Source organism: Novosphingobium sp. FSW06-99, from assembly GCF_001519065.1.
GTDB lineage: Bacteria > Pseudomonadota > Alphaproteobacteria > Sphingomonadales > Sphingomonadaceae > Novosphingobium.
The window spans coordinates 55,787-112,151 of record NZ_KQ954256.1; the positions used below are offsets into that span (position 1 = coordinate 55,787).

Here is a 56,365-nt window from a genome sequence, read left to right on the forward strand (position 1 = left end):
CAGCCCGTCGACATACGTGGCAACCCCGTTGGCGACTTGCGGCGATCCGCTCGCCAGCCCGATGCCGCGAATGTTGACCGATTCGGTCAACCCCGCCTTGGTGATGGTCAGGCCCGGCGCAACATTCTGCAGATCGCGCTCGGTCGTCACTTCCTTGTCGTTCAGATCGTCGCCGCTGATCGCGGTGATCGCGATCGCCACTTTCTGCGCGCTTTCGCTGCGGCGCTGCGCGGTCACCACGATTTCCGCCGGGGTGGGCGACGACGACGACGACGACGCCGGTTGATCCTCGGCCAGCGCAGGCTGTGCCAAAGTCACCACTGCGAGCGAAATCCCCGCAGCAAGCCAATGCTTTTTCATAAGTCCCTCTCCCATTATGATCGTGTTGTGTTGTGGTACCGTGTGGCCGCTGTTCAGGCCTGATCGCCTCCGATCCGCTCCAGACTTTCCAGCATGGTGACGAGCCGGGCACGGTCTTCGGGTGACAGGACGGCGGCGATGCGCGCCTGATGCCGGGCATGGGCCTCGGTCATCTGTGCGAGCACGCGCGCGCCCGGCCCGGTCAGGAACAGGCCGTTGACGCGCCGGTCGTTTTCACGCTGGTGACGTTCGACCAGGCCCCGTTTTGACAAGTCGTTGATCAGGCTGACCAGGTTCGGCCCTTTCAGACCCAGTTGCGCGCTCAGGTCCTGCTGGCTGAGCCCCGGCGCATCGTTGATCATCACCAGCGCGGCATAATGCGGCGGGCGCAGACGAAACGGCCGAAATGTCAGCAACAGATCCTTCCACAAGGCGGCCTGGGTAAAGCGCAGACGAAACCCGATCTGCCGCGCCAGGTCGCACGTCGCCACGTGTGGCGTATCGATCACGCCACCGCCGTCCGATGCCTCTGCCCTGTCACGCATCGCTGCCCCCGTTGGCCGCCAGGCGGCCGTTCATGGCGAGCAAGTGCCCCGGAATCCGGCTGCAAACCTTTGTCCGCACCGCATCGCTCCCAATTCTGTTATGACTCATAATTATCATATCGAATAACAATCCGTCAAGCCTGTCGTGCGATTGTGCGCCGATGCACCGCCGAACCGGATGGCCGCCAAGGGTTCACCTTGCGCGTCCCATGCGCTAAGCGGCCCGGCATGAGCGAGCTTTCCCCTATCGAGCGCGATCTGGTTGCGCGGATCGATCCGGCGCCGATGCTGGATCAGGTCCTGGCGTGGAGCGCGATCAACACCGGCACGCGCAATCTCGACGGGCTGGCGCAGCAGGCCGATCTGCTGGCGCGCGCGTTCGGCGCCCTGCCCGGCACGGTCACGCTGGAAGAGGCCGCCCCGGTCGAGGCCGTGACCGGCGACGGGCGCAGCGTGGCGATCGCGCATGGGCGCCATCTCGTGCTGCGCGTGCGGCCCCAGGCCAACCGCCGGTTTCTGCTGACCGGACACATGGACACCGTGTTCCCACCCGATCATCCGTTCCAGACGACGCGCTGGCTCGATGCCGAAACGCTGAACGGGCCGGGCGTGGCCGACATGAAGGGCGGCATCGCGATTATTCTGGCGGCGCTGACCGCGTTTGAGGCCAGTCCGGCGGCGGCCGGCGTGGGCTATGACGTGCTGATCAACGCCGATGAAGAAACCGGCAGCCTGTCGTCGGCACCGCTGATCGCGCGCCTCGCCAATGGCAAGGCCGCGGCGTTGACGTTCGAGCCCGCCGCGCTGCCCGACGGCACATTGGCGGGGGCACGGCCCGGCAGCGGCAATTACAGCGTGGTGATCCACGGAAAGTCCGCGCACGCCGGGCGCAACCCGCAGGACGGGCGCAACGCGATTGTCGCGGCGGCACATCTGGTGCTGGCGCTGACCGAACTGGCGGGCAGCGACATCAGCGTGAACCCGGCAAAGATCGACGGCGGATCGGCCAACAATGTCGTGCCCGATCTGGCCATCGTGCGCTTCAACATCCGCCCGCGCGAAACCGGCGCGGCCGCGCGCTTTGCCGCCGCGATGCCCGTCGTGCTGGCGCGGATCGAGGGCGACCATGGCGTGCACACGCATGTCCACGGCGGCCTCTCGCGCCCGCCCAAGCCGTTGAGCGAGGCGGCCGAGCGGCTGTTTCACCTCGTGCGCGAATGCGGCGCAGCGCTGGGCCAGACGATCGGCTGGCAAGCCAGCGGCGGGGTGTGCGATGGCAACAACATTGCCGCCTGCGGCGTGCCGGTGGTCGACACGATGGGCGTGCGCGGCGGCGCAATCCACTCATCCGACGAATTTTGCATCGTGCCCTCGCTTGCCGAACGGGCGCGCCTGGCAGCCGTGGTGCTGCACCGTCTTTCCGGGGAACAACCATGACCTTTCGCATCCGCGCGGCGCAACCGGCCGATCTTCAGCATCTGTACGACATGGCCAAGCTGACCGGCGGCGGGTTCACCAACCTGCCCCCCGATCGCAAGGCGCTGACGGCAAAGCTCGACCGCGCCGCTGCCGCGTTCGGCAACACCGACGCAGGCGATCCGCGCCAGGTGAAGGACGAACTGTTCGTGCTGGTGCTGGAAGACACCGCCACCGGCGAAGTGCGCGGCACCGCGCAGATCTTTACTTGCGTGGGCCAGCAGATCCCGTTCTATTCCTATCGCATCGCCACGCTGACCCAGCATTCCAAGGAATTGGGGCGGACGTTTCGCGCCGAATTGCTCAATCTGGTCACCGACCTGGAAGGATCGAGCGAAGTCGGCGGGCTGTTCCTCCACCCCGGCGAACGCGCGGGCGGGCTGGGCATGTTGCTGGCGCGCAGCCGCTATCTGTTCATCGCCATGCACCGCCAGCGCTTTGCCGACCGCATTCTGGCCGAATTGCGCGGGATCATCGATGAACGCGCAGGCTCGCCATTCTGGGACGGCGTGGCCGGGCGGTTTTTCGGCATGAGCTTTCAGGAAGCGGACTATTTCAACGCGATCAACGGCCACCAGTTCATCGCCGACCTGATGCCCAAACACCCGGTCTATGTCTCGATGCTGCCCGAATCCGCGCGGCAGGTGATCGGCCTGCCCCACCCAACCGGCCGCGCGGCGATGCGCATGCTGGAAGAGGAAGGCTTTCACGCCGAAGGCTATGTCGACATTTTCGACGGCGGGCCGACAATGACGGCGCGCACCGACCGCGTGCGCTCGATCGCCACCGCCAGCGCCGCCACCGTCACCCAGGTGCGCGCGCCCGAAGGCGACGCCGGGCACCGCCGCGCGCTGATCGCGACCGGGCGGCTGGCCGATTTCCGCTGCACTTATGGCGAAATCGCGCTCGATGGCGAGGTCGGCGTAGTGCTCGATCCACTGGCGGCGCAGGCGCTGAATGTGGGCGAAGGCGACGCGGTCTGGCACGTGGCGCGATAGGATCGGATGCAATGACCCTGGTGGAAATCAATTTCGACGGCCTGGTTGGTCCCAGCCACAACTATGCCGGGCTCAGTCTTGGCAATCTGGCCTCGGCCAGCCACGGCGGCGATCCTTCATACCCGCGTGCGGCGGCGTTGCAGGGGCTCGACAAGATGCGCCACAATCTGGCGCTGGGGCTGGTACAGGGCTTTTTCGCGCCGCTGCCGCGCCCGAATGACGGGTTCACCGCCGCGCTGGGCGTGCTCGATGCCGGCGATCCCGCGCAAGTGCGGCTGCGCGCGGCGGCCTGGTCGGCCAGCGCGATGTGGACCGCCAATGCCGCCACGGTCTCGCCCGCGCCCGACACCGCCGATGGCCGGTGCCACCTGACAGCCGCCAATCTGGTGACAATGCCGCACCGGTCGCACGAATGGCCCGACACCGTGCGCCAGTTGCGCCTGGCCTTTGCCGCAACGGCCCATTTCGCGGTGCACGACGCGGTGCCCGCCTGCTTTGGCGATGAAGGCGCGGCCAACCACATGCGCATGGCCGCGCATCACGCGGCACCGGGGATCGAACTGTTTGTCTATGGCCGCCCCGGCGGACGCTTCCCCGCGCGCCAGCACGAACAGGCCAGCCGCGCGGTAGCCCGCCTGCACGGGCTTGACCCCGCGCGCACGCTTTTCATCGAACAATCGGGCGAAGCGATTGCAGCCGGGGCGTTCCACAACGATGTCGTGGCGGTCGCCAATGAACGCGTGCTGTTCACCCACGAAGCCGCCTTTGCCGACCCCGAAGGAACATATACCGCGATCCGCGCCGCCTTGCCCGAGGCAGAGATCGTGGTCGTGCCGACCAGCGCGGTCAGCCTGGCCGATGCGATAAAATCCTATCTGTTCAACGGCCAGTTGCTGACGCTGCCCGGCGGCGAGATGGGCCTGGTGATCCCCCTGGAAGCCTGGGAAACCCCCAGCGTGCGCGGCTGGCTCGATACCATGCTGGCCTCGAACGGCCCGATCCGCCGCGTGCTGCCGGTCGACGTGCGCCAGTCGATGGCCAATGGCGGCGGCCCCGCCTGCCTGCGCCTGCGCGTGGTGGCCGATCCCGCCACGATCGATCCGCGCTTTCTGCTCGATCCTGCGCGCATCGACACCCTGTCGGCGGTGATCGCCGCGCATTGGCCCGAACAGATCGACCCCGCCGATATCGGCACCGACACGCTGGCCCGCACCGTGCGCGCGGCGCGTGGCGCGTTGCTCGATGCGGCCGGGCTGGGGGAACTGGCATAGACGACCCCGACGACCAAACCGGCCCGTTTTCGATCCTCCCCGAAACGGGGAGGGGGACCGGCGAAGCCGGTGGAGGGGTTTCGCCGCTGGGTAAAACATCGAAAATACGCGGATCACGGCCTGTGACCTGGCGCGTCTGCGCTATCTGGCGCAATCCGGCAGGGCCCCTCCACCAGCTTCGCTGGTCCCCCTCCCCGTGCCGGGGAGGATTTTGGCAGGCGGTTTCCCGGGACGTCGGTTCCGTTTACAGTTAACTGTCTTTTTTCGGGAACGACGGGGAACCAATCTGGCAAATCCGCCACTGGCACGATGCTTGCGGATGGCTATGCTGCTATGCTGGATGCGAAACATTAACCGGATGCCCAACCCGATGCGCAAGATTGCCCGCCTGTTCATCATCAAGAACCGGATCGAGGCATTTGCGATCATCTATGCGCTGGCGCTGGGCGGGGCCGAACGCGGCAAGCATTACCTGGACATCTATCCCGGCTTCCCCGGCAAGATGCTGTTCGTCGCCGCCATGGTCGCCGTCTTCATGGCTGGCGCCAAGATCCTCGACGCCCTGACCTACGAACGCAACCGCCCAGGGGCAGAAGTGGACTAGCCATCGCCGACTGGGCCTTGTGTACGGTTCTGGAGGACTCGAGACGGCCGGCTTTCGACACGAGGCAGGACTTAGCTGCTGTTGGCAACCCTTGCCCGCTCAAATTCCCAGTTGAGTGCGGTCATGAAAAGCAGTCCAGCCCAAGCCGGATAACCGGCATTGCCCCCAGACCAGACCAGCCAGACGAAATAGGCGGCAAGACAGACGTTCAGAACGATGCGAAGCAGCCGAGCGGCAGGGTGAAGAAGAAGCCGACGAATGACCAACATCTTTCAGCCCCTCACCTCAGCTTTGAGCATGCGGCAAAACCATCCTGAATGGCAAGCTCTGCAGCGCTTCCCGTCATCGCCGCTGCATCAGACAACGACAAGAATGCTCCCCAAGCAGTGTCCGTACAACGCATGCGCCGCGCCCCGGATCGGCCCGGACCGTTCGCAGCCCGACATTTGCCGGATTCCGGCACAAACGGTGGGGCGTTTCTGTTGCCGGGTACGCCCCCAACCCCTGGTATCCCTTCTGTTGCCCGGTGGGTCCAACCGCGCTTGCGCCTTGTAAAATCTGGCCGTTAGGCCGTCAGATTACGCGGCGAGAGCGAGTGCTTCGTTATCGTTGGCACTTGTGGGTTTTGAGCCTTGAACGGGTTACTCAGCCCGGGCAAAAGCAGCGCTTTTCAATACACGTCGATCCTAGTTCGGCCCCGTCATCTGCCCCGCTCTCGCAAACGAAACAGGTGGTGGAGCCGCCGGGTACCGCCCCCGGGTCCGCTGCATCTATTGCACGCCACACTTTATCACCATAGCCGGTCGAAACCGGCAGGACCGCATATAGGGCCTGCGCGCCAAAAGGAAAGGGGCAGGCCATCGCTGGCCCGCCCCTTCTGCCTGTCCACGCTGAAAGCAATCAGCCCCTGGCTTTGAGCGCGTCGCGGATTTCGGTCAGCAGGTCGACCTCGCTCGGCCCCGGCGGCGGCGCGGGCGGCGCGGCGGCGGGCTTTGGCATAGCTTTCGACATAAAGTGGACCAGCAGGAAGATGACAAAGGCCATCAGCAGGAAATTGATCACCTGGGTGATGAACGCGCCATAGCCGAACATTGCCACGCCCGCCGCCTTCAGCGCGGCATAATCGCCCAGCGATCCCTTGTAGGTCGCCGGGATCGTGCCCAGCACGACGAACTTGTTGGAAAAGTTGATCCCACCGGTAATCAGGCCCAGCACCGGCATGATCATATCCTCGGTCAACGAGGTCACGATCTTGCCAAAGGCCGCGCCGATGATCACACCGACCGCCAGATCCATCACATTGCCCCGCGCAATGAATGCCTTGAATTCGCCAATCAACGCCATGTCCCACCCCAGATATGGTTAAGTTTTGAACCTTGCCACTGGGCTTGCCGCTTCGCAACCGACAAACGCCATACCGGGATCGACCGGGCGTGCTTGAACCGTCATCAAGGCGCGCTATCTATCATGCGTGCACCGCGGCGCGTTTGTCCGCCTGCGTGTCGGGGAAAGTCACTATCATGGCCGCTCGCCTGTTCAATCGTATCGCCCGCTTTGCCATCGTTGTCGCCGCCGCGGCGAGCCTGGCCGGTTGCGGGGTCAATTCGATCCCCACTGCCGAGGAAAACGCCAAGGCAAAATGGGCCGATGTGCAAAGCCAGTATCAGCGCCGGTCGGACCTGATCCCCAACCTGGTCGCGACGGTGAAGGGCTATGCCAAACAGGAACAGGACACCCTGGTCAAAGTGACCGAGGCGCGCGCCGCCGCAACCCAGGTCAAGATCACCGCCGACGATGTGACCGACCCGGCCAAGATCGCGCAATTCCAGGCCGCACAGGGCCAGTTGTCCCAAGGTCTTGGCCGTCTGCTGGCCTCGGTCGAGGCCTATCCGCAGTTAAAATCCGACGAGAATTTCCTGGCGCTGCAAAGCCAGTTGGAAGGCACCGAAAACCGCATCGCGGTGGCGCGGCGCGATTACAACGAGGCAGTGCGGCAATACAACGTGACGATCCGCACGTTCCCCGCCGTGATCGCCGCCAAAGTGATCTACGGCGCGCGGCCGATGGTGCCCTTCACCGCCACGTCGCCCGCCGCCGAAACCGCCCCGACGATCAGCTTTGACGGGGCGGGCAATGGCACGACCGCCAGCCCCGCCAACGACAACGCCGCCGCCAGTCCCGCCAAAAAGACCGGCAATTGATCCTTTTGCCATCAGGCGCGCGAGCCATGCGCCGGATGATCGCAGTGGCGCTGGCCGGGCTGGCAATGTTGGCGGCCACGCTGTCACCCGCATGGGCGGACGCTTTTCCGCAATTGACCGGGCGGGTGGTTGATGATGCCCATGTGCTGCAACCCGCCGAAGTTTCCGCGCTCGATGCCAAGCTGGCCGGGCTCGAAGCGCAGTCGCAGCGGCAGGTGGTGGTCGTGACCGTGCCTACGCTGGGCGGCGCGGACATCGACGATTACAGCAACAAGCTGTTTCGTGCCTGGGGCATTGGCAACAAGCAACGCAACGACGGATTGCTGCTAGTCATTGCCCCCACCGAACACAAAGTGCGGATCGAGGTCGGCTATGGTCTGGAAGGGATCGTTACCGACGCGATTTCGTTCCTGATCATCCGCCACGATCTGACCCCGCGGTTCAAGGCCGGCGACTATGCCGGCGGGATCAACGCCGCGGTCGATGCGCTGATCGCACAATTGCGCCTGCCCGACGATCAGGCCCGCGCCGTTGCCGCCAACGCCAAAGTGCAGATGGCGCGCGAGAGCAAGCCGCAATTCGACGCGGGCTCGGTGGTGTTTGTCATCATCTTCCTGCTGTTCTTTGTCCTGCCGTTCCTGCGCATGCTGGGCGGAGGCGGTCGGCGCTATGGCGGCGGCGTGTGGATCATGCCGATGGGCGGCTTTGGCGGCGGCTGGGGCGGTGGTGGCGGCGGCGGCTCCGATTGGGGCGGCGGCGGTGGCGGATTTTCCGGCGGTGGCGGCAGTTCCGGCGGCGGCGGCGCGTCGGGTGGCTGGTAGGATGGATCGCACGATGACACCTGGGCCTATCCTGTCGCCGGTCGACAATGCCCGCATTGCCGCAGCGGTCGGCGCCGCAGAAGCGCGTGCCAACGCCGAAATCGTAACCGTCGTCTCCCGCGCGTCCGACAGCTATGGCGATGTCGCGCTGGGCTGGTCGGTGGTCGTTGCGGGAATCGCGTTGCTGGCGCTGACCACGGCTGCGCCGTTCTATCTTGGGCTGGTCGACCGACTGCTCGGGCTGTGGGATCACCACTGGACGGCGCGCGAAACGTTCGGGCTGGCGCTGCTGGTCGGATCGGTGAAATTCGCGGCGATGCGCGTGATCCTGCTGTGGCGCCGCCTGCGCCTGCTGCTGACCCCGCGCGCGATCAAGGCGGCCCGCGTGCGCGCCCGTGCGCTCACCGCGTTCCGGCTGAGCGCGCAAGGCCGCACCCAGGGCGCGACGGGCGTGCTGATCTATCTGTCGATGGCCGAACGCCGCGCCGAAATCATCGCCGACGCCACGATCGCCGCCAAAGTCACCCCCGAGGTGTGGGGCGATGCGATGCATGCGATGCTCGACCATTTTCGCGACACGCGCATGGCCGATGGCCTGATCGCGGGGGTCGAGGCGGTCGGCAAAGTGCTGGCCGCGCATGTTCCGCGCGATGACAAGCCCGCCAACGAACTGCCCGATGGACCGATCGAACTATGACGCTTGAAGACGAATACGCCCTGCCCGAAGACGTGCGCTGGCAGGGCCGCTTTTTACAGATGAAGACGCGCGGACGCTGGGAATATGTCAGCCGCACGCGCAATATCCGCGCGGCGGTGATCCTGGCGATCGACGACGGCCATGTCATCCTGGTCGAACAGTTCCGCATTCCGCTGGGCCGCCGCACGATCGAACTGCCCGCCGGGCTGGTCGGCGACGATGATGGCGGCGAAGGCGAAGACACCGGCGTTGCCGCCGCGCGCGAACTGGAGGAAGAAGCCGGCTATCGCGCCGGACGCATGGACGTGATCGGCGAATTCTTTTCCTCGCCCGGCATGGTGACCGAGGCCTTCACGCTGTTTCGCGCCACCGATCTGCAAAAAGTGAGCGCGGGCGGCGGCGTCGAAGGCGAGCAGATCACCGTCCACCGCGTGCCAATCGATGCCATCGACGCCTTCCTCGCCGCCCGCCGCGCCGATGGATTCGGTATCGATACAAGACTTCTGTTGTTTCTTGGCGCTCGCCTGTTAAGCGTTTAATCAAACGACTAAAACAGGTGGAGCAGGATCATGGCAGGCAGGGTTGCGGGTAAAAAGGCGCTGATCACCGGCGCGGCACAAGGGCTGGGCGAAGCGCATGCCCGCACGCTGGCGCGCGAAGGTGCGCGCGTGCTGCTGACGGATATCAACCACGCCAAGGCTGCCGCCGTGGCCGACAGCATCAATGCCGAACGGGGCGCGGGCACTGCCTTTGCGATCGCCCACGATGTCACCAGCCCCGAAGACTGGGACCGCGCGATTGCCTTTGCCGCCGAACATCTGGGCGGGCTGTCGGTGCTGGTCAACAACGCGGGCGTGGGCGTGCGCGGCAATATCGAAAGCTGCACGCTGGAGGATTGGCGGCGCGGTTTTGCCATCAACGTAGACAGCGTGTTCCTCGGTTGCCAGAAAGCCCTGCCGCTGCTGCGCGACAACCAGCCCGGATCGATCATCAATATCAGCTCGATCGCCGGGCTGATCGCGTCGGACACCATGCCGGGATACAACGCCAGCAAGGCGGCGGTGTGGATGCTGTCGAAATCGGTCGCGCTCTATTGCGCCAAGCGCGGCTGGAACATCCGCAGCAATTCGATCCACCCGACCTTTGTCGACACCCCCATCCTCGACGGCATCGGCGCCAACGCCGGGCTGACCAAGGATGTGGTAATGGGCAAACTCGCGCGCCAGATCCCGCTGGGCCGCGTCGGCGTACCGCAGGAAATCGCCAATGGCGTGCTCTATCTGGCCAGCGATGAGTCAAGCTTCATGACCGGCGCGGAACTGAAACTGGATGGCGGCATTTCCGCGATGTAGCGGCAACAATTGGTGCCACTATGGCGCGATACAAATCTTGCCCCCTGCAAATTTAACGGGCAGCTTCATGAACATGATGATCCCGTTTCGCGTTGTCGCACCTGCCGCCCTGATGCTTTCCACGGCTCTTCCGCAGCTTGCGCAGGCCGACGATGCTTCAAAGTGCAAGATCGCCGTCTACGCGCATTTGCCGGTCGAAATGGAAGGCTCACGCGCGAGCATTGCAGTAAAGATCAACGGCAAGGATACGCGACTTTGGCTCGACAGCGGGGCCTTTTTCAACGTCCTGCCCAAATCGAGAGTGGTCGAACTGGGTCTGCCGATCGAGCCCGCACCAGCGGGCCTGATCGTCAATGGCATCGGGGGCAGCTTCGTTCCCGAAGTGACGCATGCCCACGATTTCAGCATGGGCAGTGTAAACATGCACAACATGCACAACATGCAGTTCATCGTCGGCGGCAGCGACATGGGCAACGGCTTTCTCGGCGCCAACCTGCTCGGAATTGTCGATACCGACTTCGATCTGGCCAAAGGCACGATCAACCTGTTCAAGGACAGCGGTTGCAGCCATGTCAGCCTGGCATATTGGTCTGCGGGCATGGCAGTGGGCGAGTTGCGTCTGCGCGCGGGCGAGCGGCCCAACGATTATCACCTCTATTCCGAAATCGCCATCAACGGCCATCCCGTGCGGGTCATGCTGGATACCGGCGCACCCACCTCGTTGCTAAGCCGCCGTGCTGCCGAAAGTGCGGGCATCGACCTGCACGACCCCAAAGTCGTGGCTTCGGTCAAAATGAGCGGCGTGGGCAGTCAGGCGCGGCAAAGCTGGATCGCGCGCACCAAGACGATCTCGCTCGGCGGAGAAGAGATCGCCAACAGTCCGATCCGGGTGATCGACAGCCGCGACGACTGGTCGACCTATGACATGCTGCTGGGGATGGATTTCTTTTTGTCGCACCACGTGCTGGTGTCGCAAACACAGCGCAAGATCTACATCACCTATAACGGCGGCCCGATTTTTTCCGCCAGCACCGAGCACGAGATTGGCAAACTGGAAACCCGCGCCGACGGCATGGGCGAAGCCAAGGCCGAGCCCGAGCCAAAGACCGCCGACCAGTTCGCCGGTCGCGGATCGGCCCGCCTGTCACGCGGCGACTTGCCGGGCGCGATCGCCGACCTGACAGAGGCGATCAATCTGGCGCCGACGCGGACCGACTTGCTTGGCGAGCGCGCTACTGCGTGGTTCCGCAGCGGGAAAGCCGATCTTGGCATCAAGGACATTGATGCGGCCCTGGTGATTGCGCCCAACGACCACCGCTTTTTGACGCGCCGCGCCCAGTTCCTGCTGGGCAAGGGCGACAAGGCAGGGGCTCTTTCCAGTACCGAGGCGGCGGCGGCTGCGACACCCAATGGATCGCTCGACATCATGCCGGTGGTCATCCTCTACGAACGGCTCGGCAAGGCCGATCGCGCGCTGGCGCTGCTCGATCCGGTGATCGATCTCCATCGCGAAGATTCGCGCTATGCGCTGTTGCTCAACGCGCGTAGCTGGAACCGGGCGCTGGCCAATGCCGATCTGGACCGCGCGCTGCGCGATATCGATACCGCCCTTCGCAAGGCCGACGGCCCGGCTGCAATGCTCGATACCCGCGCGCTCGTGCAATTGCGGCGCAAGGACTATGCGGCGGCGATTGCCGACGCGAGTGCGGCATTGGGCAAGGCGCCCAAGATGGCGGGATCGCTGTTTGTGCGCGGACTGGCGCGTCTGGCCAGCGGCGATACGCCCGGCGGCGAGGCCGATATTGCCGCTGCCCGCGCGCTGTCGCCCAAAGTCGGCCAGATCTATGCCGACTATGGCCTGATCGCGCCAAAGGTCGAAACCCCCGCCCCCGCCCGGCCATCGCAGCCGGACCCGGGCGGGGACGACGACGATCAGTAGACGATCACGCTGCGGATCGACTTGCCTGCGTGCATCAGGTCGAACGCGGTGTTGATCTCTTCCAGACCCATTACGTGGGTGATCATCGGGTCGATCTGGATCTTGCCGGTCATGTACATGTCGACGATCTTGGGCACATCGGTGCGGCCCTTGGCGCCGCCGAACGCGGTGCCGCGCCAGTTGCGCCCGGTCACCAACTGGAACGGGCGGGTGCTGATTTCGCGGCCCGCTTCGGCCACGCCGATGATGATGCTGGTGCCCCAGCCGCGATGGCAGGCTTCGAGCGCGGTGCGCATCACTTCGGTGTTGCCGGTGGCGTCAAACGTGTAATCGGCGCCGCCATCGGTCAGTTCGACCACTTTGGCCACGGTTTCCTCGCGGCTCAGTCCCTTGGAATTGAGGAAGTCGGTCATACCGAACTTGCGGCCCCATTCTTCACGGTCGGGGTTGAGATCGACCCCGATGATCTTGCCGGCCCCGGCCAGACGCGCGCCCTGGATCACGTTGAGCCCGATCCCGCCCAGACCGAACACCACGACATTGTCGCCCACTTGCACTTTGGCGGTGTTGACCACCGCGCCAACGCCCGTGGTCACGCCGCAGCCGATGTAGCAACTCGTCTGGAACGGTGCGTCTTCGCGGATCTTCGCCACCGCGATTTCGGGCAGCACGGTAAAGTTCGAAAAGGTCGAGCAGCCCATGTAGTGAAAGATCGGCTGACCCTTGTAGGAAAAGCGCGTGGTTCCATCGGGCATCAGGCCCTTGCCCTGGGTCGCGCGGATCGCGGTGCACAAGTTGGTCTTGCCCGACAGGCACGATTTGCACTGGCGGCATTCGGGGGTGTAAAGCGGGATCACGTGATCGCCAGGCTTGACCGAGGTCACCCCGGGGCCAACCTCGCGCACGATGCCGGCGCCTTCGTGGCCCAGAACGCTGGGGAAGATGCCTTCGCTGTCCAGCCCGTCGAGGGTATAGGCATCGGTGTGGCACACGCCGGTCGCCATGATTTCGACCAGCACTTCACCGGCGCGGGGGCCTTCAAGATCGATTTCGACAATTTCCAGCGGCTTTTTGGCCTCGAATGCGACAGCGGCGCGGGTCTTCATAACGCGATCCTTCCCCTCGGCGTGATGCAAAAAAGTGGGCACCGGTTTTTGCAAAAATCACGCGGCAACAAACAGGCCCGGCGCGTGATTGCGCCGGGGTGGTAAAATACTGGGGCCGGTGCATAGTGCGGAGCATGCGGGGTGGCAATCGGTGGCGCCCCGACTTGCCAAAATGTGATGGCCGCTTGCGGGCTGGCTTATGAACGAGGATCTTTGCAATGCGTGTCAACCGGCTGGACCACGTCAACATCATCACCGACCGGCTGGATGAAACCGCGCAGTTCTATGCGACGCTGCTCGGGCTGGAACGCCGCAACGCCCCGCCACCGCTGACCCCCGACAACGCGCAGTGGATGCACGACGAAAACGGCCAGGCAATCCTGCACATCAATTCGGTCGATTGCCCGCGCACGTATGACCGCGCGGTCGCACCGGGGGCCGAAACCGGCGCGATCCACCATGTCGCGCTGGCCTGCACCGGCCATGCCGAGCTGATGGCACGCATCGCCGCGATGGGCCTGACGTGTCAGACCAACCACGTTGCCGCGATCGGCCTGACCCAGGTGTTCACCACCGATCCCAACAACGTCCTGCTGGAACTCAATTTCTTCGGCAACTGAATCCTCCCCATGCCGGGGAGGATTCAGTTCGATGCCAGCGCCTTGTCCTCGTTGGCGCGGTGGACCAGATAAGTGCGGATTGCTTCGGCATCGGGCGCGGTCAGCGCCGATTTGAAGCTGACCATGCCTTCGGAATGCAAGGCACCACCCAGCACGACCATGCGCAAGGCCTGTGCATTGGCGATCACGCCCGAATGGCGCAGATCCGGGTTGAGATCGCCCGACACCGCCGCATCGCCGTGGCACACGCTGCAATAGCGCGCATAGAGCCCGGCCCCTTTGGCGATCTGCGCCGGGGTGCCGAATGGCAGCGGCGGATCGAGCACCATTTTCGCTGGCTCGGGCGCGGCCGGCAACTGGCCATTGGCGCCCAGCTTGAACACCAGCAGACGGCTGATGTTGTGCGCGGCACCGCCCATGGTGGCCAGCACGCCAGAGGCGACATCCCACACCCCGCCCCAGCCGACGAGCACCGCGACATATTGCTGGCCGTTGATCGCATACGTCATCGGCGCCGCGATCACCCCGGTCTGGGTGGGAAACGACCACAGCTTTTCGCCCTTGTCGGCGCTATAGGCAACGAAACTGCCCCCGGCGGTGCCCTGGAACACCAGATTGCCCGCAGTCGACAGCACCCCGCCATTCCACGGGCTGGGCAGATCGGCCCGCCACGCCTGCCGCTGATGCGCGACATCCCAGGCCACCAGCGCCCCGGTCGACTGCGCCTTGGCGCCTTCGCGGATTTGCGTGTTGGCGGGCATCGCCGTGGCCGCACCATCGAGCCCGGTCTGGAACCCGATCGCCGACGGCTGCCAGTCCTTGGCCGCCATATAGGGAAAGGCGGCAATGTTGGCGGGGATATAGAGGTAACCCGTCGCCGGGCTGTAACTTTGCGGTTGCCAACTGTGCCCGCCAACCGCGCCCGGCACGCTGATCCACGGCTTGCCAGTCTTTTCATAGCGCGCGTCGGGGTTGAGCATGGGCCGACCGGTGACTGGATCGATACCGGACGTCCAGTTGACCGGCACGAAGGCCTTGGCCGACAGGAACTTGCCGGTCTTTACATCGAGCACATAGACATGGCCGTTCTTGGGCGCGTGGATCGCGACGTGGTGCACCGCGCCGTCGATCGTGACATCGGCCACGGTGATCTGCGCGTCGGAATCGAAATCCCAGCGGTCTTCGGGGGTTTCCTGGAAATGCCAGGCATAGGCGCCGGTATCGGCATTCACCGCGACGACCGACGAGGTGTAGAGATTGTCGCCCTTGCGCCCCATTGGCGCGGGGTTCCACGGTTCGGCATTGCCCGTGCCGAACAGCACGAGATTGGTTTTGGGATCATAGGTGATCGAATCCCACACCGTACCGCCGCCGCCGACGGTCCACCAATTGCCCGCCCAGGTTTTCGCCGCCCGCGCCATGGCCTTGTTTTCAAAACCCTTCTTCGGGTCACCCGGCACAGTGTTGAATTTCCACGCCAGCTTTCCGGTCTGCGCGTCAAAGGCGGCGAGATAGCCGCGCGCGCGGTATTCCGACCCGCCCTCACCGATCACCACGCGCCCTTTGACCACGCGCGGCGCCCCGGTGATGGTATAATCGTGGCTGTTGGGCACGGCGACGATCGACCACACAACTTTGCCCGTGGCCGCGTTCAACGCCACCAGCCGCCCGTCGAGCGTACCGACATAGACTTTGTTGTCATAGAGCGCGACGCCGCGATTTACCGCATCGCAACAGGCGCGCACCAGCGTTTCGCGTGGCACTTGCGGATCATAGGCCCACAGCAGCTTGCCATTGGTGGCATCATAGGCGCGCACTTTCGACCAGGCGGTCGACACATACATCACCCCGTTGTGCACCAGCGGCGTGGCCTCCTGCCCGCGCGCGGTGTCGAGATCGGACGACCACGCCAGCCCGAGCCCGGCGACATTGCCCGCATTGACCGTGTCCAGCGGCGAAAACCGCTGTTCGCCATAATCGCGCCCATAGCTGAGCCATTCGTCCGCCGGACTGGCGGCAATGTCCGCCCCGGTCACCCCGGCCAGTGCGGCGCTGCCCGCCAGTTGCCCAGTGATCAGCGCCAGCGCGGTGGCCACCGCCATGCCGCTGCCAAATCGTTTACGCGAAAGCTTCGCCGCCATGGTTTTCGACACCTCTCCTTGCGCCGGAGTGATTCCCTCGGTCGCATTGTCTCGATCGTTATCTTTATAGCAATCCGATCGCGCCGGATACAATTGTTAAGTGCTTGGTTAAACGGCCGCGCCCTCATGGGCAAGAGGCGGTTGCGGCACACCATCGATTGCAACCGCGCGCGGGCAGGCTATCGTGCCTGCCACCCCCCGAAATCCGGAGCCTGACGCCATGTGCGATGATCTGACCGAAGACGACAATGCCCGCTTTCTTAGCCGCCTGCCCACGCTCGATCGCCGCCGCTTTGCCGCGCTGGGCGCAGGCGCGGTGACTTTGGCCAGCGTGCCGGGATGCATTGCCAAAGTGGCCGACCAGACGCCGGGCATGCCGGTGACGGGCCGCGCAGTGGCGATCCCCACGCCCGATGGCGTGACCGATGGCTGGTTTGTCGCGCCGACCAGCGGCAAGCACCCGGCGGTGATCGTGTGGCCCGACATCGCGGGCCTGCGCGAAGCCTACAAGACAATGGCGACACGGCTGGCCGGGGCGGGTTACGCCGTGCTGGTGGTCAACCACTATTATCGCGGGGCCAAGGCGCCGGTGCTCGATTCGCTGGTTGCCTGGCGCACCCCCGAGGGCCAGGCCAAGCTCAAGCCGCTGATCGCTGAAATCACCGCTGCGGGCACCATCCGCGATGCCAGGGCCTATGTCGCCTGGCTCGACCGGCAGGCCGAAGTCGACACCGCGCGCCGCATCGGCACGAGCGGCTATTGCATGACCGGCGGCTATACCGTGCGCACCGCCGCCGCCGTGCCCGACCGGATCGGCGCAGGTGCCTCGTTCCACGGTGCCGGACTGGTCGATCCCGCCGCCGGGGCCGACAGCCCGGACAAATTGCTGGCCAGCACGCGCGCCGCCTATCTGTTTGCCATCGCGCAGAACGACGATGCGCGCGCGCCCGATGACAAAGTCGTGCTGAAGGCCGCCGCAGCCGCAGCCGGGCGCCCTGCCGAAATCGAAGTCTATCCCGCGCAACACGGCTGGTGCACGATCGATGCGCCGATCTATGACGAAGTGCAGGCCGAACGCGCCTGGGCCCGCCAACTGGCGCTGTTCAAGGCCAATCTGTAAAGCCCGGCCCCAAACTTTTGTGAACGAGAAGAACCCCGTTCATCCTGAGCCCGTCGAAGGATGCGCGCCGACGTCCGCCCTCCGGGTATCCGCCGCGCGCACCCTTCGACAGGCTCAGGGTGAGCGGATCTTGCTGATATTATTGACTTAAATTAAAAAAGATGCACTTGTGTGAATCCCGCAGGGTCATCCTGTCGAAGGATGAGTGCGAACGAACGAGGACGAGCGGACAGAGGACAACTGCTCCATCATGGAGCACGGGTTCATTTCGCCACGGCCCCGCCCTTCATCACATGCGCAACGTGTTCCAGCACGGTGACATCGCGGGTGGGATCGCCCGCCACCGCGATCATGTCGGCATAGTGGCCGGGCGACAGCGCGCCGACATCGTTGCTCCATCCCAGCATCCGGGCCGACACGATGGTCGCGGCCTGGATCGCCTGCATCGGGGTCATCCCCCATTGCACCATATATTTGAACTGGCGCGCGTTCAGCCCGTGGGGATAGACCCCGGCATCGGTACCGAACGCCAGCTTCACCCCGGCCTTGACCGCCTTGCGAAAGGCTTCGCGCTGGGCCAGCGTGGTCTCGGTGTTCTTGCGCATGTAATCGTCGGGATAGTGGTCGCGGCGGCCCACTTCGTCGGTCCAGTCGCCGTTGTAGATATCCATGTCGAGATAGACGCCGCGCGCCTTGGCCAGCGCGATGCCTTCATCGTCGATCAGGCTGGCGTGTTCGATCCCGCGTACCCCGGCGCGGATGGCCGCCTTGATGCCCGCCGCGCCATGGGCATGCGCGGTCACCCATGATCCGCGCGCATCGGCCACCTCTACGGCGGCGTGCATTTCCGCTTCGGTCAGTTCCTGCTGTCCGGCGACCGTGCCGATGGCAAACACCGCGCCGGTGGCGATCAGCTTGATCGAATCCGCGCCGTGCTGGAACAGGTAATTGACCTTTTGCGTCACCTCGTCGGGGCTGGTGACGACGCCCACGCGCATGTCGTCGGGCACATGCACATCGGGCGCCATGCCGGTCACTTCGCCGCCACCGCCAGGCGCGGTAATATAGGCACCGACCGCCGCCATACGCGGGCCGATCACATCGCCGCGGTTGATCGCGTTGCGCAATTCGACATCGGCAAAGGCGCGATAGCAGCCGACATCATGGACCGAGGTAAACCCCGCCTCCAGCGTGGTGCGCGCATTGCGCGCGCCCATATAGGCGACTTCCATCGCCGAATGGAGCAGCGGCTCGACCGGATTGCTGCCTTCGTCGACATCGGCCAGATGGACATGCATGTCGATCAGGCCGGGCAGTACGGTATAGCCCGACCAATCGATCACGTGTGCACCCGGTGGCAGCGCGCCATCGGGCAGGATCGCCGCGACCCGGCCATTTTCGACGCGCAGCAGCCGCGCACCCTCGACCGTGCCCGCTTCGGGATCGACCAGATGCCCGGCGCGCACATAGACCGTTTCGGCATGCGCGGTCGCGCCCATGCCCGCCACCGCGCACACCAGTGCCGTTGCCATCACAATCCGCATAGCGACTTCATTTCCCCGTTCTCGATCTTCACGCCCAGCGGGCAATGCACCCGCACCACCGCACCGAGTTGCACTTCTTCGTCATGCGCATCCTCTTCGGTATCGCCGGGGCGATCAAAACAGCCGCGCGGCTGATGCAGGCCATAATGCATCGCCACATCGGCGAACTGTTCGACCCGGGCAATGATGCGGTAATGCGCTGAAAAGGCACGCCAATGTCCGGGCAAGAGCGGTTCCGGCTGCCGGCCGGAAGCGTCGGCATGAACCACGTGCCAGCGTCCGTCGTTGGCATGGTCGCTGAACGTGGCCGGGGCGGGCCGCAACGCCACCACGTCGCCATCCGGCGCCGCATCGCCCAAAGCCAGACGCTGGCCACTGAAGACGATCGTGAAGGGTCGCCCCGTGCCATTGCGCAAGACAACATCATAAACCAGATCAAAAGTGTGGCGCCCATCGGGCAACCGCCCCAGATCGCGCGCATAGAGCGCAGCCGAGGGATTGTCCCCCGGCACGCCCGGCGGCGGCGGTGGCGGATGGTCGGGGCGCCCAAACACCAGGTGCAGCGCCAGCGCGCCGAGCGCGAGCGCGCCCAGCACGACCAGCCAGCCGAGCGAATCGGTCACGCGATCGATCGCCCCCGGCGTTTCGACCAGAAACCGGCGCAAGGCCATGCGGCGCGCCTTCTTGTCCTTGTTGCTCACATGCGCCCCCGACTCCCGAAACGCACGTTTCGGCGCAGGCACTTAGACCGCATGCGCCAGCCCCGCACAATCCCTTAGGGCGCCTTCACGCGCATTAAGCCCTGATTGACCCATGCCTGTTGCACCTCGCGCGAAAGATCAGGCCAGTCGTGTTTCACAGCAAATTCACCCCCGCAGCGCTACTGGCCAACGGGTTGGACGATCCCGATGCGCTGGCCGCCGCGCGTGCCGATCTGATGCGCCAGGCGCTGGCCGCCTGCGCACTGGGTTCGCCGTTCGTGCGCGACGTGCTGACGGCGGCCGCGCGCCAATTGCCGCGCGCGCCGCTGCTGGCGCTGCACCTGGCGACCTGGCCGGGCGACCGCGCGGCGGCGGCGCTGGCGCTGCGTGTCAATGGCGCGCTGCATGCGCTGGCACGCAGCGGGGCGATCGCATCGCTGTCGGCGGTCTATGCCGCACGCGCGGGGGATATCGAGCGCGCCGTCGCCGATGCCTTCGAGCGGGCCGATGCCGCGCTGGCCGATGCGGTGATGCACCCCACCCAGACCAACGAGGTGGCCCGCTGCGGCGCGATCGTGGCGGGGTTGATGACCGCCGCGGTTCGCTTCGACCAACCGGTCGAACTGCTCGAACTCGGCACCAGCGCGGGGCTCAACCTCAATCTGGCGCACTATGCCTATTGCCTGGGTGGCACGGCCGCCGGCGATCCCGCCTCAACCGTGCGGATTGCCCCGCGCTGGCTCGGGCCTGCGCCGCGCCGCCATCCGCTCCGGCTGGCAAGCGCGAGCGGAGTCGATCAGGCCCCGCTCGATGTGGCCGATCCGCAGGCGTGCGAACGCCTGTTTGCATTTGTCTGGGCCGACCGCGTTGACCGCATGGCACAATTGCAGGCAGCGATCCGGCTGGCCCGTCTCCATCCACCGCACGTCGACCGGGGCGATGCCGCCGAATGGCTGGAGACGCGGCTGGCCAGCCCGCAGGCCGCCGGAGTGACCCGCGCGGTGGTACATTCGATGCTGCGCCAATATTGCGACATTGCCACCCGCGCCCGCATCGCGCGCGCGCTGGCCCAGGCGGGCGCGCGCGCCGATGCTTCACGGCCACTGGTGCACGTGTCGTACGAGTGGGATGAAGGACGGCGCAAAGTCGAACTGGTGTTGACCACCTGGCCCCACGGCGAAACCCGCCTGCTGGCGCATCCCGATCCCTATGGGGACCACGTCCACTGGTTCGGGTGAACGCCTGCCGCCCGCGCGGTGGACGACAGGCCCGCGTCCTCAGAATTCAGACCAGTCGTCCCCCGCCAGCGCGGTATTGCCAACCACGCGAGGGGCGGACACGGCGCGCGGCGCACGCGGCGCACGCGGCGCCTGCCGCACCGGGGCCGGCACGCGCCGGCCGGATGCACTGCCCTCGACGCTGAACGCGGCCACCGCATTACCCAGCTTGCGCGCCTCGTCGGCCATCAGGTTGGTGGCGGCGGTGGTTTCCTCGACCATCGCGGCGTTCTGCTGGGTGGCCTTGTCCATGTCGATGATCAGGCGGTTGACCGCCTCCATCGCGCGCGATTGCGACGCGGCGGTTTCGGCAATGGTCTCGATCGCGCCGCTGACATGACCAACGCGTTCGATGATCCGTTCGAGCGAATGCCCGGTTTCATCGACCAGTGCCACGCCCTGACCGACATGCGTGGCGGCAGAGCCAATGCGCACCTTGATATCGCGGGCCGCATCGGTGGCGCGTTGCGCCAGCGCACGCACTTCCATGGCGACCACGGCAAACCCCTTGCCCGCCTCGCCCGCGCGCGCCGCCTCGACCCCGGCGTTGAGCGCCAGCAGGTTGGTCTGGAACGCGATGCCATCGATCAGCGTGGTGATATCGGCAATTTCGCGGCTGGCCTGATCGATCCCGTTCATCGCGTCGATCGCGCGACGCACGACATCGCCGCCCGCTTCGGCTTCGCTGCGGGCCTCGATCATGGCGCTGTTGGCGCGGGTGACTTGCGCGCTGCCTTCGCGCATCAGCCCGGTGATTTCCTCGATCGACCGGGTCGAATTGGCCAGACCCAGCGCCTGTTGTTCGCTGCGCTGCGACAATTCGGTCACCGCGTCGCGGATTTCGCCCGAGGTGCTGGCGATCGAGCCCACGCCATCGCGCACCACCAGCATGGCCGCGCTCAGCTTGTCCATCGCGGCGTTGAAATCGACGCCCAGCCCGGCAAATTCCGACGGCAGCCCGCCCAGCCGGTGGCGCAGATCGGCCGACGACAAGTGGTGCAGCGATTCCCCGATCGCCTTGACCGCGGTCTGGATATCACGATCGGCGGCGACTTTGGCCCGCGCGGCGTCGCGAAACACCCCGACCGCGCGCGCCATGTCGCCCAGTTCGTCGTCGCGATCGGCATCTGGCACATGCGCATCGTGATTGCCCGAGGCAAGCTGCGACATCACCCCGGTCAGCGCCACGATCGGACGGGCAATACCCTGGCCCAGCTTGCGCGACAGCACCAGCGCCAGCGCGATCATCGCGATCCCGCCCAACACCAGCGTGATCAGCGCGGTGGTGATCGCGCTGTGCTGGCGCGCCGTGTTGTCGGCAATCAGCTTGTCTTCGGCATCGCGCAGCGCACGCAGCGCCAGCACCGGCTTGCTGATCAGCACCGCCTTGCCCGCCTCGCGCACTTCGGTTTCGGCGCGTTCGCGGCCGCCCGATTTGACCACATCGATCAACCGGTCGCCCCAGTCGCGCCGCCACGCCAGCGTGTCTTCGCGCGCGCTGCGGATCTGTGCGATCTTGTCGGGATCGGTCAATTGCGCCTCGAGCGCGGCCGACGTGTGATCGAAATCGTCGCGCGCCTCGAAATAGGATTTGAGATAGGTGTCATCGCCGGTCACCAGAAATCCGCGCATCTGGCTGTTCTGGCGCAGCAGCGCGGATTCGAGTGTCAGCGCTTCGGCATGGATCTGCTGGCTGAGATCGTTGCGCTCGATCGCCGATCGGATCATCAGGATATTGGCCAGGAACACGGCCATCATCACCGCCGCAGACGCGATCACCAGGACGAAGGACAGGCCGAGCTTGCGCTGGATATTGAGCGAATTGAGCATGCGATATGTCTCCCCCGGGACACCGGGACGCTTGAAAATGCCGCTGCCGATGCGCCCGCAAACGCCCGGCATTCCGGTGCTCCGCGATAACGGCCAGGGATTAACCACGAGCCGCGCCGCGATCAGGTGATGCCACGGGCGCGCCGTTAACCGCTTGATCGCGCACCTGAGCACGGTGCGCACCGCGCCATCCGCAAACATCCCCATGCCCGCATCGCCGGGCCGTAAACCACGCCCGGCGCAAGAGGCAGGCTGTCCGTTCACCAGACGAGAGGCCTTTTGTGAAGACAACGCTCATCCTGCTTGCGGCGACCACCGCGCTTGCCCCGATCACGGCCTGGGCCGATGCGCCCGCCCCGGCAGCGCCCGACAGCCCGTCTGCCGAAGCCGCCGCAGACCAGCCCTCAGCCAAAGGCGCCTTTACCACCGGCGTTGCCAAAGGCCGCGACTTGCTCGACACCGCCATTTCGGCCAGCACCATCAGCAGTTCGGATCTGGCCAAGATTGGCACCACCTCGATTGCCGAAGCCGTCGGCAACATTCCCGGCATTCGCGCCGAAACCGGCGGCACCGATGGCCGCACCTCGATCACCATCCGCGGGCTGCCGCTCGATGCCGATGGCTCGAAATTCCTGCAGATCGAGGAAGACGGGCTGCCGGTGCTTGAATTCGGCGATCTCTATTTCGCCGGCACCCCCCAGTTTCTGCGCACCGATCTCAGCCTTGGCCAGGTGCAGGCGATCCGGGGTGGTTCAGCCTCGACCTTCGCGTCGAACTCGCCGGGCGGCGTGGTCAATTTCCTGTCGCGCACCGGCGAGGACAACGGCGGCGTGTTGCAAGTCAGTTCGGGCGTAAACTATGATCTGGGCCGCATCGATTTCGACTATGGCGGCAAGATCGACGACCACTGGCGGTTCAACATCGGCGGTTTCTATCACGAAGGCGAAGGCCCGCGCGCCAGCGGCTATCAGGCGTTCAAGGGCGGGCAGATCAAATTCAACGTCACCCGCACGTTCGATGGCGGCTATATCCGCCTTTACGTCAAAGTGCTCGATGATCGCGAGCCCTATTACGGGCTGGTCCCGGTGCAGATCGGCGGCAGCAACGATGCGCCGCAGCTCTCGGCCCTCCCCGGTTTCGACCCGCGCACCAATTCGGCCTGGTCGAAGAACATCGTCAACCTGCAATCGCTGAACCAGAACAACCTGCCCGAAACGATCAATCTGCAACATGGCGACCACAGCAAGGTTCGCTCGTTCGGGATCGAAGCGCAATTCGACGTGGCCGGATGGACCGTCACCGACCATTTCCGCTATTCGGATATCTCGGGCGAACACAACGAAACCTCGGGCGCCGAATTCGTGCCCGCCGCTTATGTCGGCGCGGCGCTCGGCGGGCCGGGTGCGACGCTCAGTTATGCCGATGGCCCCCTGTCAGGGCAGGCGGTGACCAATCCGGCAGGGCTTAACGGCAACGGGCTGGCCGCCGTCAACACTTACTCGCACGCCGATCTCAACAGCCTGAACTATACCGTCAACGATTTGCGCGCCAGCCGCGTGTGGACGGCGGGCAGCGGCAAGCTGACCACCACCGCCGGGCTCTATGCCTCGTCGCAGGATATCAATGTGCTGTGGACGTTTGCCACCACGCTCAACGATTTTGCCAGCGGCGGCAATTCGACGATGCTCAATGTCACCACCGCATCGGGTCTGCCGGTCACCCAGCAGGGCGTGCTGGCCTATGAACTGCTCGGCAATGGCGGGCTCTATCACCGGCTCTACGATGTCAATTTCCGCGTGCTGGCGCCTTATGGTTCGGCCAATTACCAGTGGGGCAAACTGGCCATCGGCGGCAGTCTGCGCTATGATTTCGGCAAAGTGACCGGCGCCGTCTACGGGTCGGATCTGGGCGGCGGGCGCGTCGGATCGGGCAGTTACGATTTCAACGGCGATGGCTTGATTTCGCTGCCCGAATCGCAGACCGCGCTGCTGCCGCTGTCGCAACCGGGTTCCGTCGGCTATTCCTATGGATACTTGTCCTATTCGGTCGGCGCCAACTATCGCCTGGCTGAAGATCTGTCGGCCTTTGCGCGGTACAGCAAGGGCGCGCGGGCGAGTGCGGACCGCAACTTGTTCCCGCCGACGTTCAACCCCACCACCGGCCAGTTGGCCAGCTCCAGCCTGGCCTATAGCCCGATCAAGCAGGCCGAGATCGGCACCAAATTCCGCACGGGCGGGGTAACTGTCTATGTCACCGGGTTCTGGGCCTCGACCACCGACAACAATTACCAGGTCGGCAACGACGACAACGGCGCCACCATCGTGACCGCGATCGACCGCACCTACAGCGCCAAGGGCGTCGAAGTGGAAAGCGAGGCACGCAAGGGGCCGTTCAGCCTGCGGCTGGGCGCGACCTATACCAAATCGAAAATCGACAACGACTTGTACAACCCGGGCGAAAACGGCCTGACCCCGCGTCACGAACCGAATTTCTTCTTCACCGCGATGCCGCAGTTCGAAACCAGGCTGGTTTCGATCGGCGCGAATGTGGTGGGGGTGACGAGCAGCTTTGCCGAAGACACCGACTTGCTCAAGCAGCCGGGCTATGTGCTGGTCAATCCGTTCATCGAAGTGCGACCGCTGGCGCGTGTCACCGCGCTGCTCAATGTCTACAACCTGTTCAACAAGCTGGCGTTTGTCGAGCTCGATTCAGCCGCAGTCCCGGCGGGCGGGATCGTCAACGCGCTGACACTCAACGGGCGCACGATCACCGGATCGATCCGTTTTTCATTCTGACCGGACCGGCATGAGCGGGCGCGGCGACACAGTGCCGCGCCCGCTATATATCAAGCAGCCTGTGCCTTCTGGCCCGCGCGTTCAAGATTGATCGCTTCGGCCAGCAGGAACGCCAGTTCCAGCGATTGCGCGGCGTTCAGCCGGGGATCGCAATGCGTGTGATAGCGATCGGCCAGCGCGTCCTCGCTGATCGCTACCGCGCCGCCGGTGCATTCGGTAACATCGCGGCCGGTCATTTCGATATGAATGCCACCCGCATGGGTGCCTTCGGCGCGATGCACCGCGAAGAACCCTTCGACTTCGCGCAGAATACGATCGAACGGGCGCGTCTTGTACCCGTTGTCGGCCTTGATCACATTGCCGTGCATCGGGTCGCACGACCACACCACCGGATGGCCTTCGCGCGCCACCGCACGCACCAGCGCGGGCAGACCGGCCTCCACTTTGTCGTGGCCGAACCGGCTGATCAGCGTGATCCGCCCGGCTTCGCGCGCCGGGTTGAGCGTGTCGAGCAGTTTCAGCAGCACGTCGGGTGCCAGGCTGGGTCCGCATTTCACGCCGATCGGATTGTCGACCCCGCGCAGGAATTCGACATGCGCCGAGCCTTCGAACCGCGTCCGGTCGCCGATCCACAGCATGTGTGCGCTGGTGTCGTACCACTTGCCGGTCAGCGAATCCTGCCGCGTCATCGCTTCTTCGTATTGCAGCAGCAGCGCTTCATGGCTGGTGTAGAAGCTGGTGCCCTGCAATTGCGGTACGGTCGCGGGGTTGACGCCGCAGGCCTCCATGAAGTCGAGCGCTTCGCCGATCTTGTCGGCCATTTCGGCAAATTTCGCCGCCCACGGGCTCTTGCCGATATGGTCGAGCGTCCACTGGTGAACCTGACGCAAGTTGGCATAGCCGCCGGTTGCGAACGCGCGCAACAGGTTGAGCGTGGCCGCCGCCTGCGAATAGGCGCGCAACATGCGGTCCGGATCGGGAATGCGCGATTCGGGGGTGAAATCGATGCCGTTGATGTTGTCGCCCAGATAGCTGGGCAATTCGACATCGCCCTGGCGTTCCATCGGCGACGAACGGGGCTTGGCAAACTGCCCGGCCATGCGCCCGACCTTGATCACCGGCTGCTTGCTGGCAAATGTCAGGATCACCGCCATCTGCAACAGCACGCGGAACGTGTCGCGGATGTTGTTGGGATGGAATTCGGCAAAGCTTTCGGCGCAATCCCCGCCCTGGAGCAGAAAACCGCGACCCGCCGCCACTTCGGCCAGATCGGCCTTGAGCGCGCGCGCCTCGCCCGCAAACACCAGCGGCGGAAAGCTCGTCAGGGTCGTTTCGACCGCCTGCAGCTTGTCCGCATGCGGATAGGCCGGCAGATGCCGCGCCTCGTATCCGCGCCAGCTATGCGCATTCCAGTTGCTTGCCACTGTTCCTCATCCTTGGATCACGGCCGACTGCCGACCGAACGCGCGAAATAGGCGTTCGGGGCCACAAAAGCAAAGGCAGCGTTCCGATCACACAGATCGGCCTTCGAAAATCAGCGCTTTTCGGGCACGACTTCCAGTTTCCAACTCGTATCGGGGCGCAGATAGCGACGTGCCAGGTCCTGCATTGCAGCGGGCGTGGTGGTTGCCGAATCGATCAGGATCGAGCGCAGATCGGTGAACTTGCGCGGTTCCAGCGCGCCGCCCTGCAACTGGTCGAGATAGAACCCGTTGCCGGTCAGCAGCCGGGTGATCCATTGCTTGGTCGGCTCGGTCACCCGCGCGATCTCGTCGGCACTCGGCGGCGCGGCCACCAGATCGGCGGCAATCTGTTCGGCGGCGGCAAAGAATGCGGGAAGATCGCGCGGACGCAACTGCGTCATCGCCGAAATATAGCCCCCCGATGGCAGATCGAGCGGCCATGACGAGCCGACTTGGGGGGCATAGCTCGCGCCGATCTTTTCGCGCATCACGTCGAACAGGCGGTTCTGGAAAATCTGCGCCAGCAATTCGAGCTGCCGCGATTCGCGCAATTGGCTGCGTCCGCCGCTGGTCGGCCAGGCCACCAGCGCCGCCGCCGTATCGGGATCGCCCCGGTGGGTCAGCACCAGCGGCGTGTCGTTGTGCGCCGGAACATGCGGTGCCAGCGTCGCAGGCGGCAGCGGCGCGCGCATCGGCAGCGCGCCGAACGAGCGGTTCAGCGCGGCAATCGCCTCTTCGCGGTTGAAATCGCCGAACAGATCGACCTCGATCGGGCCCTCGCGCAGCAAGGGTTCCCACACACGGCGGAACCCTTCGGGGGTGGCCTTGGCCAGTTCGGCCGGATTGGGCCGGGCAAAGCGCGGATCGCCATCGCGAATCAGCCAGGGCAGATCGCGCTGCAGCACTTTCATCGGCGCGCTGTTGGTGCTTTCATAACCCAGCCGCTGGGCCGCCAGCGTGCGGATCACCGGATGATCGTCCCAGCGCGGCATCGCCAACTTGGCCGCAAACAGATACAACTGGTCGGCCAGATCGGCGGGGCGAGTATCGGCCGCAAACGCAAAAGTGGTGTCGCCGATATCGAAATCGAGCCCCAGCTTGCGCCCGGTGGCCAGCCGGTCGAGATCTTCGCGGCCATATTTGGCAAAACCGCTGTCCATCAGTGCGCCTTCGGCAACCGAGGCATAGACCGCATCCTTGGGATTGATCGCGGCAAAGCCCCCGCCAAAGCGGACTCTGACGATCACCCGCCCGGGCTCGGCATCGTTGGGCCACAGCAGCACTTTTACGCCATTCGACAGCGTGATCCGCTCGATCCCGAGCAGGCCCGAAGGTGTGGCCTCGATCACTTTGCCCGGTGCGCCGATCGGCGGCAGGTCGGCAAACGTGAGCTTGGTGGCGGCGATCCGGCTGCCCGCCGCGGCATCGACCGGCGCCAGCATCGCTTCACGCACATCGGCGGCAGTGGCATCGCTCGCCTTGGGCGTGATCAGCACGGCACGCTCGACAGTCCCCGCAAACAGCGCGCGGGTATGCGCCAGCACGGCCTGCGGGGTGAACAACGGGATGGTCTGGTGAAAGATCGCATAGACCGTTTCGGGATTGGCGACGGTTTCGCGAATATCGACCGCTTCGGCGATTTCGTCGGCCAGTTTCGATCCCGCTTCGGTTTCCTGGGTTTCCACCGGGATACGGTAATCGTTTTCGAACTCGGCCACTTCGCGCGCGATTTCTTCGGCACTGGGCGGGGTGGCCAGCGCATCGGCGATCACCGCGCGCACTTCGTGCAGCGCGCTTTTCCAGTCATCGCCCAGCGGGGTGACCGTGATCAGCGTGGCATCGGCAGAGCGGTTGATACGGTTCTGATCGACCGACGCGCCCAGAAAGCTGGCATTGGTGCGCGCCTTGGCCTCAAGCCGCCGGTTGATCAGCGCCAAAGCCAGCCGATCGATGATATTGCCCTGGTTATAGACGATCGTGTCGTTGACTTTGTGCCATGGCCGCAGGATCGCCGCATCGATCACGCGCGGCAGATCAGGTTCGACAATCACCGCGGTCTCGCCCACCGGATTGGCGCCAGGACGCGCACCATCCTTGCCCTTTGGCGCCTTTGGCTCGCCGAAATCGGGCTGCGGCGGCTTGGGACCGGTAGCATGCCAATCGCCGAACCACTTGCCGATTTCGGCAACCAGCGTGGCCGGATCGGCATCGCCCGCCACCACGATCACGGTGTTGTCGGGCCGATACCATTTGTCGTGAAATGCCCGGATGCTGTCGGCGGTGGCCGCTTCGAGCGAGGCGACGGTGCCGATCGGGGTGCGGTCGGCCAGCAATTGCCCCTTGAAGAAGGTCGCGCGGGTGGCGTCGGTCACCGCGGATTCGGGCCCTTCGCGCTCGCGCATTTCGGCCAGCACGATCGGCACTTCGGTGCGTACCCCCTGCGGGGTGAAAATCGGCGCCGAAATCATCCCCGACAGCAGCTTGAACGTTTCGTCGAGCGAGGCGGGCGTCGCGCCGGGCAAATCGAGCTTGTAGGTCGTCTGGGTCGGGCTGGTTTCGGCATTGGTATCGCTGCCGAACGTCGCACCCAGTTTTTGCCAGGTGGGGATTGCCTCGCCCGATTTGAGATATTTGGAATCGCGGAAAGTCAGGTGTTCGATCAGGTGGGCATAGCCACGCTGTGCATCGGTTTCATACAGCGAACCGACATCGGCGACGATGCGGATCGACACTTGCCCCGGCGGCACCCCGTTGTGGCGCACCGCATAGCGCAAGCCATTGGGCAGAATTCCGAAAGTCCATTGCGGATCGTGCGGCACATCGGACCCGGCATAGAGCCAGGCCTGATCTGCGGCAGGTGCAGCCCAGGCCTGCCCGACAGGCAGCGCGGCACCAAGCAGGAGGGCGACGAAAAAACCGAGGCGCGCACGGCGCAGACGCGAAGAGACCATGACCCGATCTATAGGGCGCAGAAAAATGAAGGGCCAGTGAATAGGGGGTCGTCCGCTGGTCGCGCAAAACGGCGCGACCAGTCTGCAATCAGGTATCAATGCGCGGCGGGTTGCGGCCCTTCACCGGCGGTTTGCGCCTTGCGCATGGCATCGACTTCGGCGGCCGTCTTGGAATCGATCAGTTCGATCTGGAACACCAGGTCGCTGTTGGCCGGGATCGCATCGCCCGCGCCCGTTGCGCCATAGCCAAGCGCCGCCGGCACGCACAGGCGATAGACGCTGCCGCGCGGCATCAGTTGCAGCCCCTCGGCAAAACCGGGGATCACGCTGTCGAGGCTGAGCGGGGTGCCGGGGTTCTGGTCGAACACCTGGCCGGTGGTGGCGAGATAACCGATATAACCGATCAACACGAAATCGGTCTTGCCCGGCTTTGGCCCGGTGCCAGGCCGCAACACCGCATAGCCCAGACCCGATGCCGTCTTGGCCGAACAGGCGCGCATGTCCGCGCCCACTTGCGGCTGCAACGGCAGCTTGATGATGGCTGCGGCTGGCGCAGATTGCGCCTCGGCAGGCACGGATGTGCCCAGCAGCAGGGCAACAAGGACGGGGGCGATTCGCAAGGCGGTCTTGATCATCCGCTCGCGCATAGTGAGCGCGCGGCACCTGTGCCAGCGTCGAAACGCATCGGCGATCGATTGTCGTGCGATTGTCCTCGCAAAAAAAGGGCCAACTGCCCCGCAAAGGCCGCGCGAGCCCTTGACCCCCCGGCCTTCGGACCTAAATGCGAATCATGTTCATCGAAACCGAAACCACGCCCAATCCGGCGACACTGAAATTCCTGCCCGGCGAAGTGGTCATGACCACCGGCACGCGCGAATTCACGTCGGACGAAGAAGCCGCCGTTTCTCCGCTGGCCCAGGGGCTGTTTGCACTGGGTGATGTGACGGGTGTGTTGTTCGGTCGCGATTTCGTGGCGGTGACAATTGCACCGGGGTCCGAATGGAGTGATGCCAAACCGCAAGTGCTGGCCGTGCTGCTCGACCATTTCGTCACGCAGACCCCGCTGTTTGCCGGTGGCGTTGCCGATTTTGCAGTGCCCGATGACAATGACGGCGTGGACGATGATCCTGCCGATGCCGATATCGTCGACCAGATCAAGGATCTGATCGAAACGCGGGTGCGCCCGGCAGTGGCCAACGACGGTGGCGACATCATCTATCGCGGGTTCCGCGACGGGGTGGTGTTCCTGCGCATGCAGGGTGCCTGTTCGGGTTGCCCGTCCTCGACCGCCACGCTCAAGAACGGGATCGAGGCGCTGCTCAAGCACTATGTGCCCGAAGTGAACGAAGTCCGCGCTGCCTGAGCGCACTTTGCCAAGGACCGGCGTTGACCATGCACCAGCCCCTTGCCGATGCGGCGCTCGACCAGTTGTTTCGCCAGGCCCGCACCTACAACGGCTATCTCGACCGGCCGGTCAGCCAGGATCAACTGACCGCGATCTGGGACCTGATGAAGATGGGGCCGACTTCGGCCAACCAGTTGCCCGCGCGGATCGTCTGGTGCGTCAGCGACGCGGCAAAGGAAAAACTGGCCGCGCTGGCAGGCGGCACCAATCCCGACAAGATTCGCAAGGCGCCGGTCACCGCGATCATCGCCATGGATCTCGACTTTCACGAACAACTGCCCTGGCTGTTCCCGCATGCCGACGCCAAAAGCTGGTTTGCCGGCGATGCAGCGGCGCGTGAAGTCTCGGCATTTCGCAATTCAACCTTGCAAGGCGGCTATTTCATTCTGGCCGCGCGCGCCTTGGGGCTCGATACCGGGCCGATGTCGGGATTCGACAACGCCGCGGTCGATGCTGCGTTCTTTGCGGACACCCCGCGCGTCCGGTCGAATTTCATTTCGACGCTCGGTTACGGCGATCCGGCAACAATTTTCCCGCGCAGCCCGCGTCCCGACTTCGCGGTGTTCAACCGCATTGCGTGACGTGCTGGTCATCGACAGCGCGACCGAGGCCTGTTCGGTCGCGCTGTTTGACGCCGGCACTCTGGTGGCAGGCGAATGTGTCGAACTGGGCCGGGGCCATGCCGAACGCCTGGTGCCGATGATTGCCGATTTGCCCGATCGCGGGCGCGCGCGGCGGATCATGGTCAACCTTGGCCCGGGCAGCTTTACCGGCATCCGCGTCGGACTGGCGGCGGCGCGCGCACTCGGGCTGGCCTGGGATGTGCCGGTCGGCGGCTATCATTGCCTCGATCTGGTCGCGGCCATGGCGCGCGACACGCATCCTGCCACCGCCATCGATGTGGTGATGACTGGCGGGCATGGCGAATGGTTTTTCCAGCCATTTGGTGCCGATGGCGTTGCCGCCGCGCCGCTTGCCTCGTTGCCGCCAGAGGCAGTGCTCGACCGCGCGGCCGCACGTGTCGTCGCGGGTAGCCAGGCCGAAGCGGTGGCCCGGCACAACGGCGCGCTGGCGCTGGCGATCCGACCCGACGCGCGCCATTTTGACCTGCTTGCGCACGCCTGCTGGCACGATGCGATCAGCCCCGTCTATGGGCGCGCGCCAGACGCACGCCTGCCGGCCTGAGCGTCGCGCCGGTGCTGCCCCCGCTCGACGATGTCGACCGTATCATGGAGGTCATGACGGTCGCCTTTCCGGTCGAGTTCGGCGAGGCATGGAATCGTCGGCAAGTCAGCGATGCGCTGTTGCTGGCCGGGACCCACCACGCGCTAATCTCTTCCGAAGCGACATCACCGCCCGCGCCGCACGATGCGGTAGCGGGCTTTTATCTGTCGCGTGGCTTGTTCGATGAAGAAGAACTGTTGTTGTTCGCAATTGCCCCCACTTGGCGGCGACGCGGTCTTGGCCATGCGCTGCTGGGGCATTTTGTTGAAAATGCCCGACAACGTGGCAAGAAGAGACTGTTTCTTGAAATGCGTCGCAACAATCCGGCCGGCATCCTCTATGCTGCACATGGCTTTCAGCCGATCGGAATTAGGCCCCGGTATTATCGTACATCGAATGGCGATCGCATTGACGCCATCACACAGGAATTGGTGATCACCTGAATCCTTGGATACCTCCACATCGGTGAGATTTTTTGCAGATTTTTGCGTCGATCTGCCGAAGGGTTATTGTCAGTGAATGCGTTTAGCTTATATGACAAATCCTAAATGGAAGAGTCGATCTGCTTGATCGGTTAAAAATATAGCAAATTCAATGCTATGAAAATTGTACGACAAGATACAAAAATCACGAAGATACCAAAATCACTGCACCAGTTACCAAGCCAAGAGTTACCAAGCCAAAATTGAAAACAATGGCATCAACAGAAAGAAGGTCGGTTCGCAATGTCTGAAAACGATAACGATCTGCGTGAAACGCTGATCACCCTCACCTCTGATATCGTCGCAGCCCATGTCAGCAACAACAGCGTCGCTGTTGGCGATCTGGCGACGTTGATCAGCAATGTTTACAACGCTCTTGCTGGCCTGAAGCCTGCCGAACCGGCGGCCGAGCCGACCCCGGAACCAGCCGTTTCGATTCGCTCTTCGGTCAAGAACGATCACATCGTCTGCCTTGAAGACGGCAAGAAGCTCAAGATGCTCAAGCGGCACCTGGCAACGCGTTACAACCTGACCCCGGAACAGTATCGCGCACGGTGGAACCTGCCGGCCGACTATCCGATGGTTGCCCCGGCCTATGCCGAAAAGCGTCGTGAACTGGCCAAGAAGATCGGCCTTGGTCGCAAGCCCGCGCCCAAGCGTGGCCGCGCCAAAGCCGCGAGCTGATTTCGATTAGCTGACGCTGTCAGCAAACCCGCATGACCGCATGGCTTTGCCATCCCGGTCATGCGGGTTTTGCTTTGCCCAAATCGACCAGCCGTTGTAGGCTTTGGCTCGCAATCAATCACCGTCGCCTTTGCGCGACTGCTGCGGATGGACCGTGCAACAACCGATAGACATCGAGGCCCTGTGCGCTGAACGGGGCTTGCGCATCACCGAACAGCGCCGGGTCATCGCCCGGGTGCTGTCCGAAAGCGAAGATCATCCTGATGTCGAAAAACTGCACGAACGCGCCGTGCAGCGTGATCCGCGCATTTCGATCGCCACGGTCTACCGCACCGTGCGCCTGTTCGAAGAGGCGGGCATCCTCGACCGGCACGATTTCGGCGATGGCCGGGCGCGCTATGAAGCCACGCCCGAAGCCCACCACGACCACCTGATCGATGTCGAAACCGGCAAAGTGATCGAATTCGTCGATCCCGAACTCGAAGCGTTGCAGCGGCAGATTGCCGAAAAGCTTGGCTATCGGCTGGTCGACCATCGCATGGAATTGTATGGGGTCAAACTTGGCCGTGATGCCTGAACGCCGTCGCCCGACCGGCCCCGAACGCGGGGTTCCGATCGGCTGGACCGGATGGCTGCGGCTGGTGCTGCGCTCGCTCGGGCTGGCGCTGACGCTGCTGATCTGCGTGCCGTTGCACTATACCTATCGCACGATCCATTACGGTTCACCGTTTCCCAAGATTTTCCTGCGGATTGCCTGCCGGATCTGCGGCGCGCGGCTGCGCATTCACGGCGTGCCTTTGCGGCGCGATGTGTTTTTCATCGCCAACCATTTGTCGTGGATCGATATTCTTGCGCTCGGCGGGGCCAGCGGTACGGCCTTTGTGGCCAAGGCAGAGCTGGGCATGGCCCCGGTGGTCGGCTGGCTGGCACGCATCAACCGCACGGTGTTTGTCAGCCGCGAAGACCGGTTGGGGGTTGCCGACCAGATCAACCGGCTGCGCGAAGCGCTGGCTGACAACTGGTCGATCACCGTGTTTCCCGAAGGCACCACCACCGACGGCCATTCACTGCTGCCGTTCAAGACGGCGATGCTGCGCGTGCTCGAACCGCCGCCGCCCGGCGTGATGGTGCAACCGGTGGCGCTCGATTACGGTGCCGACATCGGCGAATGGATCGGCTGGATCGGCACCGAAGGCGGGGTCGAGAACGCCAAACGGGTGCTGGCACGGCGCGGCTCTTTCAAGCTGGAAGTGTTCTTCCTCGAACCATTCGACCCGCGCGACTTTGTCGGACGCAAGGCGATCGCCGCCGAAGCCCGCGCGCGCATCGTGCCCGCACTCGAAGCACGACTGGGCAAGCCGCTGCGCCCGTTTGCCCACGTGGTCGGCCCGGTCGGCTATATCCCGCCCCCCGACAAGGCCGCCTGACGCTTTCGCTTCGTGCATTTCTGGCGTATGGCGCGCCGCTTATGTCCTCCACCGAACACCCCCGCACCTTTCACGTCAAAAGCTTCGGCTGCCAGATGAACGTCTATGATGGCGAGCGCATGGCCGAATTGCTGACCGCGCAAGGCATGCACGCGATCGACGCACGCGAAGACGCCGATCTGGTCGTGCTCAACACCTGCCACATCCGCGAACGCGCCACCGAAAAAGTCTATTCCGATATTGGCCGGTTGCGGCGTGAAGACGGCACCACGCCGTTGATCGCGGTGGCCGGATGCGTGGCGCAGGCAGAGGGCGCGGAAATCATGGCGCGCGCGCCGTCGGTGCGCGTGGTGGTCGGCCCGCAGGCCTATCACCGCCTGCCGCAGATGGTTGCCGCCGCCGCCGCCGGTGGGCGCGAAACCGAAACCGACATGCCCGCAGAGGCCAAATTTGCCGCGCTCCCCCGGCGGCGCAAATCGGGCCCGACCGCGTTCCTGACCATCCAGGAAGGCTGCGACAAGTTCTGTACCTATTGCGTGGTGCCCTATACGCGCGGCGCGGAAATCTCGCGGCCCTATGCCGATCTGGTCGATGAAGCGCACGCGCTGGTCGATGGCGGTGCGCGCGAAATCACTCTGCTGGGCCAGAACGTCAACGCCTGGACCGGCGAAGATGGCGCCGGCCGCGCGGTCGGGCTGGCAGGGCTGGCCCAGGCGCTGGCCGCGATCCCCGATCTGGCACGCATCCGCTATACCACCAGCCACCCTGCCGACATGGACGACGCGCTGATCGAGGCGCATGCCAGCAATCCCAAGCTGATGCCGTTTCTGCACCTGCCGGTGCAATCGGGCAGTGACCGCGTGTTGAAGGCGATGAACCGCAGCCACACCGCGCAAAGCTATCTCGACCTGATCGCGCGCGTGCGCGCGGCAAGGCCCGATATTGCGCTGTCGGGCGATTTCATCGTCGGCTTTCCCGGCGAAACCGAGGCCGAATTTGCCGACACGCTGGCTCTGATCGATGCGGTCGGCTACGCGCAGGCGTTCAGTTTCAAATATTCCGCGCGGCCCGGAACGCCCGCCGCGGATATGCCCGGACACATCGCCGCAGACGTGATGGACGACCGGTTGCAGGCGTTGCAGGCGCGGATCAACCGCGACCAGTTGGCGTTCAACCAGGCGTCGCTGGGGCGGCGGTGCAGCGTGCTGGTCGAACGGCGCGGGCGCCAGGCCGGACAATGGCTGGGCAAATCACCCTGGCTGCAATCGGTGCATTTCACCGACGAGGTTGCGGTGGGCGATCTGGTCGAGGTTGACCTGATCGAGGCCGGCCCCAATTCGCTGGCAGGGCGGCGGGTCGGTTGACCCCCCGCCCTGTCAGCGGCATCGATCACATGTGGTGATGATGGCGGTGATGATGGTGGTGCCAATGATGGGCACTGGCCATCGTCGGGGTCAGGGCGACCACGGCGGCGGCGACGGCGACGATCGAAAGAATGGTCTTGCGCATCTGGGATATCCTCCTGTTATGAGGTTGCACGTCGGACCTCACAAGGTTCGGCGGCAACCGAACGGGTCATGCCATGTTCCACATGAACCGTCACGCCACGATGACGTCATGCGCGATTCATGTTTGTCGCGGATCTGTGACAGGCGCGCGCGCCCCCCTGAAAACGGCGTTTCAACAAACAGGCTGTGCAAATCGCACGAATTCCTGCCTGAGTGACTTGCGCCTGCCACATCGAGGCATAATCTGTGGCATCGGACATAAGGGAGACGCATGGCCCGTAAATTCCCCCGCGCCACGACAGAGGCGCATCGCGATTCCCGTGGCGAACCCACTGGCCATTATGGTGCCGCGCATGAAGGCGCGCATCGGACCGAGCAAAATCGCCGTGCCCGGATCGAGATAGAATTCGACGAACAGACCGTGCTCGGTGCGCTGTTCGGCCAGTTCGATACCAATCTGGTCCAGCTCGAAAACCGCCTTGGCGTCTATATTTCCGCCCGTGGCAACCGCGCCGTGGTCGAAGGCCCCGACGATGCGGTGGCGCGCGCGCGCGACGTGCTGAAGGGCATGCATCTGCGCCTGCAAGGGGGCCACGAAATCGACGCCGGCGCGATCGACGCCCTGATCGCGATGTCGAACGAGCCCACGCTCGAAGGCATCATCACCGGTGCCCCGCTCGACAATCCGCCGATCCTGATCCGCACCCGGCGCAAGACGATCGCGCCGCGTTCGAAGACGCAGATCGATTACATGCGTGCGCTGATCCGCGACGACGTCATCTTTGCGCTGGGCCCGGCCGGCACCGGCAAGACTTATCTCGCGGTCGCACAAGCCGTGGCGCAATTGATGAGTGGATCGGTGCAGCGGCTGATTCTGTCGCGCCCGGCGGTCGAGGCGGGCGAACGGCTGGGCTTTCTGCCCGGCGACATGAAGGAAAAAGTCGATCCCTATCTTCGCCCGCTTTACGACGCGCTGTACGACTGCATGCCGCCCGAACAAGTCGAGCGGCGCATGGCCTCTGGCGAAATCGAGGTGGCGCCGATCGCGTTCATGCGCGGACGCACGCTGGCCGATGCCTTCATCATTCTCGACGAGGCGCAGAACACCACGCCTGCCCAGATGAAGATGTTCCTGACCCGGTTTGGCCAGAACAGCCGCATGGTGATCTGTGGCGATCCGCGCCAGGTCGATTTGCCCGGCGGGGTGGCGGCAAGCGGGCTGGCCGATGCGGTGCGGCGGCTCGAAGGCGTTGACGGGATCGGCACGGTGCGGTTTGGCTCGGGCGATGTCGTGCGTCACCCGATCGTCGGACGGATTGTCGAAGCCTATGAAGGCAAAGACGGCGTGGATCCCAATCCATGACCGCGCCCAGCCTGGATATCGACATCGATCCGGTGTGGGGCGATGCCACCGATTGGGAAGCGCTGGCCGCCGCCGCGGCCGGGGCGGCCGCGCACGTCGCGCCGGAAATCGCGCACGAGGCCATGCTGGTCAGCCTGGTGCTGGCCGACGACGAGGAAGTCCACGCGCTCAACCTGCAATGGCGCGCCAAGGACAAGCCGACCAATGTGCTGTCGTTTCCGATGCTGTCGCGCGAGGAAGTGCTGCGCGCTGCGGCGCAGGTCGATGCCCCGGCCATGCTGGGCGACCTGATCCTGGCCCATGGCGTGTGCCAGCGCGAAGCGGATGAAAAAGGCGTGCCGCAAACCACCCATTGCAGCCACCTGATCATCCATGGCCTGCTGCACCTGGCGGGGTATGACCACGAGACGGGCGAGACCGAGGCCGAGGAAATGGAAGCGCTGGAGCGCAAAGCGCTTGCACTATTGGGCATGGCCGACCCATATGCATGACTTGAGGGTGGCAGGTGCAGGGGTGCGCCACACGCTTCACGCGTAAAGGAGATCAGACAAGTGCCCGAGGGCAACGGGTCCGGCGGCGACAGCCGTTCGGGCGAAGGCGACAGTAGCCACGCGCTTTGGCGCATGGTCAAGGCGCTGTTTCGCGGCAACGACCACGACCAGTCGCTGCGCGCGCAGATCGAGGAAGCGATCGAAGAGCACGAAGGCGATCTGGGCACGGCCACCGATACCAGTGGCGACCTGGTTCCGCTGGAGCGGCAGATGCTGCGCAACCTGCTGCATTTCAGCGAACACGATGCCGACGACGTGGCGATCCCGCGCGGGCAGATCGTCGCGGTTCCGGCAGGCGCCAGCTTTGCCGAACTGGTCGCCGCGTTTGCCGAACATGGGCACAGCCGTTTGCCGATCTATGGCGAATCGCTCGATGAAGTGGTCGGCATGGTCCACGTGAAGGACTTGTTCCCGATCGTGGTGCAGATGGCGCTGCACGGCGCGCCCGCGCCCGAAGACTGGTCGGGCCTGATGCGCCAGCCGCTGTTTGTGCCCCAGGCGCGCGGCGCGCTCGACGTGCTGGGCGACATGCGCGCCAGCCGCACCCATCTGGCGATCGTCATCGACGAATATTCGGGCACCGACGGGATCATCACGTTCGAGGATCTGGTCGAGGAAATCGTCGGCGAGATCGAGGACGAACACGACGATGCTCCGGTCGATCTGATCCACCGGATCGATCCCGACACCTGGGATGTCGACGCGCGCGCCGAACTCGACGCGGTTGGTAAAAGGGTGGATCCCCGGCTTGCCATTGTCGACGAGGATGTCGATACGCTCGGCGGACTGGCGGTTGTGCTGGCCGGAGAAGTGCCGCCAGTCGGCCGGATTCTCGACCACGACAGCGGATGGCGGATTGAAGTGACCGATGGGGACGAACGGCGGCTGACTCGATTGCGGCTGCACGCACCGGCAACAGCAGGTCAGGATATCGAAGCGTGATTCGCCGCCTGCCCCCGCTCCGCTCGCTCGAAGCGTTCATCCGCGTGGTCCGCGCGGGCTCGGCCAAGACGGCTGCGGCCGAGCTTGCGCTCAGCCCTTCGGCGCTGTCGCGGCGGCTGGGCGCGCTGGAGGAATTCGTCGGCAAACCGCTGTTCGAACGCAAGCACCAGGCACTCAAGCTGACCGAGGAAGGCCAGGAGCTTTACGACGTGGTCGCGCCGCTGATCGACGAGATGGCCGATCGCATCGACCGCCTGATCGACACCGGGCGCGGCATGCGGCTGCGGCTGGGCGTGTTGCCGCTGTTCGGCAGCCAGCGCCTGTTCCCCCGGCTGGGCGAACTGCGGCGGCTGCACCCGCAATTGCACATCGATATCGACAGCGGCCATTCCGCCGAAACCAAGCTGGGTGACACGATCGATGCGGCGATCATCCTGTCCGAAGGCCCCGACGCCTCGCTCCATGCGGTGCGGCTCGATCACAACCGGGTCTATGCGATCGCCAACAAGGATGTGGCGGCGGCATTGGGCAGCCGGCCCGATATCGAAAAGCTGTCGAAGCAGACGTTTCTGGTCCACAACGACCTGCCGATGAGCTTTGAGGCGTGGAAACGCACGCTCCATCTCGAATCGCTCGAACCGGCGGCGATCGACCATTTCGATTCGGGCCAGTTGATCCTCGAAGCCGCCGCCCAGGGCCTGGGCATCGCGATCATGCACGATGACCATTTCACCCGCAGCCACGATTCGCGGCTTGCGCGCGTCTATGACATCGAAGTCGACAGCCCCTACAGCTATTGGTTCGTGTGCCGCCCGCGCGCGCTGCAATCGCGCCCGGTGCGGCTGTTCCACGACTGGATGATCAAGGCGGGGCTGTAATCAGCCCGCGCCGGGAACCGGCCTGATCGGCATGACTTCGACCGCGTCACCCGGGAAGATCGCAAAATGCGGGTGGTCTTCGAACAGCGCCGCCGCGGTCTCTTGCGTGTCCGCCGCGACGATGGTGAACGCCGACAGCGCGTTGTGCGTCGGCGTCACGCCCATCGTCGAAACGCGCAAGGTGGACCCGAGCGGCCCTCCCATCACCACGATCGACGCCTGGTGCCGCTCGACCCAGCCATGCCATGCCGCCATGCCCGCCTGCTGGCGCCGGTTCCGCTCGTCCTCCGCCAATGCGTTCCACCGCGCCATTGCCGGGCTGTCGGGTGATCCCAGAAAAACGGCGAGAAATTTCGGCTGATCGGTCATCACGCTCTCCCCTCGCGACGCAGTGCGGCGCGCTTCCTTCTAAAGGATGACTCGAAACGCGCGAAAAGGCGAGTTTCGAAGTCTGCACCGGCGGCAAACGGGGGCCTGCGGCGCCGTGATCAACGCAAGCGCCCCGATGCGATCAAGTCGGCCAGCGCCTCGGGCAAGGGCAGGTCGTGGTGCGGGCCGGGCGCGGGTTCGGCGGCGCCCAGCGTGGTGGTGATCGGCAGCACCCCGGCCCACACCGGATGGCCTGCGTCTTCGGGGTCACCCGGCGGGGCCGCACGGTGCTTGACGCTGGCTTCCTCGATGTCCAGCCACAGCACGCTGGTCGCCTTGAGCTCCTGCGCGGTCATCGCGCGCAAGTCATCCCACCGGCCGGGGAACATATCCTCGACAAAGCGGTGCAACGCGGCGGCGGTCTCGTCGGGATCGGTCACCACGTGCGCGCGGCCGAACACCATCGCGGAACGATAATTGACCGAATGGTTGAACGCCGAACGCGCCATGACATAGCCATCCATCAGGCTGACCGTCAGGCACACGCGTTGGCCCGCGACCTTGCGCAGAAAGCGGCTGGCGGCGGAGCCATGCCAATAGACGCGATTGCCTTCGCGCCAGTGGATGGTCGGCGTCACATAGGCCTCGCCATCGATGACATAGCCGACATGGCACAAGGGCGCGGCATCGAGCACGGCGTGGACGGCCGCCTCGTCATGCGTGCCGCGTTCGTGCAGGCGGCGGATGCGGCTGCGTTCGGTCACGGGAAAACTGGACATGAAACCTCCGTCATGCGGTGAGCGATCCCCGGATAGCCATCAACCGGACTGGTCAAAACTTCCACTTGTGAAATTTTCGGCAAACCGCTTTGATGCCCCCATGCGACACGCGATACCGGCATGGCTGGCGCTCGACCGGGCCAGCGGCGATCTGGAAGGGCAGATCTACCACGCGGTGCGCGCGCGCATCCTGGCCGGCCAGATCGGTCCGGGTGGCGCCCTGCCCTCGACGCGGGCCCTGGCCAACCAGTTGGGTGTGGCGCGCAGCACGGTGGTCGCCGGGTATGACCGGCTGCGCGCCGAAGGCTATATTGCCGCCCGCACGGGATCGGCCACGCGCGTCGCCGAATTGCCCGCGCACCCGATGGGCCACGGCGCGGCGCCAGCCGTACCCGCCCTGGTCCCGCACGAGCCCGAACGGTTTGCGCCGCTGCGCCCCGGCCTGCCCGATCTCGACCTGTTTCCGGTCAAGGCGTGGAGCCGCTGCCTCGGCACACGGGCACGCAACTTGCGCTGGCACGACCTGGGCTATGGCGAGGAGATGGGACTGGGCCCGCTGCGCGAAGCGATCGTCGAGCACGTCGCGCGCACCCGCGCGGTGGTGGCCGACCCGGCGCAAGTGATCATCGTGCCCTCGACGGCGGCGGCAATCGACCTGATCGCCCGGCTGACGCTGGCGCCAAACGATACGGTGTGGATCGAAGACCCCGGTTACCCGACCGCACAGGCGATCTTTGCGCGCGCCGGGGCACGGCTGGTGCCCGTACCGGTGGACGATCAGGGCCTGGCCCTCGCCGCCGCGCCCCTGTCCCCCGCGCCCAGCCTGATCCACGTATCGCCGTCGCACCAGTATCCCACCGGGGTGGCGATGAGCCTGGCGCGGCGGATGGCATTGCTCGACTATGCCGCAGCGCACGGCGCGCTGATCGTCGAGGACGATTACGACAGCGAATTCCACTATGCCGGACGGCCCCTTGCCGCTCTGCAGGGTTTGGCTCGTGCGGCGCAAGTGGCCTATATCGGCACGTTTTCCAAAGTGCTCGCGCCGGGATTGCGGCTGGCCTATGCGATCGTCCCGCCGCTCCTGCTGCCCGCTGCGCAGGCCGCGCTGCGGCGCAGCGGCGGCGCGGTGGCGATGCATGTGCAGGCGGCGATGGTCGATTTCATCCGCGAGGGACACCTTGCCGCGCATATTCGCCGGATGCGGCGGATCTATCAGGCACGGATGGAGGCCACCGCTGCGCTGCTGGTGGACAAGTGGGACGATTGGCTGATGCCCGGCCCGCGCGACGGCGGCCTGCAACTGGCCGCCCACTTGCGCGACCAGACGACGGATGACCAGGCGCTGGCCACCGCGCTCAACCAACGCGGGCTGGGGATCATGGCGCTGTCGCGATGCCATCTCGGGCCACCACGCCCTGGCCTGTTGCTGGGCATCGCCTCGGCCACGCCCGACTTGCTCGCCCGGCTCGACCGGGCGCTTGGCGAAACGCTGCCCGCGCGCGCGGGGTAAACCGTCTTTGTTTGCGGCAGCGGTTGCACGCCTGCGCAGCCGCAGTGTAGACAGCGCATGAAGGCGGCTGATACCACGCTGCACTGACGTGCAGTCATACCTCCCGCCCCTCCTCCCCGCCCGACCACCATAACCTACTGGTATCGTTGGTGGTCGGGCGGGGAGGAGGGGCGGGAGGTATGGGTCGCGCTTTGCGCGACGAGGTATCACACGCGCTTTTTCCGATCATGTGAAGGAAGCTGCCGCCATGCTGATACGCGCCGGATACGATATTGCCTTTGCGTCAAGCCAGGCGGTGCCGATGCTCGCCAACTTGTCGGTGCATGCTTCGCGCAACAAGGACTTGCGCACTGCACAACGGATTTTCACCACGCCCGACGTGCCGTTGTATGACTATGTCGACGGCTTCGGCAATATCTGCACCCGGTTGACGATGCCGGCAGGCGGGATCACCATTTCGTGCGGTTTCGTGATCGAAGACGCGTTCGAGCCCGATCTGGTGGTGCCCGACGCACGGCAGACCGCGCTGGCCGACTTGCCCGACGAAGTGCTGCTCTATCTGCTGGCCAGCCGCTATTGCGAAACCGATCGCCTGACCGAGGCGGCGTGGGGCCTGTTCGGCCACGTGCCACAAGGCTGGTCGCTGGTGCAGGCGATCGTGTCGTGGGTCCATCACCATATCCGTTTTGACTATCTGGCCGCGCGCCCGACCAAGACCGCGTTTGACGTGTTTCATGAAAAAGTCGGCGTGTGCCGCGATTATGCGCATCTGGCGATCACGCTGTGCCGCTGCATGAACATCCCCGCGCGCTATTGCACCGGCTATCTGGGCGATATGGATCTGCCCGCGCTGGTCGGCGACATGGACTTTTCGGCGTGGTTCGAGGTCTGGCTCGACGGACGCTGGTACGTGTTCGACGCCCGACACAATTACCCCCGGCGTGGCCGTATCCTGATGGCGCGCGGGCGCGATGCCGCCGATGCCGCGCTGACCACCACTTTCGGCATGGTCACGCTGACCCGGTTCGACATCTATACCGACGAGGACCGGCTGGGCTGACCGGCCCTGCCGAATTGATGGGGCGCGCACCCACCTTCGTGGTAGGGTCGACCGGTCGCGCCCCAAAATGCCTGCCGCGCGCCCCCGGATACCTGTTTCATGGCCAAATCACAAAAACGCAGCAACCGCGAAGAACGCAAGCCCAAGGCCGCCAAAGCTGCCAAGGCCCCGGTCGCTCTGGCGCCCAACGACAATGCGCAGTTCAAGAACGCCGTGCGCGACCCCAAGGCCAAGCACTGAGTTTCCGGTTCAGGCGCGCATCGTCCCGGTTTCGACGAAGCGCTGATGCCACGACAACGCCTCGGCCAAGAGCGTCGGGGTATGTTTACCATAGGAATCGTGCAGCGCGCGGGCATAGTAGTCCGCCAACTGGTCGCGGTAATCGGGGTGGACGCAGTTGGCGATCACCGCCTGGGCGCGCTGTTTGGGTGCCAGTCCGCGCAGATCGGCCAGACCCTGGTCGGTCACGATCACCTGCACGTCCTGGTTGATATGGTCGACATGGCTGACTTGCGGCACGATTGTCGAGATCTTGCCGCCTTTGGCGGTCGATGGCGCCATGAACATCGAAATATAGGCGTTGCGCGCAAAATCGCCCGACCCGCCGATACCGTTCTGGATACGGCTGCCCATCAGGTGGGTTGAATTGACATTGCCGTAGATGTCGGCCTCGATCATCCCGTTCATCGCCAGACAACCCAGACGGCGCACCACTTCGGGATGGTTGCTGATTTCCTGCGGGCGCAGCACGATGCGGTCGCGATAGAGCGCCATGTCGCGGTTGAGCAGGTCCGCCGCTTCGGGGCTGAGCGAAAAGGCGGTGGCCGATGCCATCGACAGTTTGCCGCTGGCCAGCAGTTCGAGCATGCCGTCCTGCAGCACTTCGGTATAGGCCGTCATCGGCTCGAAGGCGCTGTCGTTCAGCCCCAGCAGCACCGCATTGGCAATATTGCCGACGCCCGACTGGATCGGCAGCAGGCTGCGCGGCAGGCGGCCCAGTTTCACTTCATGCGCCAGAAATTCCATCAGGTGCCCGGCAATGGCATGGGCGGCGGCATCAGGCGCCTTGAACGGGGCATTGCGATCGGGCGTGTCGGTCTGCACCACCGCCACAACTTTGTCCGGATCGATGCGGAATGTCGGCTGACCGATGCGGTCGCGCGGCGCCAGCAGGGGGATCGGCACGCGATGCGGCGGCAGCGCGGTGCCGTAATAGATGTCGTGCATCCCTTCGAGCGCGGCGCTCTGCCAGGAATTGACTTCCAGAATCACGCGGTCGGCACGGTCGAGCCAGGTCTTGTTGTTGCCGACCGAGCTGGACGGCACGGCAGAACCGTCAGGCAGGATCGCCGAAACCTCGATCAGCGCGACATCGAGCGGCCCAAGAAAGCCCTGCCACGCCATTGGCGCAACCTGGCTGAGGTGCATGTCCATATATTGCATCGTGCCCGCGTTGATCTGTTCGCGGGCATATGGATCGGAATTGTAGGGCAGGCGAAAATCGATGCCCTTGGCCTTGGCCAGCGCACCGTCGAGTTCGGGCCCGGTCGAGGCCCCGGTCCACACGCGGATCGCAAAGGGATCGCCCGCGGCGTGGATCTGTTCGATGCGGCGGGCCAGCGCCTGCGGCACAGCCTTGGGATAGCCGGCCCCGGTAAACCCGCTCATCCCTACGGTGTCGCCTGCCCGGATCAGCGCGGCGGCGGCATCGGCGTCCATGATTTTGGCGGCGAACCCCCGATGGCCAATGCGGCTGGGACTGGCGGATTCTGCGGATCGGGACATGAGATTTCAACGCCTGTTGCAAGGGGACTGTCCCCTTATGCCGCTGCCCCCTGCAATACGACTTATACCTCAGTCTAATAAAGTTTTTTGTAGCCGCATGCTCCCCGATCGGGTGACCGGGGAGCACCGCAACCGATCAGGCGGCGACGACGCTCGCCTTGTTGATCACGCCCGGCTTGGCCGGCGGTTCGCCCTTGGGCAGCGCGTCGATATGTTCCATGCCGCTTTCTACCTCGCCCCACACGGTATATTGCCGGTCGAGGAAGCGCGCGTCGTCAAAGCAGATGAAGAACTGGCTGTTGGCCGAATGCGGCGCCTGGGTGCGCGCCATCGAACAGATCCCGCGCACGTGGGGCACGTCGTTGAATTCGGCCTTCAGATCGGGCTTTGACGAACCGCCCATGCCGGTGCCGTCGGGGCAGCCGCCCTGCGCCATGAAGCCGGGGATCACGCGGTGGAATTTCACCCCGTCATAGAACCCTTCGTTCGCCAGTTCCTTGATCCGTTCGACATGGCCGGGCGCCTTGTCGGGGAACAGGCGGATCACCACGTCGCCCGAATCGAGCGAGAACACCAATTTTTCTTCGGCCATTGCAACGGTCCTTCCATCAATTTGCGGCTGATATAGGGCGTCTGCCGCCATTGTCGATGCTAGGCCGTAAACTCATAAACCGCACCATCGAGGTTTGGCCCAGAAGGCCCAGCACAAGGCGGATAGGCGCAGGAATAGTGGTTCTATTTCCAGCCTATCCAACGCAGGGATGGGCCTTCTGGGCCAAATCCCTGCGGGACGCCAAAATGGCTGCCATCTCGAACAAAAATGCGCTTGCAAAGGCAACCAGCCTTCGCCGCGCGCATTTTCGCCCGATATGTTTGCCATTTTGGCGCCTCGATGGTGCGGTTTATGAGTTTACGGCCTGACTTGCGCCAGCGGGCACCTTCCCTTTGGACGCCGGGCACCCTAGATCGGTGACATGCCGCTCAACATGACCAAAGTCGCCTATGGCGCGCAATCGCTCGAAGAAGTTCACGGCTGGTTCCAGACGCGCGGCGAACGCGCGCACCTGACCACGCGCAACATGCCGCGCCGCCATGCCGAAATGATCGGCGGTTCGGTCTACTGGATTCTCAAGCACCAACTGGTCGCACGTTCGGAAATCCTGGGTTTTGCCGAAGCCCCCGACGGACGCACCGAAATCATCATTTCCGGCCGGCTGATCGATGTCCACCCGCGCCCGCGCCGCGCGCACCAGGGCTGGCGCTATCTGGAACAGGCCGACGCGCCCGCCGATCTGGCCTCTGGCGAAAGCGCCGACATGCTGCCCCCGCAAATGGCCAGCGAGCTGGCGCGGCTGGGACTGGCCTGAAGCACTTCGGTTTCGATCCAGGCGATGATCTCCGCCGCGCGGCGGCGATCGTCAAGAATGTCGTCATCGATACCCAGTTGCCAGGCCAGATCGGCGCGCGTGTGGTCGGCGTGGAGCGCCTCCAGCTTGTCGTTGTGCGCGGCAATCGCGGCATGGTCGGCAAAAAAGCCTTGCGCGATCATGTCGTCCTCATCCAGCCGATTGAGCTGTGCGATCTGCGCCAGATCGAATTCGGGGTGATATTGCACCGCCCACACCGTGCTTTTACCCAGCGGGATCAAGGCCGCCTGCACCGCGCTGTGGCCGTTGGTGGCCAACAGCGTGGCGCCCGGGGGCAACACCGCGACTTCGTCATAATGGATGCAGGGCGCATCGAACACCGGGGTCTTCGCCGCGAACATCACATGGGCAAGCCCTGCGGGCGTGACCGCAATCTTGCGCGCCAGGCCGACTTCCCGTCCGCGCGGGGATCGGGCAACAGTCCCGCCTGCCGCGACCGCCGCAATCTGCAACCCCCAGCACGAGCCAAAGATCGGCAGGCCGTGCTCTGCGGCAGCGACCATCAGCGCAATCTGGCCGGTCACCGCCGGATCTCCATCATAGGCATGGAGCGCCGACCCCGTGATCACCAGCCCGGCATAGTCGTGCCACTGGCGCCCCGGTGGCAGGCCCTCGCCCGGATCGGCAGCATAGGCCACGTCGAGCACCAGATCGGGGAAATGCGCATGGATCGCCTGCGCATAGATCTCGCTCGACCAGCGCACGCCGCGGGTGCGCGCCAGCGCGCGGCGATCGGCGGGGTTGCCCTCAAGCAGCAGCAGGCGGGCCATCAGTGCGCGGTCTTTGCCATGCGCGCGCGCCAGGCCTGTGGCGAAACCCCGCTCCAGCGGTGGAACGCGCGGGTGAAATTGCTGTGTTCGGCATAGCCCAGCCGCAACGCAATTTCGGCAATCGACAGATCGGGCCGGGTGCGGAATTCGAACAGCGCCTGGCGCATGCGGCATTCGTCGAGCACTTCCTGGAACGAACTGCCCTCGTCGGCCAGCTTGCGACGCATCGTCCGGCTCGACATGCCGATTTCGCGCGCGATGCGTTCCTGTTCGATCGGGCGGCAATTCATGTCGCGCCACACCACTTGCGCCAGCCGTTCGACCAGCGGGGTGGCGCGGCGGCGTTCGACAATCGCGCGGTTGACCTGGCTCAGGTCGTTCGACGGGCGTTCCACCGGCAGCGCCAGATCGAGCATCGCGGCCGGAAACCGGATCTGGTTGGTATCGCCGCCGAAACTGCACGGCGCGTTCAGCACTTTGCCGATATCGCCGCGCATTTCATGGGCTTCGGCCTCGAACGCGAATTCCACTTTGTCCCACGCCCCGCGCGTGCCGCGCCGGATGATCTGCGCCACGATGCCCAGCGTGAACATCGCATCATGGTGGCGCGGCCAGATATCGGGATCGAGAATGCGATAGCTGACGCTGGCCATGCCCTCTTCGTGATCGAGCGTCATCTCGGTGCAATCCTGCAGCACCACGAACAGATCAACCAGCCGCCGCAGCGCCGGGCCGACGCGGGTGGCGCCCAGCACCGGTTCGCCAAGGCCACCGCCCAGCGTGCCCAGATCGAACCGCATGCCTGCCGCCCAGGGAATCGCCACGTCGCGCGCGCGGGCCACCACACCTTCGGAAAAGCGCACGAATTCGGCCAGCGGGATCGACGGCCGGCTGATATCGCACGGCAGGGTATCGCGCAGCGCATGAATTTCGGGAACGTGCGCCGCGTCGACCAGCCCGTCCCAGCCGTTGAGCGCGCTGGCATGAACCTGGCTGGCCGTGTTGCGGCCCAATTGGGCGCGCGGCGGCGCCATCGTGATGTCCGGCATGCGAATCTCCCCAGAATCGCGTTCAATCGCGTTATGGATGAACGGTATCGCAAGTGGGGCGATGCGAATTGATCATAAATATCATATCTTGATATTTTAAGTCACCCCACACAAAAGGAAGCTGGCGCCTTGGCCATTTGAGACAAGCCCGGACCGGTGCATGATGCCAGACCAGGGTTGGGGAAATATCATCGGGACAATGGCGCACATGGCACAAGAACAGCAACGACGGCGCGAGATCAACGTCAACGGCTGGCCGGCAATCGTCAGCGCGATCGCGCTCGGCACGATCGGGGTGCTGTCGTTCATCATCCAACCGGGCATCGTCCAGGGCTACGTCGAACATCTTCACGTGTCGGACGCGCGCGCGGTCGATCTGGTCGGGCTGGAAATGCTCGGCGTGGCGCTGGCGACGATTTTCATGGCGCTGGTGGGCACGCGCATCGACTGGCGCGCCATCGTCGCCGCCGGTCTGCTGATTGCCGCTGGCGGCGATCTCGCCTCCGCGCTGGCCAGCCACGCACCCGCGTTCGGCTGGCTGCGCCTGATCGCCGGATTTGGCGAAGGCATGATCATCTCGATCAGTTTCACATTTGTCGGCATCACCGCCAAGGCCGAACGCAATGTCGCGCTCTATCTCGTGCTGTTGCTCAGCTATGGCGCATTCGGGCTGTGGTATCTGCCGGTGATCCTCGACCGGATCGACATCGGCGGTCTGTTCATCGTGTTTGCCGCGCTGTCGACGCTGGCACTGATCGCCGTGCTGTTTGTGCCGCATGGCTATGGCGCGGCGGAACTGGCGCGACCCGGCGTGCGCCAGTTGCCGACGGCGCTGCTGGCGGTCGCGCTGATGGCCGTGCTGGCCTACAACATCGCGCAGGGCATCGCCTGGGCGGTGCTGTTTCTGGTCGGCACCAGCGCGGGGATCACCGAGCAGGTGGTCGCCAATGCGCTGTTCCTGTCGCAAGCGATGGCGGTGGCGGGCGCGCTCGCCTCGGTCATGCTGGCCGATCGCATCCCGCGCGATGTGGCGATCGCCGGGGGCATCCTGGGCGGCGCGGCCAGCATCGCGCTGCTGCTGGGATCGCCCGGCGTCCTGCTGTTCACGCTCGGGGTGTGCGGGTTCAACATCCTGTGGAACTTTGTCCTGCCGTTCATCCTTGGCCGGATCGGCGATTTCGATGCCAGCGGGCGGATGATGTCGTTTGCGGTGGCGATGCAGATGATCGGTCTGGGCGGCGGCCCGCTGATCGCCGCGCCGCTGATCGACGGCAAGGGGTTCCGCACGGTCGAACTGGTGTGCATTGCGCTGTTCCTGATCAGCTTTGTCCTGCTGCGCATTCCCACGCTGGCGCATCGGCGGCTGCACGCGGCGGCGTGAACCGCGCGCAATCGACAACGGCGGCCGATTTGGCCGCATCTGGCAAGAGCAGACCGCAAACTCGCCGCATGGTGTGATCACGGGCCGCACATAAGCGGCCGATCGGTAGCGCCCGCCAAGGGCTGTGCCAATCATGCGGGGAGTTATTTGCATCATGGCAATCAGAGGGATTTGTTCCACCCGGGTCGCGGCACTCGCGCTGGCCATCGGCATCATGCCCCATGTCGCCAGGGCCGCCGAGGCGACAGCGCCCGCCGCCACCACGCCCGAAGTCGGCGAAATCGTCGTGACCGCGCAGAAACGCGAACAAAGTGCCCAGAAAATCGGCATCGCCGTGACCGCCCTGGGCAAGGACACGCTGGCCGCGATCGGACGACAGGATGTGACCGCGCTGGCCGGGCATGTGCCCGATCTGGAGGTCAACCAGTATTCGCCGACGATCACCGTGTTCAACATCCGCGGCGTGTCACAAAACGATTTCACCGACGCACAGGAAGCGCCGATCGCGTTCTATGACGACGAAGTCTATGTCGCCTCGCTGGGTGCGATCACAGGCATGAACTTCGATCTCGACCGCGCCGAAGTGCTGCGCGGGCCGCAGGGCACGCTGTTCGGCCGCAACGCCACCGGCGGGCTGGTCCAGTTTGTGTCGGCCAAACCCAGTGCCCGGCCCGAGGCATTTGTGACGCTGACCACCGGCTCCTACGGCCAGGTCGCCACCGAAGGCGCGATCAGCGGGCCCTTGTCCGATGCCATCCGCGCGCGGTTTTCGTTCACCACCAACGATTCGGGCGGCTATATCCAGAACACGCAAGGGCCCAGCCTTGGCAACAACAAGTTCTATGGCCTGCGTGGCCAGATCGCCGCGGACCTGAGCCCGGCGGACAAACTGGTGATCAAGATCCAGACGCTGCGCAACGATCACGAACGCGACGCCGGGCTCTACTCCTGGGCAGCGGCCTATCCCGATCCCAACAACCACAATCTGGGCACATTTGCCGCGCAACTGCCCAATTTCAATCCGGGGGCCTATTTCGGCACCAGTGCCGTCAATGGCGAAGATGCCAATGGCTATGAAAACAAATCGGGCAGCCCGTTCATCCAGAGCGAGGACCGCGTGCCCTATTTCAACCGCACGTTCTGGGACGTCAGCGCGCGCTACACCCACGATTTCGGTTGGGGCGCGCTGGATTCGGTCACCGATTACCAGCACCTGGGCAAGGACTATGGCGAAGATTCGGACATGTCGCCCAACGATGCGTTCAATTACGACACGCATCAGCACTTGTACCAGATGTCGCAGGAATTGCGCCTGTCGGGCAAGACCGCCGCGCTCAACTGGGTGACCGGGCTCTATGCCATGAACATTCACACCGCCAACCAGTACCAGGTCAACAGCCCGACCACCGCTTTTCCGGGGATCGGGCTGCTCAATTACGGCGGCACGCAAAACACCGATTCGCTGGCGGCCTTTGCCCAGGGCGAATATGCGGTCACCCCGACCGTCTCGCTGATCGGCGGCCTGCGCTATTCGCACGACCGCAAGCATATCGAATTCCAGGATTACGAAAACGGCGTGCTGCAGTTCGACTGGGCGACCACGTTCCCCGATGTCGCCGCCTTGCGCTTTGCCACGTTCAACAACTGGTCGGGCAAGGCCGAAATCGACTACAAGCCCGACAGCAACACGCTGGTCTATGCCTCGGTCAACCGGGGCACCAAGGCGGGCGGGTTCGGCACCGTATCCTCACCGGGCCCCTATACCGACAACCCCGCCGTTTCGTCCGCAACCGGATCGCCGCTGGTGCAGTCGATCCCGTTCGGGCAGGAAGTGCTGACCAACTGGGAAGGCGGGTTCAAGCTGAGCCTGTTCAACCACACCACCCATTTCAACGGGTCGGCGTTTTTCTACAACTATCAAGGCTATCAGGCGTTCCAGAACGTCGGGGTCAACCAGTACATTTCCAACCACCAGGCCTTTGAACACGGCGCCGAGTTCGAATTCAATACGCGGCCCGTGACCGGGCTCTATATCGGCACTTTCGCCACGTTCCTGTCGACCAAAGTCAAGGATATCGCGCTGCCCGACGGCACCCTGGCCGATCGCAAGCTGCCTCAGGCGCCCGGATTTTCGCTGGGCTGGAACGTGCATTACCAATTCCCGGTCGGCCCCGGCCAACTGGGCCTGGGCACCGACTGGAAATACGAATCGGGCAGCTATTTCGAAACCAACAACGCGCCCGACGATTACGAACCAGGCCGCACCCTCGGCAATGTGCGGGTGACGTATGCCGTGCTCGACGGAAAGCTGGAATTCGCAGGGTTCCTCAACAACGTCACCGACAAGCTGTACCGCGTCTACAACCTCGATCTGTCGGGCCTGCTCGGCGCGACCAACCAGACTTATGCCAAACCGCGCACCTGGGGTGTCAGCGTCACCGTGCGGTACTGATTACCCATCACATTCCACCCTGGGGGCGTGCCGGATTGTCCGGCGCGCCCCTTTTTTCGCGCGCCCGTTTTTCATCGCGGCGCAACCGGTCGTTCACCAGTTGCTGCTAAGGCTGTGCTCTGGCCGGGCAAGATGCCGCCCGTTGCAGGCCCTGCCCTGGCATCGAAGGCCGATCGATGTCCGAAGACAGTTTTTTCCTCGAATGCGACCGCATTTCGCAAGCCGTCGATGCCGTGCAATACGAGCGCATGCGCTGGGCCAAGACCGAGGGCCCGATGCTGGCCCGGCTGGTTGAACTGGCGCAAGCCGCGATTGCCGAACGCAGCGAATTCGAATGGACCGAAGAAGGCGCCACCAGCGACATCAAGCGGTTTGTGCTCAAAGTGCACAGCAACCGGGTGGCCGGGCTGGTGCTGTGGCTCGACCAGGGCCATGCCATGGCCACCATCGAGGAAATCGGCCGCAGCCGCTATGGCGTGACCCCCGGCGATCCGATCCGCGCCGATTTCGCGCTGGTCGACGAGGCATGGATGGCCGCGACCTTGCAGGCGCTGTTTGCCCGCATCCGGTTTTGATCGTTCACGCCCTTAGAGCGTCCTGCGACAAGTCTGTAACACCGTGATTGCTCTGGAAAGCCCCGTGGGGAGGCGCGTCGCGCAGCGCGGGCTGGTTGCCCCGTGCAAGCGACGCAACGCTGCCAAGGAGCTTTCCAGAGCAACCCCTTCGGGGCGGGCCGCTTTTGGCCCATTGCGGCGTCGAGGTGGCTTGAAATATTCCCGATATTCCTGCGCCATCCCTCCTTGCACTGGGCCAAAATCGGCTCCGTCACGGTGTTACAGATTTATCGCAGGACGCTCTAATCCCGACTTTCCCTCGGACTGCGCCCGAAATGGCGTGAAAAAGCCCGGCTGAAGCTGGCGCTTTCGGCATAGCCGACCGCCAGCGCGACATCGGCCACGCTGCGGCCGGTTTCGCGCAACATGCGCTGCGCGGCGGCCATGCGGTGATCATCGAGCAACGTGCGCCAACTCGTGCCGGTCGCGCGCAGGCGGCGGTGGAGCGTGGGGAGCGACAGGCCCAGCCGCATGGCCACGGCGGCGATCTGCGGCGGGGTGTCGAGCGGGGCGTTGGCAATGATGGCCCGGATGCGATCGGGCAGGCTGCCCTCGTCGCCGCTGTGGGCCCGGCGACGCAAGTGGTCTTCCATGATCGGGTGCAGCACCGGGCTGAGCACCCGGCCGCGATGGCGCAGTGTATCGGCCGAAAACGCGATCAGATTGGTGGCCTGTTCAAAGAACACGTCGCAGCCGAAATAATCGCGGTAGACCCCATAGGCCCCGGCGCGTTCGTGTTCGAACCGCACTTCGCTCAGTTCGATTGCGCCGCCGGTATATTGCCGCGCCAGGCTGAACATCGCGCTGATCGAATATTCCGCATCCTGGCGGCGCAGCGGCAGGCCGGGATCGACCACGCGATATTCGAACATCGCCCGATCGCCCTCCACCACAAAGCGATTGCGCGATGCCTGCTGCATGGTGTCGAGATAGCGGGTGAAACTGGCGAACGCGGTGGCCAGATCGGGCGCGCTGAGAAACAGGAAACTGAGCGGCCCGATGCTGTCGGACCCGACCAGCCGCCCGGCATGAAGGCCGAACGACGGATTGCGCGCCAGCTCTGCCGCGCGCTCGAAGAACACCAGAAACTGTTTGAGCGGAATTTCGGTATCGGCGCCTTCGATCGCATCGCGGTCGAGCCCGAGTTCGGCCAGCAATCCGCCCGCCGACCGCCCCGTCAGTTCAAGGCAATTGGCCACATGGCGCAGGAATTGTGCCGCAATGACGGGTTCGGCCATCGCGGCACAATGCGGCGGCACCGGGCCGCGATCAAGCGATCACTTGTCCTCGACCGCGGATTCGTAGTGCGCCGCACCCGCGCCACGCGCCGCGCGGTGCCCGCGAAATTCCCAGTCGCCGCCCATCGCGGTCGAGATCACTTCTTCGGATTCGGTTGGCTGCGCGCCGCAATCGTCGCGGATCGGGGTCGGCCCGTGGACGATGGTGTTCGACAGGCGGCCCAGCCCCTCAACCTCGACTTCGACCACGTCGCCGGGCTGCACCGGACGGCTGTTGGCCGGCGTGCCCGACAACAGCACGTCGCCCGGTTCCAGCGTGATCGTGCGCGCGATGTCGGCCACCAGATAATGCATGTCCCATTCCATCTCGCGGGTGTTGCCTTCCTGGCGCACCTCGCCGTTGACATAAGTGCGGATGGTCTTGTCGCGGAAATCCCAGCCGGTGACGAGGCCGGGGCCGATCGGGCACAGCGTGTCCGAGCCCTTGACGCGCAGCATCGATCCGGCATCGGTGTCGCGGAAATCGTGCAAGCCGTAATCGTTGGCCACGCTGTACCCGGCGATGAAGTCGCCTGCCTCATCGGGCGCGATGTTGCGGCAGGTGCGCCCGATCACGATGGCAATTTCGCCTTCGTAATTCAGCCATTTGCAGCGTTCGGGGCGGACCACCGCGCCTTTGTGCGTGTTGAGCGCGGTCAGCGGTTTCTGGAAATAGGTGGGGGCGGGCGGCAGTTTGGTGATAAATTCGCGCACCCGGCTGATATAGTTGAGGTGGACGCAGATGATCTTTGACGGGTTGACCGGCGCCAGATGCACCGCCTCGTCCACGCCCACGCTGCGCCCGTCGCGGGTCACCAGTTCATCGCCATGGCGCGTGGCCAGGATCGGATAGCCATCGAGCAGGATGCGGCGGTATTCGACAGTCATGGGGGGGAATCCTTTCGTTCGTAGCCGTGTCATACCCTGCGATGTGGCGCGCTGGCTTTGGCCGTTGCGGCCAAGCTTGGCACGATCAATCGGCTAGAACACAGCCACACACCATGCGAGGCAGTTTGATGAGCGATCTTAAGGGCCTGTTCTACCCGCGCACCCCCACCGGCAAGGCCAGCATCGTGCCACCGGTGCCCTGGCACTATTCGGGCGAACTGATCACGCTGGAATACCGCACCGACCCGGCGAAGATCGCCGCACTGTTGCCCGACGGCTTTACACTGGCCGATGAAGACCCCGGCGCGGTCGCCGCGATCTGGGCCGACTGGCAATCGACCAGCGACGATCCGGCGCAGATCCTCGATCCAGTGCGCGTGCAGTACAAGGAAATGTTCATCGTCGTGCGCTGCAAGTACCAGGGCAAGACGTGGTCGCGCTGTGTCTATATCTGGGTCGACAAGGAATTCGCGATGCTGCGCGGGCAGCATCAGGGCTATCCCAAAAAACTGGGATCGATCCACATGAGCCGCCCGGTCGTGGTGGGCAAGGCCGGGCCCCGGCTGGCCCCCGGCGGCACGTTCGGCGTGACGCTGGCGGCCAATGACCGACGGCTGGCCGAAGGCCGCTTCACGATCACCGGCACGGCGGAAAAGCCCGGTTTTGTCAACGGATTGCCGATGGTGCACAATCGCTGGCTGCCCGCCATTGAAACCGATGGACGG

At 64.6% G+C, this 56,365-nt stretch carries 54 protein-coding genes and 1 other RNA gene (2 of these 55 cut by a window edge); 34 read left to right on the forward strand and 21 right to left on the reverse strand.

Annotated features, from left to right (window positions below; translation table 11 throughout):
* Positions 1-360, reverse strand: the 5' end (the start) of a protein-coding gene (locus AQZ49_RS11050; RefSeq protein WP_067615541.1) for a TonB-dependent receptor. Its footprint begins 1,851 nt before the window's first position; only the first 360 of its 2,211 coding nucleotides appear in the window; the start codon lies at positions 358-360; the stop codon falls past the left edge of the window.
* 53 nt (positions 361-413) lie between these two features.
* Complete coding sequence (locus AQZ49_RS11055; RefSeq protein ID WP_082701721.1) at positions 414-905, reverse strand: MarR family winged helix-turn-helix transcriptional regulator; 492 nt, start codon at positions 903-905, stop codon at positions 414-416.
* 228 nt (positions 906-1,133) lie between these two features.
* On the opposite strand from AQZ49_RS11055, the gene AQZ49_RS11060 reads away from it, so the two are divergent.
* The 4 genes from AQZ49_RS11060 (at position 1,134) to AQZ49_RS11075 (ending at position 5,254) form a co-directional block, all read left to right on the forward strand.
* On the forward strand, positions 1,134-2,342 hold the full coding sequence (locus AQZ49_RS11060) for a hydrolase (RefSeq protein ID WP_067615544.1): 1,209 nt from the start codon (positions 1,134-1,136) through the stop codon (positions 2,340-2,342).
* Positions 2,339-3,379 (forward strand): arginine N-succinyltransferase, encoded by a 1,041-nt coding sequence (locus AQZ49_RS11065; RefSeq protein ID WP_067615546.1) that lies wholly within the window; start codon positions 2,339-2,341, stop codon positions 3,377-3,379. Before AQZ49_RS11060 ends, AQZ49_RS11065 begins: the two co-directional genes overlap by 4 nt.
* Before the next feature lie 11 nt (positions 3,380-3,390).
* Entirely contained in the window at positions 3,391-4,650 is a 1,260-nt protein-coding gene (locus AQZ49_RS11070) for an N-succinylarginine dihydrolase (RefSeq protein WP_067615548.1), read from the forward strand.
* Between the two features lie 370 nt (positions 4,651-5,020).
* Complete coding sequence (locus AQZ49_RS11075; protein ID WP_067616061.1) at positions 5,021-5,254, forward strand: hypothetical protein; 234 nt, start codon at positions 5,021-5,023, stop codon at positions 5,252-5,254.
* Between the two features lie 71 nt (positions 5,255-5,325).
* On the opposite strand, the gene AQZ49_RS11080 is transcribed toward AQZ49_RS11075, so the two are convergent.
* From AQZ49_RS11080 to mscL, 3 genes are all read right to left on the reverse strand, one after another.
* Positions 5,326-5,523 carry a hypothetical protein gene (locus tag AQZ49_RS11080; protein ID WP_067615551.1) on the reverse strand — a complete coding sequence of 66 codons (198 nt, stop codon included), beginning with the start codon at positions 5,521-5,523 and terminating at the stop codon, positions 5,326-5,328.
* 198 nt (positions 5,524-5,721) lie between these two features.
* Positions 5,722-6,107: a transfer-messenger RNA gene (gene ssrA / locus AQZ49_RS11085) on the reverse strand.
* A 47-nt stretch (positions 6,108-6,154) separates the two neighbouring features.
* Entirely contained in the window at positions 6,155-6,598 is a 444-nt protein-coding gene (gene mscL / locus AQZ49_RS11090; RefSeq protein WP_067615553.1) for a large conductance mechanosensitive channel protein MscL, read from the reverse strand.
* A 176-nt stretch (positions 6,599-6,774) separates the two neighbouring features.
* Between mscL and AQZ49_RS11095 the strand changes: the two genes are divergently transcribed.
* The 6 genes from AQZ49_RS11095 to AQZ49_RS11120 all read left to right on the forward strand — a co-directional run bounded on the left by AQZ49_RS11095 (position 6,775) and on the right by AQZ49_RS11120 (position 12,264).
* Positions 6,775-7,455: a LemA family protein gene (locus AQZ49_RS11095; protein WP_067615555.1), complete on the forward strand. Its 681-nt coding sequence runs from the start codon at positions 6,775-6,777 to the stop codon at positions 7,453-7,455.
* Between the two features lie 26 nt (positions 7,456-7,481).
* On the forward strand, positions 7,482-8,276 hold the full coding sequence (locus AQZ49_RS11100; RefSeq protein WP_067615557.1) for a TPM domain-containing protein: 795 nt from the start codon (positions 7,482-7,484) through the stop codon (positions 8,274-8,276).
* Between the two features lie 13 nt (positions 8,277-8,289).
* Positions 8,290-8,973, forward strand: a complete 684-nt coding sequence (locus AQZ49_RS11105; protein ID WP_067616063.1) for a TPM domain-containing protein — start codon at positions 8,290-8,292, stop codon at positions 8,971-8,973.
* Positions 8,970-9,512: an NUDIX hydrolase gene (locus AQZ49_RS11110; RefSeq protein ID WP_067615559.1), complete on the forward strand. Its 543-nt coding sequence runs from the start codon at positions 8,970-8,972 to the stop codon at positions 9,510-9,512. The genes AQZ49_RS11105 and AQZ49_RS11110 overlap by 4 nt, the downstream gene beginning before the upstream one ends.
* A gap of 30 nt (positions 9,513-9,542) precedes the next feature.
* Positions 9,543-10,325 carry an SDR family oxidoreductase gene (locus AQZ49_RS11115; protein WP_067615561.1) on the forward strand — a complete coding sequence of 261 codons (783 nt, stop codon included), beginning with the start codon at positions 9,543-9,545 and terminating at the stop codon, positions 10,323-10,325.
* 67 nt (positions 10,326-10,392) lie between these two features.
* Positions 10,393-12,264 carry an aspartyl protease family protein gene (locus AQZ49_RS11120; protein ID WP_197411017.1) on the forward strand — a complete coding sequence of 624 codons (1,872 nt, stop codon included), beginning with the start codon at positions 10,393-10,395 and terminating at the stop codon, positions 12,262-12,264.
* Here the strand turns inward: AQZ49_RS11120 and AQZ49_RS11125 are convergent.
* The gene (locus AQZ49_RS11125; protein WP_067615563.1) at positions 12,258-13,370 is read right to left on the reverse strand and encodes an S-(hydroxymethyl)glutathione dehydrogenase/class III alcohol dehydrogenase; all 1,113 of its coding nucleotides are present in this window, start codon (positions 13,368-13,370) and stop codon (positions 12,258-12,260) included. The two genes, AQZ49_RS11120 and AQZ49_RS11125, sit on opposite strands and share 7 nt — an antisense overlap.
* Before the next feature lie 218 nt (positions 13,371-13,588).
* Here AQZ49_RS11125 and AQZ49_RS11130 point away from each other — a divergent pair, with 218 nt between their 5' ends.
* Positions 13,589-13,990, forward strand: coding sequence for a VOC family protein (locus AQZ49_RS11130; RefSeq protein ID WP_067615566.1), 402 nt, complete (start codon positions 13,589-13,591; stop codon positions 13,988-13,990).
* 23 nt (positions 13,991-14,013) lie between these two features.
* Here AQZ49_RS11130 and AQZ49_RS11135 read toward each other — a convergent pair whose 3' ends face one another.
* A complete protein-coding gene (locus AQZ49_RS11135; protein WP_067615567.1) occupies positions 14,014-16,092 on the reverse strand; it encodes a PQQ-dependent dehydrogenase, methanol/ethanol family in 2,079 nt (692 codons plus the stop codon).
* A gap of 259 nt (positions 16,093-16,351) precedes the next feature.
* On the opposite strand from AQZ49_RS11135, the gene AQZ49_RS11140 reads away from it, so the two are divergent.
* The gene (locus AQZ49_RS11140; RefSeq protein WP_067615569.1) at positions 16,352-17,251 is read left to right on the forward strand and encodes a dienelactone hydrolase family protein; all 900 of its coding nucleotides are present in this window, start codon (positions 16,352-16,354) and stop codon (positions 17,249-17,251) included.
* Positions 17,252-17,514: 263 nt separating this feature from the next.
* Here the strand turns inward: AQZ49_RS11140 and AQZ49_RS11145 are convergent, their stop codons facing one another.
* Both AQZ49_RS11145 and AQZ49_RS11150 read right to left on the reverse strand, forming a co-directional pair.
* A complete protein-coding gene (locus AQZ49_RS11145; RefSeq protein ID WP_231739198.1) occupies positions 17,515-18,795 on the reverse strand; it encodes a Xaa-Pro dipeptidase in 1,281 nt (426 codons plus the stop codon).
* Positions 18,783-19,496 (reverse strand): hypothetical protein, encoded by a 714-nt coding sequence (locus AQZ49_RS11150; protein ID WP_067615574.1) that lies wholly within the window; start codon positions 19,494-19,496, stop codon positions 18,783-18,785. The genes AQZ49_RS11145 and AQZ49_RS11150 overlap by 13 nt, the downstream gene beginning before the upstream one ends.
* A 149-nt stretch (positions 19,497-19,645) precedes the next feature.
* Between AQZ49_RS11150 and AQZ49_RS11155 the strand changes: the two genes are divergently transcribed.
* The gene (locus AQZ49_RS11155; protein ID WP_067615576.1) at positions 19,646-20,734 is read left to right on the forward strand and encodes a DUF2332 domain-containing protein; all 1,089 of its coding nucleotides are present in this window, start codon (positions 19,646-19,648) and stop codon (positions 20,732-20,734) included.
* A 39-nt stretch (positions 20,735-20,773) separates the two neighbouring features.
* Here the strand turns inward: AQZ49_RS11155 and AQZ49_RS11160 are convergent, their stop codons facing one another.
* Entirely contained in the window at positions 20,774-22,810 is a 2,037-nt protein-coding gene (locus tag AQZ49_RS11160; protein ID WP_231739199.1) for a methyl-accepting chemotaxis protein, read from the reverse strand.
* 74 nt (positions 22,811-22,884) lie between these two features.
* Here AQZ49_RS11160 and AQZ49_RS11165 point away from each other — a divergent pair, with 74 nt between their 5' ends.
* Complete coding sequence (locus tag AQZ49_RS11165; RefSeq protein ID WP_067615578.1) at positions 22,885-25,398, forward strand: TonB-dependent receptor domain-containing protein; 2,514 nt, start codon at positions 22,885-22,887, stop codon at positions 25,396-25,398.
* Between the two features lie 50 nt (positions 25,399-25,448).
* Here AQZ49_RS11165 and AQZ49_RS11170 read toward each other — a convergent pair whose 3' ends face one another.
* The 3 genes from AQZ49_RS11170 to AQZ49_RS11180 all read right to left on the reverse strand — a co-directional run bounded on the left by AQZ49_RS11170 (position 25,449) and on the right by AQZ49_RS11180 (position 30,447).
* Positions 25,449-26,822, reverse strand: coding sequence for a class II 3-deoxy-7-phosphoheptulonate synthase (locus tag AQZ49_RS11170; protein WP_067615580.1), 1,374 nt, complete (start codon positions 26,820-26,822; stop codon positions 25,449-25,451).
* A 110-nt stretch (positions 26,823-26,932) separates the two neighbouring features.
* Positions 26,933-29,812: a M16 family metallopeptidase gene (locus tag AQZ49_RS11175; RefSeq protein WP_067615582.1), complete on the reverse strand. Its 2,880-nt coding sequence runs from the start codon at positions 29,810-29,812 to the stop codon at positions 26,933-26,935.
* A 95-nt stretch (positions 29,813-29,907) separates the two neighbouring features.
* Positions 29,908-30,447, reverse strand: coding sequence for an FKBP-type peptidyl-prolyl cis-trans isomerase (locus tag AQZ49_RS11180; RefSeq protein WP_067616068.1), 540 nt, complete (start codon positions 30,445-30,447; stop codon positions 29,908-29,910).
* A 155-nt stretch (positions 30,448-30,602) separates the two neighbouring features.
* Here AQZ49_RS11180 and AQZ49_RS11185 point away from each other — a divergent pair, with 155 nt between their 5' ends.
* The 12 genes from AQZ49_RS11185 to AQZ49_RS11240 all read left to right on the forward strand — a co-directional run bounded on the left by AQZ49_RS11185 (position 30,603) and on the right by AQZ49_RS11240 (position 40,276).
* Positions 30,603-31,175 (forward strand): NifU family protein, encoded by a 573-nt coding sequence (locus AQZ49_RS11185; protein WP_067615584.1) that lies wholly within the window; start codon positions 30,603-30,605, stop codon positions 31,173-31,175.
* Positions 31,176-31,204: 29 nt separating this feature from the next.
* Positions 31,205-31,798, forward strand: coding sequence for a malonic semialdehyde reductase (locus tag AQZ49_RS11190; protein WP_067615586.1), 594 nt, complete (start codon positions 31,205-31,207; stop codon positions 31,796-31,798).
* 1 nt (position 31,799) lies between these two features.
* Positions 31,800-32,402, forward strand: coding sequence for a tRNA (adenosine(37)-N6)-threonylcarbamoyltransferase complex dimerization subunit type 1 TsaB (tsaB, locus tag AQZ49_RS11195; protein ID WP_067615588.1), 603 nt, complete (start codon positions 31,800-31,802; stop codon positions 32,400-32,402).
* A gap of 44 nt (positions 32,403-32,446) precedes the next feature.
* Positions 32,447-32,884, forward strand: coding sequence for a GNAT family N-acetyltransferase (locus AQZ49_RS11200; RefSeq protein ID WP_197411026.1), 438 nt, complete (start codon positions 32,447-32,449; stop codon positions 32,882-32,884).
* A gap of 282 nt (positions 32,885-33,166) precedes the next feature.
* Complete coding sequence (locus AQZ49_RS11205) at positions 33,167-33,607, forward strand: Ros/MucR family transcriptional regulator (RefSeq protein ID WP_067615592.1); 441 nt, start codon at positions 33,167-33,169, stop codon at positions 33,605-33,607.
* A 154-nt stretch (positions 33,608-33,761) separates the two neighbouring features.
* Positions 33,762-34,184 carry a Fur family transcriptional regulator gene (locus AQZ49_RS11210; RefSeq protein ID WP_067615594.1) on the forward strand — a complete coding sequence of 141 codons (423 nt, stop codon included), beginning with the start codon at positions 33,762-33,764 and terminating at the stop codon, positions 34,182-34,184.
* Positions 34,177-35,034 (forward strand): lysophospholipid acyltransferase family protein, encoded by an 858-nt coding sequence (locus AQZ49_RS11215; RefSeq protein ID WP_067615596.1) that lies wholly within the window; start codon positions 34,177-34,179, stop codon positions 35,032-35,034. Before AQZ49_RS11210 ends, AQZ49_RS11215 begins: the two co-directional genes overlap by 8 nt.
* A 41-nt stretch (positions 35,035-35,075) precedes the next feature.
* Positions 35,076-36,398, forward strand: coding sequence for a tRNA (N6-isopentenyl adenosine(37)-C2)-methylthiotransferase MiaB (gene miaB, locus AQZ49_RS11220; protein ID WP_067615599.1), 1,323 nt, complete (start codon positions 35,076-35,078; stop codon positions 36,396-36,398).
* A 415-nt stretch (positions 36,399-36,813) separates the two neighbouring features.
* Entirely contained in the window at positions 36,814-37,905 is a 1,092-nt protein-coding gene (locus tag AQZ49_RS11225) for a PhoH family protein (RefSeq protein WP_067615601.1), read from the forward strand.
* Positions 37,902-38,396 (forward strand): rRNA maturation RNase YbeY, encoded by a 495-nt coding sequence (gene ybeY, locus AQZ49_RS11230; RefSeq protein WP_067615604.1) that lies wholly within the window; start codon positions 37,902-37,904, stop codon positions 38,394-38,396. Before AQZ49_RS11225 ends, ybeY begins: the two co-directional genes overlap by 4 nt.
* 60 nt (positions 38,397-38,456) lie before the next feature.
* Positions 38,457-39,398: a hemolysin family protein gene (locus AQZ49_RS11235; protein WP_067615607.1), complete on the forward strand. Its 942-nt coding sequence runs from the start codon at positions 38,457-38,459 to the stop codon at positions 39,396-39,398.
* On the forward strand, positions 39,395-40,276 hold the full coding sequence (locus tag AQZ49_RS11240; protein WP_082701724.1) for a LysR substrate-binding domain-containing protein: 882 nt from the start codon (positions 39,395-39,397) through the stop codon (positions 40,274-40,276). Before AQZ49_RS11235 ends, AQZ49_RS11240 begins: the two co-directional genes overlap by 4 nt.
* Here AQZ49_RS11240 and AQZ49_RS11245 read toward each other — a convergent pair whose 3' ends face one another.
* Together AQZ49_RS11245 and AQZ49_RS11250 are read right to left on the reverse strand one after the other, a co-directional pair.
* A complete protein-coding gene (locus tag AQZ49_RS11245) occupies positions 40,277-40,645 on the reverse strand; it encodes a hypothetical protein (protein ID WP_067615610.1) in 369 nt (122 codons plus the stop codon).
* Positions 40,646-40,764: 119 nt separating this feature from the next.
* Positions 40,765-41,424: a pyridoxamine 5'-phosphate oxidase family protein gene (locus tag AQZ49_RS11250; protein WP_067615613.1), complete on the reverse strand. Its 660-nt coding sequence runs from the start codon at positions 41,422-41,424 to the stop codon at positions 40,765-40,767.
* 100 nt (positions 41,425-41,524) lie between these two features.
* On the opposite strand from AQZ49_RS11250, the gene AQZ49_RS11255 reads away from it, so the two are divergent.
* The 3 genes from AQZ49_RS11255 (at position 41,525) to AQZ49_RS22565 (ending at position 44,237) form a co-directional block, all read left to right on the forward strand.
* Complete coding sequence (locus AQZ49_RS11255) at positions 41,525-42,937, forward strand: MocR-like pyridoxine biosynthesis transcription factor PdxR (RefSeq protein WP_067616073.1); 1,413 nt, start codon at positions 41,525-41,527, stop codon at positions 42,935-42,937.
* A gap of 247 nt (positions 42,938-43,184) precedes the next feature.
* Complete coding sequence (locus AQZ49_RS11260) at positions 43,185-43,997, forward strand: transglutaminase-like domain-containing protein (RefSeq protein WP_067615615.1); 813 nt, start codon at positions 43,185-43,187, stop codon at positions 43,995-43,997.
* A gap of 99 nt (positions 43,998-44,096) precedes the next feature.
* Complete coding sequence (locus AQZ49_RS22565) at positions 44,097-44,237, forward strand: hypothetical protein (protein ID WP_197411019.1); 141 nt, start codon at positions 44,097-44,099, stop codon at positions 44,235-44,237.
* A 9-nt stretch (positions 44,238-44,246) separates the two neighbouring features.
* Here AQZ49_RS22565 and AQZ49_RS11265 read toward each other — a convergent pair whose 3' ends face one another.
* Complete coding sequence (locus tag AQZ49_RS11265; protein WP_067615617.1) at positions 44,247-45,782, reverse strand: acetyl-CoA hydrolase/transferase family protein; 1,536 nt, start codon at positions 45,780-45,782, stop codon at positions 44,247-44,249.
* Between the two features lie 136 nt (positions 45,783-45,918).
* Positions 45,919-46,374, reverse strand: coding sequence for a peptidylprolyl isomerase (locus tag AQZ49_RS11270; RefSeq protein ID WP_067615619.1), 456 nt, complete (start codon positions 46,372-46,374; stop codon positions 45,919-45,921).
* Between the two features lie 382 nt (positions 46,375-46,756).
* On the opposite strand from AQZ49_RS11270, the gene AQZ49_RS11275 reads away from it, so the two are divergent.
* Positions 46,757-47,149, forward strand: a complete 393-nt coding sequence (locus AQZ49_RS11275; protein WP_067615621.1) for a DUF1489 domain-containing protein — start codon at positions 46,757-46,759, stop codon at positions 47,147-47,149.
* Here AQZ49_RS11275 and AQZ49_RS11280 read toward each other — a convergent pair.
* Together AQZ49_RS11280 and AQZ49_RS11285 are read right to left on the reverse strand one after the other, a co-directional pair.
* Positions 47,044-47,979 (reverse strand): type 1 glutamine amidotransferase, encoded by a 936-nt coding sequence (locus tag AQZ49_RS11280; protein ID WP_067615623.1) that lies wholly within the window; start codon positions 47,977-47,979, stop codon positions 47,044-47,046. The two genes, AQZ49_RS11275 and AQZ49_RS11280, sit on opposite strands and share 106 nt — an antisense overlap.
* A complete protein-coding gene (locus AQZ49_RS11285; RefSeq protein ID WP_067615625.1) occupies positions 47,979-49,028 on the reverse strand; it encodes an AraC-like transcriptional regulator QhpR in 1,050 nt (349 codons plus the stop codon). The genes AQZ49_RS11280 and AQZ49_RS11285 overlap by 1 nt, the downstream gene beginning before the upstream one ends.
* A gap of 208 nt (positions 49,029-49,236) precedes the next feature.
* Between AQZ49_RS11285 and AQZ49_RS11290 the strand changes: the two genes are divergently transcribed.
* The 3 genes from AQZ49_RS11290 to AQZ49_RS11300 all read left to right on the forward strand — a co-directional run bounded on the left by AQZ49_RS11290 (position 49,237) and on the right by AQZ49_RS11300 (position 53,436).
* Entirely contained in the window at positions 49,237-50,409 is a 1,173-nt protein-coding gene (locus AQZ49_RS11290; RefSeq protein ID WP_156428265.1) for an MFS transporter, read from the forward strand.
* Positions 50,410-50,563: 154 nt separating this feature from the next.
* Positions 50,564-52,861, forward strand: a complete 2,298-nt coding sequence (locus tag AQZ49_RS11295) for a TonB-dependent receptor (RefSeq protein WP_067615629.1) — start codon at positions 50,564-50,566, stop codon at positions 52,859-52,861.
* 176 nt (positions 52,862-53,037) lie between these two features.
* The gene (locus AQZ49_RS11300; RefSeq protein WP_067615631.1) at positions 53,038-53,436 is read left to right on the forward strand and encodes a hypothetical protein; all 399 of its coding nucleotides are present in this window, start codon (positions 53,038-53,040) and stop codon (positions 53,434-53,436) included.
* A 281-nt stretch (positions 53,437-53,717) separates the two neighbouring features.
* On the opposite strand, the gene AQZ49_RS11305 is transcribed toward AQZ49_RS11300, so the two are convergent.
* Both AQZ49_RS11305 and AQZ49_RS11310 read right to left on the reverse strand, forming a co-directional pair.
* Positions 53,718-54,713 carry an AraC family transcriptional regulator gene (locus AQZ49_RS11305; RefSeq protein ID WP_067615633.1) on the reverse strand — a complete coding sequence of 332 codons (996 nt, stop codon included), beginning with the start codon at positions 54,711-54,713 and terminating at the stop codon, positions 53,718-53,720.
* Positions 54,714-54,752: 39 nt separating this feature from the next.
* Positions 54,753-55,640: a fumarylacetoacetate hydrolase family protein gene (locus AQZ49_RS11310; protein ID WP_067615635.1), complete on the reverse strand. Its 888-nt coding sequence runs from the start codon at positions 55,638-55,640 to the stop codon at positions 54,753-54,755.
* Positions 55,641-55,768: 128 nt separating this feature from the next.
* Here AQZ49_RS11310 and AQZ49_RS11315 point away from each other — a divergent pair, with 128 nt between their 5' ends.
* Positions 55,769-56,365: the 5' portion of an acetoacetate decarboxylase family protein gene (locus tag AQZ49_RS11315; RefSeq protein WP_067615637.1), read on the forward strand. The gene runs 207 nt beyond the window's last position; only the first 597 of its 804 coding nucleotides appear in the window; the start codon lies at positions 55,769-55,771; its stop codon lies off the right edge, out of view.

Coding starts and splice junctions, on each gene's coding strand:
- AQZ49_RS11055 (WP_082701721.1), bottom strand. CDS start 905: ATGCGTGACAGGGCAGAGGCATCGGACGGCGGTGGCGTGATCGATACG.
- AQZ49_RS11060 (WP_067615544.1), top strand. CDS start 1,134: ATGAGCGAGCTTTCCCCTATCGAGCGCGATCTGGTTGCGCGGATCGAT.
- AQZ49_RS11065 (WP_067615546.1), top strand. CDS start 2,339: ATGACCTTTCGCATCCGCGCGGCGCAACCGGCCGATCTTCAGCATCTG.
- AQZ49_RS11070 (WP_067615548.1), top strand. CDS start 3,391: ATGACCCTGGTGGAAATCAATTTCGACGGCCTGGTTGGTCCCAGCCAC.
- AQZ49_RS11075 (WP_067616061.1), top strand. CDS start 5,021: ATGCGCAAGATTGCCCGCCTGTTCATCATCAAGAACCGGATCGAGGCA.
- AQZ49_RS11080 (WP_067615551.1), bottom strand. CDS start 5,523: ATGTTGGTCATTCGTCGGCTTCTTCTTCACCCTGCCGCTCGGCTGCTT.
- mscL (WP_067615553.1), bottom strand. CDS start 6,598: ATGGCGTTGATTGGCGAATTCAAGGCATTCATTGCGCGGGGCAATGTG.
- AQZ49_RS11095 (WP_067615555.1), top strand. CDS start 6,775: ATGGCCGCTCGCCTGTTCAATCGTATCGCCCGCTTTGCCATCGTTGTC.
- AQZ49_RS11100 (WP_067615557.1), top strand. CDS start 7,482: ATGCGCCGGATGATCGCAGTGGCGCTGGCCGGGCTGGCAATGTTGGCG.
- AQZ49_RS11105 (WP_067616063.1), top strand. CDS start 8,290: ATGACACCTGGGCCTATCCTGTCGCCGGTCGACAATGCCCGCATTGCC.
- AQZ49_RS11110 (WP_067615559.1), top strand. CDS start 8,970: ATGACGCTTGAAGACGAATACGCCCTGCCCGAAGACGTGCGCTGGCAG.
- AQZ49_RS11115 (WP_067615561.1), top strand. CDS start 9,543: ATGGCAGGCAGGGTTGCGGGTAAAAAGGCGCTGATCACCGGCGCGGCA.
- AQZ49_RS11120 (WP_197411017.1), top strand. CDS start 10,393: ATGAACATGATGATCCCGTTTCGCGTTGTCGCACCTGCCGCCCTGATG.
- AQZ49_RS11125 (WP_067615563.1), bottom strand. CDS start 13,370: ATGAAGACCCGCGCCGCTGTCGCATTCGAGGCCAAAAAGCCGCTGGAA.
- AQZ49_RS11130 (WP_067615566.1), top strand. CDS start 13,589: ATGCGTGTCAACCGGCTGGACCACGTCAACATCATCACCGACCGGCTG.
- AQZ49_RS11135 (WP_067615567.1), bottom strand. CDS start 16,092: ATGGCGGTGGCCACCGCGCTGGCGCTGATCACTGGGCAACTGGCGGGC.
- AQZ49_RS11140 (WP_067615569.1), top strand. CDS start 16,352: ATGTGCGATGATCTGACCGAAGACGACAATGCCCGCTTTCTTAGCCGC.
- AQZ49_RS11145 (WP_231739198.1), bottom strand. CDS start 18,795: ATGCGGATTGTGATGGCAACGGCACTGGTGTGCGCGGTGGCGGGCATG.
- AQZ49_RS11160 (WP_231739199.1), bottom strand. CDS start 22,810: ATGGGGATGTTTGCGGATGGCGCGGTGCGCACCGTGCTCAGGTGCGCG.
- AQZ49_RS11175 (WP_067615582.1), bottom strand. CDS start 29,812: ATGGTCTCTTCGCGTCTGCGCCGTGCGCGCCTCGGTTTTTTCGTCGCC.
- AQZ49_RS11180 (WP_067616068.1), bottom strand. CDS start 30,447: ATGATCAAGACCGCCTTGCGAATCGCCCCCGTCCTTGTTGCCCTGCTG.
- AQZ49_RS11185 (WP_067615584.1), top strand. CDS start 30,603: ATGTTCATCGAAACCGAAACCACGCCCAATCCGGCGACACTGAAATTC.
- AQZ49_RS11190 (WP_067615586.1), top strand. CDS start 31,205: ATGCACCAGCCCCTTGCCGATGCGGCGCTCGACCAGTTGTTTCGCCAG.
- AQZ49_RS11200 (WP_197411026.1), top strand. CDS start 32,447: ATGGAGGTCATGACGGTCGCCTTTCCGGTCGAGTTCGGCGAGGCATGG.
- AQZ49_RS11205 (WP_067615592.1), top strand. CDS start 33,167: ATGTCTGAAAACGATAACGATCTGCGTGAAACGCTGATCACCCTCACC.
- AQZ49_RS11215 (WP_067615596.1), top strand. CDS start 34,177: ATGCCTGAACGCCGTCGCCCGACCGGCCCCGAACGCGGGGTTCCGATC.
- miaB (WP_067615599.1), top strand. CDS start 35,076: ATGTCCTCCACCGAACACCCCCGCACCTTTCACGTCAAAAGCTTCGGC.
- AQZ49_RS11225 (WP_067615601.1), top strand. CDS start 36,814: ATGGCCCGTAAATTCCCCCGCGCCACGACAGAGGCGCATCGCGATTCC.
- ybeY (WP_067615604.1), top strand. CDS start 37,902: ATGACCGCGCCCAGCCTGGATATCGACATCGATCCGGTGTGGGGCGAT.
- AQZ49_RS11245 (WP_067615610.1), bottom strand. CDS start 40,645: ATGACCGATCAGCCGAAATTTCTCGCCGTTTTTCTGGGATCACCCGAC.
- AQZ49_RS11250 (WP_067615613.1), bottom strand. CDS start 41,424: ATGTCCAGTTTTCCCGTGACCGAACGCAGCCGCATCCGCCGCCTGCAC.
- AQZ49_RS11255 (WP_067616073.1), top strand. CDS start 41,525: ATGCGACACGCGATACCGGCATGGCTGGCGCTCGACCGGGCCAGCGGC.
- AQZ49_RS11260 (WP_067615615.1), top strand. CDS start 43,185: ATGCTGATACGCGCCGGATACGATATTGCCTTTGCGTCAAGCCAGGCG.
- AQZ49_RS22565 (WP_197411019.1), top strand. CDS start 44,097: ATGGCCAAATCACAAAAACGCAGCAACCGCGAAGAACGCAAGCCCAAG.
- AQZ49_RS11265 (WP_067615617.1), bottom strand. CDS start 45,782: ATGTCCCGATCCGCAGAATCCGCCAGTCCCAGCCGCATTGGCCATCGG.
- AQZ49_RS11270 (WP_067615619.1), bottom strand. CDS start 46,374: ATGGCCGAAGAAAAATTGGTGTTCTCGCTCGATTCGGGCGACGTGGTG.
- AQZ49_RS11275 (WP_067615621.1), top strand. CDS start 46,757: ATGCCGCTCAACATGACCAAAGTCGCCTATGGCGCGCAATCGCTCGAA.
- AQZ49_RS11280 (WP_067615623.1), bottom strand. CDS start 47,979: ATGGCCCGCCTGCTGCTGCTTGAGGGCAACCCCGCCGATCGCCGCGCG.
- AQZ49_RS11285 (WP_067615625.1), bottom strand. CDS start 49,028: ATGCCGGACATCACGATGGCGCCGCCGCGCGCCCAATTGGGCCGCAAC.
- AQZ49_RS11290 (WP_156428265.1), top strand. CDS start 49,237: ATGGCACAAGAACAGCAACGACGGCGCGAGATCAACGTCAACGGCTGG.
- AQZ49_RS11295 (WP_067615629.1), top strand. CDS start 50,564: ATGGCAATCAGAGGGATTTGTTCCACCCGGGTCGCGGCACTCGCGCTG.
- AQZ49_RS11300 (WP_067615631.1), top strand. CDS start 53,038: ATGTCCGAAGACAGTTTTTTCCTCGAATGCGACCGCATTTCGCAAGCC.
- AQZ49_RS11305 (WP_067615633.1), bottom strand. CDS start 54,713: ATGGCCGAACCCGTCATTGCGGCACAATTCCTGCGCCATGTGGCCAAT.
- AQZ49_RS11310 (WP_067615635.1), bottom strand. CDS start 55,640: ATGACTGTCGAATACCGCCGCATCCTGCTCGATGGCTATCCGATCCTG.